Source organism: Spongiactinospora sp. 9N601, from assembly GCF_044326295.1.
GTDB classification, from domain to species: Bacteria; Actinomycetota; Actinomycetes; order Streptosporangiales; family Streptosporangiaceae; genus Spongiactinospora; species Spongiactinospora gelatinilytica.
In genome coordinates, this window is sequence record NZ_JBIRBB010000003.1 from 575,916 (window position 1) to 633,586 (window position 57,671).

45 protein-coding genes (1 of these 45 only partly in view) are annotated in these 57,671 nt (G+C 71.5%); 31 read left to right on the top strand and 14 right to left on the bottom strand.

The genetic code is table 11. The features are described 5' to 3' along the window. The 6 genes from ACH34R_RS09535 to ACH34R_RS09560 form a co-directional block, all read left to right on the top strand. On the top strand, positions 1-731 hold the 3' portion of the coding sequence (locus tag ACH34R_RS09535; protein WP_111169481.1) for a histidine kinase. Its footprint begins 466 nt before the window's first position; only the last 731 of its 1,197 coding nucleotides appear in the window; its start codon lies off the left edge, out of view; its stop codon occupies positions 729-731. 79 nt (positions 732-810) lie between these two features. Next, positions 811-1,566: a LytR/AlgR family response regulator transcription factor gene (locus tag ACH34R_RS09540; RefSeq protein ID WP_397560931.1), complete on the top strand. Its 756-nt coding sequence runs from the start codon at positions 811-813 to the stop codon at positions 1,564-1,566. Between the two features lie 20 nt (positions 1,567-1,586). Next, positions 1,587-1,961 (top strand): hypothetical protein, encoded by a 375-nt coding sequence (locus tag ACH34R_RS09545; protein ID WP_397560932.1) that lies wholly within the window; start codon positions 1,587-1,589, stop codon positions 1,959-1,961. Beyond that, positions 1,958-3,466, top strand: coding sequence for a cation acetate symporter (locus ACH34R_RS09550; RefSeq protein ID WP_397560934.1), 1,509 nt, complete (start codon positions 1,958-1,960; stop codon positions 3,464-3,466). Before ACH34R_RS09545 ends, ACH34R_RS09550 begins: the two co-directional genes overlap by 4 nt. A gap of 188 nt (positions 3,467-3,654) precedes the next feature. Next, entirely contained in the window at positions 3,655-3,981 is a 327-nt protein-coding gene (locus ACH34R_RS09555) for a DUF485 domain-containing protein (protein WP_397560935.1), read from the top strand. Beyond that, a complete protein-coding gene (locus ACH34R_RS09560; protein WP_397560937.1) occupies positions 3,981-5,591 on the top strand; it encodes a cation acetate symporter in 1,611 nt (536 codons plus the stop codon). Before ACH34R_RS09555 ends, ACH34R_RS09560 begins: the two co-directional genes overlap by 1 nt. Positions 5,592-5,647: 56 nt before the next feature. On the opposite strand, the gene ACH34R_RS09565 is transcribed toward ACH34R_RS09560, so the two are convergent. Together ACH34R_RS09565 and ACH34R_RS09570 are read right to left on the bottom strand one after the other, a co-directional pair. Next, positions 5,648-7,141 carry a wax ester/triacylglycerol synthase family O-acyltransferase gene (locus ACH34R_RS09565; RefSeq protein ID WP_397560939.1) on the bottom strand — a complete coding sequence of 498 codons (1,494 nt, stop codon included), beginning with the start codon at positions 7,139-7,141 and terminating at the stop codon, positions 5,648-5,650. A gap of 169 nt (positions 7,142-7,310) precedes the next feature. After that, a complete protein-coding gene (locus ACH34R_RS09570) occupies positions 7,311-8,414 on the bottom strand; it encodes a sulfite oxidase (RefSeq protein WP_397560940.1) in 1,104 nt (367 codons plus the stop codon). Positions 8,415-8,571: 157 nt separating this feature from the next. On the opposite strand from ACH34R_RS09570, the gene ACH34R_RS09575 reads away from it, so the two are divergent. After that, complete coding sequence (locus ACH34R_RS09575) at positions 8,572-9,558, top strand: agmatinase family protein (protein WP_397560941.1); 987 nt, start codon at positions 8,572-8,574, stop codon at positions 9,556-9,558. A gap of 17 nt (positions 9,559-9,575) precedes the next feature. Here ACH34R_RS09575 and polX read toward each other — a convergent pair whose 3' ends face one another. Then, entirely contained in the window at positions 9,576-11,276 is a 1,701-nt protein-coding gene (gene polX, locus ACH34R_RS09580) for a DNA polymerase/3'-5' exonuclease PolX (RefSeq protein WP_397560943.1), read from the bottom strand. A 74-nt stretch (positions 11,277-11,350) separates the two neighbouring features. Beyond that, positions 11,351-13,651, bottom strand: a complete 2,301-nt coding sequence (locus tag ACH34R_RS09585; protein ID WP_397560944.1) for a hypothetical protein — start codon at positions 13,649-13,651, stop codon at positions 11,351-11,353. An 86-nt stretch (positions 13,652-13,737) separates the two neighbouring features. Here ACH34R_RS09585 and ACH34R_RS09590 point away from each other — a divergent pair, with 86 nt between their 5' ends. From ACH34R_RS09590 to ACH34R_RS09615, 6 genes are read left to right on the top strand one after another with little or no spacing between them, the layout of a single operon-like run. Then, on the top strand, positions 13,738-14,889 hold the full coding sequence (locus tag ACH34R_RS09590; protein WP_397560945.1) for an ROK family protein: 1,152 nt from the start codon (positions 13,738-13,740) through the stop codon (positions 14,887-14,889). Then, entirely contained in the window at positions 14,886-16,124 is a 1,239-nt protein-coding gene (locus ACH34R_RS09595; protein WP_397560946.1) for a 6-phospho-beta-glucosidase, read from the top strand. The genes ACH34R_RS09590 and ACH34R_RS09595 overlap by 4 nt, the downstream gene beginning before the upstream one ends. Then, positions 16,121-17,128 carry an N-acetylglucosamine kinase gene (locus ACH34R_RS09600; RefSeq protein WP_397560947.1) on the top strand — a complete coding sequence of 336 codons (1,008 nt, stop codon included), beginning with the start codon at positions 16,121-16,123 and terminating at the stop codon, positions 17,126-17,128. Before ACH34R_RS09595 ends, ACH34R_RS09600 begins: the two co-directional genes overlap by 4 nt. 13 nt (positions 17,129-17,141) lie before the next feature. Then, positions 17,142-18,395 (top strand): ABC transporter substrate-binding protein, encoded by a 1,254-nt coding sequence (locus tag ACH34R_RS09605; RefSeq protein ID WP_397560948.1) that lies wholly within the window; start codon positions 17,142-17,144, stop codon positions 18,393-18,395. Positions 18,396-18,397: 2 nt separating this feature from the next. Then, positions 18,398-19,273, top strand: a complete 876-nt coding sequence (locus ACH34R_RS09610; RefSeq protein WP_397560950.1) for a carbohydrate ABC transporter permease — start codon at positions 18,398-18,400, stop codon at positions 19,271-19,273. Continuing rightward, positions 19,270-20,088, top strand: coding sequence for a carbohydrate ABC transporter permease (locus ACH34R_RS09615; protein WP_397560951.1), 819 nt, complete (start codon positions 19,270-19,272; stop codon positions 20,086-20,088). Before ACH34R_RS09610 ends, ACH34R_RS09615 begins: the two co-directional genes overlap by 4 nt. Before the next feature lies 1 nt (position 20,089). Here ACH34R_RS09615 and ACH34R_RS09620 read toward each other — a convergent pair whose 3' ends face one another. From ACH34R_RS09620 to ACH34R_RS09630, 3 genes are all read right to left on the bottom strand, one after another. Continuing rightward, on the bottom strand, positions 20,090-21,349 hold the full coding sequence (locus ACH34R_RS09620) for a pyroglutamyl peptidase (RefSeq protein WP_397560953.1): 1,260 nt from the start codon (positions 21,347-21,349) through the stop codon (positions 20,090-20,092). A gap of 759 nt (positions 21,350-22,108) precedes the next feature. Beyond that, positions 22,109-22,594 (bottom strand): hypothetical protein, encoded by a 486-nt coding sequence (locus ACH34R_RS09625; protein WP_397560954.1) that lies wholly within the window; start codon positions 22,592-22,594, stop codon positions 22,109-22,111. Positions 22,595-23,247: 653 nt separating this feature from the next. Next, positions 23,248-24,021 (bottom strand): SDR family NAD(P)-dependent oxidoreductase, encoded by a 774-nt coding sequence (locus ACH34R_RS09630; RefSeq protein WP_397560955.1) that lies wholly within the window; start codon positions 24,019-24,021, stop codon positions 23,248-23,250. A gap of 87 nt (positions 24,022-24,108) precedes the next feature. Between ACH34R_RS09630 and ACH34R_RS09635 the strand changes: the two genes are divergently transcribed. The 4 genes from ACH34R_RS09635 (at position 24,109) to ACH34R_RS09650 (ending at position 29,108) form a co-directional block, all read left to right on the top strand. Continuing rightward, positions 24,109-24,966, top strand: a complete 858-nt coding sequence (locus ACH34R_RS09635) for a helix-turn-helix transcriptional regulator (protein WP_397560956.1) — start codon at positions 24,109-24,111, stop codon at positions 24,964-24,966. Positions 24,967-25,441: 475 nt separating this feature from the next. Next, the gene (locus tag ACH34R_RS09640; RefSeq protein ID WP_397560958.1) at positions 25,442-25,957 is read left to right on the top strand and encodes a hypothetical protein; all 516 of its coding nucleotides are present in this window, start codon (positions 25,442-25,444) and stop codon (positions 25,955-25,957) included. A 715-nt stretch (positions 25,958-26,672) separates the two neighbouring features. Beyond that, a complete protein-coding gene (locus ACH34R_RS09645; RefSeq protein ID WP_397560959.1) occupies positions 26,673-28,091 on the top strand; it encodes a sulfatase in 1,419 nt (472 codons plus the stop codon). A 69-nt stretch (positions 28,092-28,160) separates the two neighbouring features. Next, a complete protein-coding gene (locus tag ACH34R_RS09650) occupies positions 28,161-29,108 on the top strand; it encodes a formylglycine-generating enzyme family protein (RefSeq protein WP_397560961.1) in 948 nt (315 codons plus the stop codon). Positions 29,109-29,145: 37 nt separating this feature from the next. Here ACH34R_RS09650 and ACH34R_RS09655 read toward each other — a convergent pair whose 3' ends face one another. Then, on the bottom strand, positions 29,146-29,916 hold the full coding sequence (locus ACH34R_RS09655) for a TetR/AcrR family transcriptional regulator (RefSeq protein ID WP_397560962.1): 771 nt from the start codon (positions 29,914-29,916) through the stop codon (positions 29,146-29,148). A 71-nt stretch (positions 29,917-29,987) separates the two neighbouring features. Here ACH34R_RS09655 and ACH34R_RS09660 point away from each other — a divergent pair, with 71 nt between their 5' ends. Beyond that, complete coding sequence (locus ACH34R_RS09660; RefSeq protein ID WP_397560963.1) at positions 29,988-30,845, top strand: SDR family oxidoreductase; 858 nt, start codon at positions 29,988-29,990, stop codon at positions 30,843-30,845. Between the two features lie 756 nt (positions 30,846-31,601). Here ACH34R_RS09660 and ACH34R_RS09665 read toward each other — a convergent pair. From ACH34R_RS09665 to ACH34R_RS09675, 3 genes are all read right to left on the bottom strand, one after another. Beyond that, positions 31,602-31,967 carry an STAS domain-containing protein gene (locus ACH34R_RS09665; RefSeq protein ID WP_397560965.1) on the bottom strand — a complete coding sequence of 122 codons (366 nt, stop codon included), beginning with the start codon at positions 31,965-31,967 and terminating at the stop codon, positions 31,602-31,604. Between the two features lie 143 nt (positions 31,968-32,110). Continuing rightward, positions 32,111-33,523 carry a hypothetical protein gene (locus ACH34R_RS09670; protein WP_397561039.1) on the bottom strand — a complete coding sequence of 471 codons (1,413 nt, stop codon included), beginning with the start codon at positions 33,521-33,523 and terminating at the stop codon, positions 32,111-32,113. A 141-nt stretch (positions 33,524-33,664) separates the two neighbouring features. Further along, complete coding sequence (locus ACH34R_RS09675) at positions 33,665-35,167, bottom strand: hypothetical protein (RefSeq protein WP_397560966.1); 1,503 nt, start codon at positions 35,165-35,167, stop codon at positions 33,665-33,667. A gap of 143 nt (positions 35,168-35,310) precedes the next feature. Between ACH34R_RS09675 and ACH34R_RS09680 the strand changes: the two genes are divergently transcribed. The 5 genes from ACH34R_RS09680 (at position 35,311) to ACH34R_RS09700 (ending at position 41,664) form a co-directional block, all read left to right on the top strand. Continuing rightward, complete coding sequence (locus ACH34R_RS09680) at positions 35,311-35,802, top strand: ATP-binding protein (RefSeq protein ID WP_397560967.1); 492 nt, start codon at positions 35,311-35,313, stop codon at positions 35,800-35,802. Then, positions 35,795-36,028, top strand: coding sequence for a hypothetical protein (locus ACH34R_RS09685; RefSeq protein ID WP_397560968.1), 234 nt, complete (start codon positions 35,795-35,797; stop codon positions 36,026-36,028). The genes ACH34R_RS09680 and ACH34R_RS09685 overlap by 8 nt, the downstream gene beginning before the upstream one ends. A 166-nt stretch (positions 36,029-36,194) precedes the next feature. After that, entirely contained in the window at positions 36,195-37,334 is a 1,140-nt protein-coding gene (locus ACH34R_RS09690) for a serine hydrolase domain-containing protein (RefSeq protein ID WP_397560969.1), read from the top strand. Positions 37,335-37,388: 54 nt separating this feature from the next. Next, the gene (locus ACH34R_RS09695; RefSeq protein WP_397560970.1) at positions 37,389-40,532 is read left to right on the top strand and encodes a BTAD domain-containing putative transcriptional regulator; all 3,144 of its coding nucleotides are present in this window, start codon (positions 37,389-37,391) and stop codon (positions 40,530-40,532) included. Positions 40,533-40,599: 67 nt separating this feature from the next. Then, on the top strand, positions 40,600-41,664 hold the full coding sequence (locus ACH34R_RS09700; protein WP_397560971.1) for a cobalamin-independent methionine synthase II family protein: 1,065 nt from the start codon (positions 40,600-40,602) through the stop codon (positions 41,662-41,664). Positions 41,665-41,711: 47 nt separating this feature from the next. Here the strand turns inward: ACH34R_RS09700 and ACH34R_RS09705 are convergent, their stop codons facing one another. After that, entirely contained in the window at positions 41,712-42,176 is a 465-nt protein-coding gene (locus ACH34R_RS09705; RefSeq protein WP_397560972.1) for an aldo/keto reductase, read from the bottom strand. A 346-nt stretch (positions 42,177-42,522) separates the two neighbouring features. Between ACH34R_RS09705 and ACH34R_RS09710 the strand changes: the two genes are divergently transcribed. The 6 genes from ACH34R_RS09710 (at position 42,523) to ACH34R_RS09735 (ending at position 52,618) form a co-directional block, all read left to right on the top strand. Further along, complete coding sequence (locus ACH34R_RS09710; RefSeq protein WP_397560973.1) at positions 42,523-43,716, top strand: sensor histidine kinase; 1,194 nt, start codon at positions 42,523-42,525, stop codon at positions 43,714-43,716. Positions 43,717-43,891: 175 nt separating this feature from the next. Then, on the top strand, positions 43,892-46,840 hold the full coding sequence (gene lanKC / locus ACH34R_RS09715; RefSeq protein WP_397560974.1) for a class III lanthionine synthetase LanKC: 2,949 nt from the start codon (positions 43,892-43,894) through the stop codon (positions 46,838-46,840). Positions 46,841-46,845: 5 nt separating this feature from the next. Continuing rightward, entirely contained in the window at positions 46,846-46,977 is a 132-nt protein-coding gene (locus ACH34R_RS09720; protein WP_397560976.1) for a SapB/AmfS family lanthipeptide, read from the top strand. Positions 46,978-47,058: 81 nt separating this feature from the next. Continuing rightward, on the top strand, positions 47,059-48,858 hold the full coding sequence (locus ACH34R_RS09725; RefSeq protein WP_397560977.1) for an ABC transporter ATP-binding protein: 1,800 nt from the start codon (positions 47,059-47,061) through the stop codon (positions 48,856-48,858). Further along, positions 48,855-50,543 (top strand): ATP-binding cassette domain-containing protein, encoded by a 1,689-nt coding sequence (locus ACH34R_RS09730; protein ID WP_397560978.1) that lies wholly within the window; start codon positions 48,855-48,857, stop codon positions 50,541-50,543. The genes ACH34R_RS09725 and ACH34R_RS09730 overlap by 4 nt, the downstream gene beginning before the upstream one ends. Next, entirely contained in the window at positions 50,543-52,618 is a 2,076-nt protein-coding gene (locus tag ACH34R_RS09735; RefSeq protein WP_397560979.1) for a prolyl oligopeptidase family protein, read from the top strand. Before ACH34R_RS09730 ends, ACH34R_RS09735 begins: the two co-directional genes overlap by 1 nt. Here ACH34R_RS09735 and ACH34R_RS09740 read toward each other — a convergent pair. Next, positions 52,541-53,146, bottom strand: a complete 606-nt coding sequence (locus ACH34R_RS09740; protein WP_397560980.1) for a DNA-binding response regulator — start codon at positions 53,144-53,146, stop codon at positions 52,541-52,543. The two genes, ACH34R_RS09735 and ACH34R_RS09740, sit on opposite strands and share 78 nt — an antisense overlap. Positions 53,147-53,280: 134 nt before the next feature. Then, complete coding sequence (locus ACH34R_RS09745; RefSeq protein WP_397560981.1) at positions 53,281-54,837, bottom strand: alpha/beta hydrolase; 1,557 nt, start codon at positions 54,835-54,837, stop codon at positions 53,281-53,283. A gap of 200 nt (positions 54,838-55,037) precedes the next feature. Between ACH34R_RS09745 and ACH34R_RS09750 the strand changes: the two genes are divergently transcribed. Together ACH34R_RS09750 and ACH34R_RS09755 are read left to right on the top strand one after the other, a co-directional pair. Further along, positions 55,038-56,126 carry a class I SAM-dependent methyltransferase gene (locus ACH34R_RS09750; RefSeq protein ID WP_397560982.1) on the top strand — a complete coding sequence of 363 codons (1,089 nt, stop codon included), beginning with the start codon at positions 55,038-55,040 and terminating at the stop codon, positions 56,124-56,126. Positions 56,127-56,195: 69 nt separating this feature from the next. Further along, entirely contained in the window at positions 56,196-57,662 is a 1,467-nt protein-coding gene (locus ACH34R_RS09755) for a glutamate--cysteine ligase (RefSeq protein ID WP_397560983.1), read from the top strand. Positions 57,663-57,671: the final 9 nt, after the last annotated feature.

Consider the following 57,671-nt stretch of genomic DNA (forward strand, 5'->3'; position numbering starts at 1 on the left):
CCTCGGCCGGCCTGGTCCGCGCCGCCCAGGAGGTCGCCCGCTGGGTCGACTCCCAGCTCGAACTGGCCGAACTCGACCGATCCCGCACCCTGCTGATGGAGGCCGAGGTCCGCGCGCTGCGCGCGCAGATCTCCCCGCACTTCATCTACAACTCCCTGACCACCATCGGCTCCTTCGTCCGCACCGACCCCGAGCGGGCCAGGGAGCTGCTGCTGGAGTTCGCCGACTTCACCCGCTACTCCTTCCGCAGGCACGGCGACTTCACCACGCTCGCCGAAGAGCTGCGCTCCATCGACCGCTACCTCACCCTGGAACGCGCCAGGTTCGGCGACCAGCTCCAGGTCACGCTGCGCATAGCGCCGGAGGTGCTGCCGGTGGCGGTGCCGTTCCTGTGCCTGCAGCCGCTGGTGGAGAACGCCGTGCGGCACGGCCTGGAGAGCAAGCCGGGCACCGGCCGCATCTCGATCATCGCCGAGGACGCCGGCGCGGAGTGCTCGATCAGCGTGGAGGACGACGGCATCGGCATGGACCCCGAACGGCTGCGCCGCATACTGGCGGGCGAATCCGGCGAGCGCTCGGGGGCCGGCGGAGTCGGGCTGGCGAACGTGGACGTACGGCTGCGCCAGGTCTACGGTGACGAGTACGGCCTGGTCGTGGAGACCGCTCCGGGCGCCGGTACCAAGATCAACGTACGCGTCCCCAAGTACCACCCGGGCGTGTCCGCGCGCTGATCTACTCCCGTACCCGTTGACTTCTGATGCCGGTTTCATCACGCTCTTGTGCATTCGCCGATTAAGGAGGGGAGCCCTGGTGGTCGGCCTGCGCGTCCTCGCTGTTGACGATGAGCTGCCCGCGCTGGAGGATCTCGCCTACCTCCTGCGGGCCGACACGAGGATCGCCGAAGTGGCCACGGCCAGGGACGGCGCCGCCGCACTGCGGCTTTTGGACCGTGGCATCGCCGAGGGCAGGCCCATCGACGCGGTCTTCCTCGACATCCGCATGCGCGGCCTGGACGGGGTGGTGCTGGGCCGGCTGCTCTCGCGGTTCGCCAACCCGCCGCGGGTCGTGTTCGTCACCGCCTACGAGGACCACGCGGTGGACGCTTTCGAGATCAAAGCGGAGGACTACCTGCTCAAACCGGTACGCCCGGAACGGCTGGCCGAGGCGATCCGGCGGGTGAGCGTCGCCGCCGAGCTGCCCGACCCGGAGACGGGGGGCCGCGAACCGGACACCATCCCGGTCGAACTGGGCGGGGTCACCCGGTTCGTGTCCAGCACCGACGTCAAGTACGTCGAGGCGCAGGGCGACTACGCCCGGCTGCACACCGAGGGCGGCAGCCACCTGGTCCGGATCTCGCTGGCCACGCTGGAGGAGCGCTGGGCCCCGGTGGGGTTCGTCCGGGTGCACCGCAGCCACCTGGTCGCCGTCAAGCACATCGACGAGCTGCACATCGACTCCGGCCGGTGCGTGGTGCGCGTCGGCGAAACGGAAATACCGGTGAGCCGCCGCCACACCAGGGAGCTTCGTGATCTGCTTGTGCGCAGGGCGCGCAAGGCCCAGAGCTAGCTCGCACCGCAGGGGGGACGATGACCGAACGGCAGCGCAGGGTGGTGGTGACCAGCCCGCGCACGGTGGCCGCACGCCGTCCGCGCCATCCGGTGACCCGGGAGCTGGACGAGCAGACCCGGCTCGGCGAGGTCTACATGCGCTCGCTGATCAGGACGCAGTTCCGGCTCGGCCTGTTCGTGTGCACCCTGCTCGGGTGCGTCATCGGCGGGCTGCCGCTGCTGTTCCTGCTGGTGCCGGAGCTGCGTGAGGTGCATCTGGGCGGGCTGCCGTTGCCCTGGGCGGTGCTGGGCGGGCTGATCTTCCCGGCCTTCGTCGTGGGGGCCTGGCTGTACGTACGGCAGGCCGAGCGCAACGAACGCCACTTCGCCGACATCATGGACGAGCGCCAGTGAGCACCGCCTCCGGCGTCACCGCGGTGGTCCTGGTCGTGGTGACGGCGGTGCTGATCGGCGCGTTCGGGCTGCGCCTGTCGCGCACCACCTCCGACTTCTACGTGGCCTCGCGAACGGTCTCCCCGCTGTGGAACGCCTCCGCGATCGGCGGCGAGTACCTCTCGGCGGCCTCCTTCCTGGGCGCGGCCGGGCTGATCCTCGCCTACGGGGCCGACATGCTGTGGTTGCCGGTCGGCTGGACCGGCGGCTACCTGGTGCTGCTGGTCCTGGTGTCGGCCCCGCTGCGCAGGTCCGGGGCCTACACGCTGCCCGACTTCGCCGAGGCGCGGCTGTCGTCTATGACCGTCCGCCGTACGGCGAGCGTGCTGGTCGTGCTGATCGGCTGGCTGTACCTGATGCCGCAGTTCCAGAGCGCGGGCGTGGTGCTGCGGACGATCACCGGGGCCCCCGAGTGGGTGGGCGGGGTGCTGGTGGCGGTCGTGGTGGCGGTCAACGTGCTGTCCGGCGGGATGCGGTCGATCACGTTCGTCCAGGCGTTCCAGTACTGGCTCAAGCTCACCGCGCTGGCCCTGCCCGTGATCTTCCTGCTCCTGGCCTGGCGCGACGCCGGGGCCCCCGGCATCAGCGAGCACGACGCCGCGAGCTGGGCGCTGCCGCTGGGCGGGGAGCGGGAGTATCCGCTGTACGCGACGTACTCGCTGATCCTGGCGACCTTCCTGGGCACGATGGGGCTGCCGCACGTGCTCGTGCGCTTCTACACCAACCCGGACGGGCGGGCCGCCCGCCGGACGACCCTGGTCGTGCTGTCCCTGCTCGGCGCGTTCTATCTGCTGCCCGCGATCTACGGCGCGCTCGGCCGGCTCTACACTCCCGACCTGATCGCCAGCGGGCGCACCGACGAGGTGGTGCTCGCGCTGCCCGGCCGCATGATCGGCGGGACGCTGGGCGACCTGCTGGCCGCTCTGGTCACGGCGGGGGCGTTCGCGGCGTTCCTGTCCACCTCCTCGGGGCTGACCGTGTCGGTCGCCGGGGTGATCGCCCAGGACATCCTGCGCGGCGGCGTGCGGTCCTTCCAGCTGGCCACGGTGGCGGCGGTGATCGTGCCGCTGGTGCTGGCCGCGGCGGCGCGCTCGCTGCCGGTGGCCGACGTGGTGGGCCTCGCGTTCGCGGTCGCGGCCTCGTCGTTCTGCCCGCTGCTGGTGCTCGGCATCTGGTGGTGGCGGCTGACCTCGACCGGCGCGATGGCCGGGCTGCTGGCCGGCGGCGGACTGGCCAGCGCGGCGGTGGTGACCACGATCGTGATCGGCCCGCACTCGGGCTGGGCGGGCGCGCTGCTGGCCCAGCCCGCCGCCTGGACCGTGCCGATCGCCTTCGTGGTGATGATCGTGGTCTCGCTCGCCACCCCCGGCAAGGTGCCCGCCGACGTGACGCGCACCATGGTACGCCTGCACGCCCCGGAAGGGCTCAACGTCAACCGCGGCGACTGGCGTCCCAGGCGATCCTGACCAGCGCTTCCCCGGGTTCCTGAGAACGGCCGACCGCTCGTCGCGGATATCCGACCTTTCACCGCAATGGGCCGCCTGCTGAACGCCATGCCGTGACGACTCGGCGACCGGCCCGGCGCTGCCTCTTCTTAGGGGCGGCTTCCCCTTCTACGGTATGCGTGATCCACATCACAGCCGTGGGAGGCTCGGTGACGACCAAAGAACATGACGCGTCCGTCTACGAACAGGTGCAGACGAGTCAGGAGTTCCAGGAGCTGAAACGGCGCTTCCGCGCTTGGACGTTCCCGATGACCGCGGCCTTCCTGGCGTGGTACCTGCTCTACGTGCTGCTCTCCGGCTGGGCTCGTGACTTCATGGGGATCAAGCTCTTCGGCAACATCAACGTGGCCTTGGTGTTCGGGGTGCTCCAGTTCGTGTCCACGTTCTGGATCGCCTGGGCCTACTCCAGGCATGCGGCCAAGAAGCTGGACCCGCTGGCCGACAAGCTCCGTCACGAGGTCGAGGAGAAGCACTAGTGAGTTCAGAGGCGCTTTCCACCACCCTCTTCCTGATATTCGTCGCGGCGACGCTCGGCATCACCTTCTGGGCCAGCCGCAACACCAAGACCGCCGCCGACTACTACGCCGGCGGCCGCTCGTTCAGCGCGGCGCAGAACGGCATGGCGATCGGCGGCGACTACATGTCCGCCGCCTCGTTCCTCGGCATCGCCGGGATCATCGCCCTGTCCGGCTACGACGGTTTCCTGTACTCCATCGGCTTCCTGGTCGCCTGGCTGGTGGCGCTGCTGCTGGTCGCCGAGCTGATGCGCAACTCCGGCAAGTTCACCATGGCCGACGTGCTGGCCTTCCGGATGAGCCCGCGCCCGGTGCGTACCGCGGCCGGCGTGTCCACGATCACGGTCAGCATCTTCTACCTGCTGGCCCAGATGGTCGGCGCGGGCGCGCTGGTCGGCCTGCTGCTCGGCATCGACTCGCCCGCAGGCAAGGCGCTGACCATCGTCGGCGTCGGCATCCTGATGATCGTCTATGTGGTCTTCGGTGGTATGAAGGGCACCACCTGGGTGCAGATCGTCAAGGCCGTGCTGCTGATGACCGGGGCCGCGCTGATCACGCTGCTGGTCCTGATGCAGTTCGGCTTCAACCTCTCCGGGCTGCTCGGCGAGGCCGCCGCGGAGAGCGGCAAGGGCGCCGCGTTCCTGGAGCCCGGCCTGAAGTACGGCACCGAGGCGCAGGGCCTGGCCGGGAAGATCGACCTGGTCAGCCTGGGCATCGCGCTGGTGCTCGGCACCGCCGGTCTGCCGCACATTCTGATCCGCTTTTACACCGTTCCCACCGCGAAGGACGCCCGGAAGTCGGTCATCTGGGGCATCGGCATCATCGGCGTCTTCTACCTGCTCACGCTGGTGCTCGGCTTCGGGGCGGCGGCGCTGGTGGGTGGCAAGGCGATCACCGCGGCGGACAAGGCGGGCAACACCGCCGCGCCACAGCTCGCCAAGGCGATCGGTGACCTCATGTTCGGCACGGTCGGCGGCACGATCCTGCTGGCGATCATCGCGGCCGTCGCCTTCGCCACCATCCTGGCCGTGGTCGCGGGTCTCACCCTGGCCTCCTCCTCCAGTTTCGCCCACGACCTCTACGCGCACGTGATCAAGCGCGGCAAGGTCACCGAGAAGGAGGAGGTGCGGGTCGCCCGGATCTCCGCCTTCGTGATCGGCGCGGCCTCCATCGGCCTGGGCATCCTGGCCCAGGGTCAGAACGTCGCCTTCCTGGTGGCGCTGGCCTTCGCGGTGGCCGCCTCGGGCAACCTGCCGGCGATCCTGTTCAGCCTGTTCTGGAAGCGGTTCAACACCGCCGGCGCGGTCTCGGCGATCTACGGCGGCCTGCTGTCCGCGCTGATCCTGGTGATCTTCTCGCCGGTCGTGTCGGGCAGCAAGACGGCGCTGTTCCCGGGGGCCGACTTCTCCTGGTTCCCGCTACAGAACCCGGGCATCATCTCCATCCCGCTGGGCTTCCTGTTCGGCTGGATCGGTACCCGGATGAGCAAGGAGTACAACGCCGCCAAGTACGCCGAGATCGAGGTCCGCTCGCTCACCGGCGTCGGCGCCGAGCAGGCCACACCGCACTGACGGCCGTCCCTTTCCAGGGTCCCCGGCGGGCGTCGCCCGCCGGGGCCCTTCCCGTTTCAGGCCGGGACGGTGACCTTGGCCGCTTCTTCGGCTCTTTCGGGGGCGGGGCCGGCGAGGGCCGACAGCTCCTCCAGGGCCGCGCGCAGGTGGCCGAACAGCCGCCACACGTCGTCCACGTGGCGCGGGCAGGCCAGCAGCCCGAAGTCGAGCGACCCGGCGTAGGAGAAGCAGGTGACGCTGAGCCCGCCGCTCAGGTCGGTGACCACCGACATCGGGTAGTACGCGACCACCTTGCCCCCGCACAGGTAGAGCGGGAGGCGCGGGCCCGGCACGTTGGAGACGATCAGGTTGACCGGCGGGCAGGCGAGCCCGGCGAGCCGGAAGACCGAGGCGGTGGCCAGCGCGGTCACCGGCGGCGGCAGCAGCGTGGAAAGGTCGCTCAGCCAGGTCGCGGGGGAGGAGGCGAAGCGGCGTTTGGCGGCGCGCATGGCATCCCTGGTGGCCAGCAGCCGCTCGCGCGGGTCGGCCAGGTGCGTGGCGATCGGGGCGGCCATCGCCGAGATCCGGTTGCCCACCGCGCCGGGGCCGCGTCCGCCTGGGCGAGCGCGGGCGGCCACCGGGACGGCGGCGATGAGCGGCAGGCCGGGCAGCACGTCCCGTTCGGCCAGCCAGGTCCGCAGCGCCGCCGCGCACATGGCCATGACCACGTCGTTGACGCTCATCCCGAAGGTCCTGCCGACCCGCCTGATCTCGGCCAGCGGCAGCGAGCCGTACGCGAACCGCCGCTGCCCGCTCACCGGCCCGGTCAGCGGCGTGCGCGGCACCTCCAGCGACGGCAGCGCGGGCGCCTGCCCGGCCTCGCCACCGAGCAGCCTGGCCATCCGCGCCACCCAGCGCGCCCCGGGCAGCGTGGCGGCGATCGGCACCGCGTCGAGGTCGGCCGCGGTCCGGCGGAGCGAGCCGAGCGCGCGCAGCGGGTGCGTCATCGAGTTGACCGCCGCCCCGGCGAGCATGCCGAGCGTGCCCGGCGCGGTGACCGGCTCGGCGGGGGGCCGCGCGGCGGCCGGCTCGGGGCCGACCGGCGCGAGGTCCAGCAGCGCGGCGAGCGTCTCGGCCCCGGACACGCCGTCGATGGCGCAGTGGTGAACCTTGGTGTAGATCGCCACCCGGCCGTGCTCCAGGCCGTGGATCAGGTGCATCTCCCACAGCGGCCGGTGCCGCGACAGCCTGCGCTCGTGCAGCCTGGCGACCACGTCGGTGAGCAGTTCGGGGGCGGGCAGCGTGGTCTCGTAGACGTGGTCGGCGGGGTCGAAGTCCGGGTCCTCGGCCCAGTACGGCAGGTCCAGCCCGAACGGGACGCCCGCCAGCCGCAGCCGCAGCGCGGGAGCCAGGTGCGCCCGCCGGCGCAGCAGCGCGACCAGCGTGCCCTTGGTGATCCGGCCCGGGGCGGCGTCGCCGGTATCGACGATCGCGACCCCGGCCACATGTGCGGTGGTCGTCGGCGACTCGGCATGGAGGAACTGCGCGTCCAGCGCGGTCAACTGGCGCAACGATCTCTCCCTCCAGCCGGGACGTCCATGGGAACATCCTGAGGTCTTCGCGTTTCCGGAGGGTTTCACACCTGCTGTCCGATGATTCTGACAGGTTAAATTCCGGTCACTAGCCGTTAAGCGTGCTATTTGTAGGGATCTCTTTGCGTCTCGCCGTAAGCGGGGCCTTTCACGCCGCGATCACGCGCACCGGGTGCGCCACCACCGCCCCGAACAGATAGCCGTCGGCGTTGAAGGGGACGCGGAGCGGCTGCGTGGTCCCCGTCTCGTCGGTCGCGCGGGCCAGCAGCGTGTAGCCGCCCGGGCCCGGCGGGCGCCAGGTGTACCGCCACCGCGCCCACCCGGCGGCCGGCCGCGGCCCGTGCAGCGTGGCACGTTCCCAGCTCGCGCCGCCGTCCACGCTGATCTCCACGCGTTCCACCCGGCCGTTGCCCGACCATGACCGCCCGCGCAGCTCCAGCTCCCGCCCGGCCGGCAGCGCGGCGTCCCAGGGCAGCTCGAAGGCGCTCTTGGGCACCTGTGTGGTGAGCGGCGGCCCCCATCGGGGCATCCGGTAGAACACCGTGTTCCACGGCGTCCGGATCGGCTCGTCGGACACCTCGATCTCGCCCAGCCACTTGATCGAGGCGACGCCGATCCAGGACGGCACGATGAGCCGGGCGGGGAAGCCGTGGTCAGGCGGCAGCGGCTCGCCGTTCATGTCCAGGGCGAGCAGCACGTCGTCCATGGCCTTGGCGATCGGCAGCGGGCGGCGGACCCTGCCGTGGTTGACCCCGCCGCAGATGTAGTCGGCGTCCAGGCCGGTGCCCAGTACGTCCACCGCGCGGGAGGTGAGCCCGGCCGATCGCAGCACGTCCGCCAGCGGCACGCCGCCCCACCTGGCCACCCCGATACCGCCCAGCCGCCACGGCGTGCCGGGTGTGGGGGTGCCCTGCTGGGAGGCGAAGAACGCGCGGCCGTTGCCCGCGCACTCCACCGCCGCCTCGACCGTCACCTGCGGCATCGCCCGCAACTCGGCGTAGTCGAAGGTCCGGGGCGCGCGAAGGGCCCGCCCGTGGACCCGCAGCCGCCAGCCCGCCACGTCGATGAGCGGCGTGGCGGTGTGGTTGCGCACGAAGAACCTGTCGTTGGGAACGTGGTAGCCCGTCCCGGCCAGCGCCTCCCAGCGGGTCTCGGCGTTGGTGTCGTGCGCGACGAACCACTCCGGCGGCAGCGGTTTGACTATGCCCCCGCTCACGGGAGGGGCGTCGCCCATGGGGTTCTCGTACGCCATCCGGTCGTCCCTTCGGTCAAACCACATATTCCCTACAGGGACAGTATGTAATCCTGGAGTACGCCACGCCGTATCCCGGAGTGGTTTTCCTCACCTCTGCCCATCTCCATACCCGCCGCCCGGTTCGCCTTGCCCGCCCCCGGCGCAGGAATGCCCTATGAGGAGCGATCCGCCGGGGGAGCCCGGAGTGGAACTGACCGACTCCGACGATCAGCGGGAGCTGGCCGCCCTGTTCCAGCGGGGCGAGAACCCGCACTTCTCCGGCATCAACACCTTCCTCAAGGCCCCTCACCTGCAAGAGCTGAGCCGGGTCGGCGAACACCAGGTCGCGGTGGTCGGGGTGCCGCTGGACGCCGGCGCGGCCCACCGCCCGGGGCCGCGGTTCGGGCCGCAGGGCATGCGGCGGATCTCCACACTGCACGTCTCGCACTACTGCGAGCGCGGCGCCGACCTGCTGGACGGGCTGGACATCGTGGATCTGGGGGACATCTTCCTGGCCCCCGCCGACCTGGACGCGGCCTTCGACCGGATCACCAGGGGAGTGGCGCACATCGTCTCGCACGGGGTGTTCCCGGTGGTGCTCGGCGGCGACCACTCCGTCGGGTACCCGGCCGCGCGCGGCGTGATGGAGGCGTTCGGCGGCAAGATCGGCGTGATCCACTTCGACCGGCACCTGGGGGCCCGCGAGCCGGACGGCGACCGCGGGGCCGCCCACGAGACCCACTTCGACCTGGGCAACCTCGTGCAGATCGGGGTGAGCGGGTGGCAGGCGGCACGCGCCCCCGCCCGGGACGGCTCGCTCGTGATCGCCGTGGAGGACGTGGAGGAACGCGGCCTGGACACCGTGGCGGACCAGGCGCTGGAGGCGGCCTGGAGCGGCGGGGCACGCGGGGTCTATCTGTCCTTCGACATCGACGCCGTCGATCCCGGGTTCGCGCCGGGGACGGGGTGGCCCGATCCCGGCGGGCTGTATCCGCGCGAGGCGCTGCGGCTGGTCCGGCGGTTCGCCACGGAGGGACTGCTGGGCATGGAGGTGGTGGAGGTCGCCCCGCCGTACGACTCCTCGGACGTGACCTCGCTGCTCGGGGTGCGGCTGATCTGCGAGGTGCTGGCCGCCTCGGTCGCCTCAGGCCACCTCGGCTGACCGCGCCGCGCCCGCCTTCAGCCGTCGCCGCGGCCCAGGAAGGCCAGCAGCCGCTCCAGCGGCCAGGTGTTGATCACGTCGTCTGTGGTGAGCCAGGCCCGCTGCGCGATGCCCACCCCGTAGCGCTGGTGGGCCAGGTGCGGGATGGCGTGCGAGTCGCTGTCGATGGAGAACTTCACGCCGTGGTGGCGGGCCAGCCGGACCAGCTCGGCCGGCAGGTCGGAGCGGTCGGGATAGGAGTCGATCTCCATGGCGGTGCCGGTGCGGGCCGCGCAGCGGAAGATCTCCTCCCAGTCGGCATCGACCGGCTCGCGCTTGCCGAGCTTGCGCGTGGTGGGGTGGCCGATGATGTGCACCTGCGGGTTTTCGCAGGCGGCGATGAAGCGGGCGGTCATCTCCGCCCGCGACTGGTTGAAGTGGGAGTGGACGCTCGCCACCGTCACGTCGAACCCCTCAAGGACCTCCACCGGCCAGTCGACCGTGCCGTCGGGGCCGATGTTCAGCTCGGTGCCGTGCAGCAGCCGCATGCCCGGGTAGGAGGTCTGCAACCGGGCCACCCGGTCTCGCTGGGCGAGCGCCTTGTCGAGGGTCATCCGCTGCATGACCAGGTCGGGCGCGTGGTCGGTGATCGCGTAGTAGGCGTAGCCCAGCCGCGCCGCCGCGGCCACCATGTCCGCCAGCGAGGCGATGCCGTCGGTCAGGTCGGTGTGGGTGTGCAGGTCGCCCTTCAGGTCATCGAGGGTGACCACCTCCGGCAGCCCGCCCTTGAGCGCCGCCGCGACCTCGCCGCCGTCTTCGCGCATGGTGGGCGGGATCCACGGCATGCCGAGCGCCGCGTAGATCTCCTCCTCGGTGCGGGAGGCGATCACCCGCTCGCCCTCGAACAGCCCGTACTCCGAGAGCTTCCAGCCCTTCTTGACGGCCATCTCCCGGATCCGGACGTTGTGCTCCTTGGACCCCGTGAAGTACTGCATGGCCGCGCCCCACGACTCGGCGGGCACCAGCCGCAGATCGACCTGCACGCCGCCGGTGGTGCGCACCGAGGTCTTCTTCTCTCCGGCGGCGATCACCTCCGCGATGTACGGCATCGCGCGGAACTCCTCCATCAGCGACGCCGGCGCCACGGCCAGGATGTCGATGTCGCCGATGGTGTCCTTCATCCGCCGCAGCGAGCCCGCGTAGGCGATCCGCCGCACGCCCTCGCCGGACAGCGAGGCGATGACCTTCTCGGCCAGCTCCATGGCGATGCCGATGTGCACCCGCCGCCCGGCCTGCTCCATCTGGTCGATGCCCTTGAGCAGGTTGGCCTCGGTGCGCGGGCCGAAGCCCTTGACCCCGGCGAGCCGGCCCGCCCCGATCGCCTCGCGCAGCGCGGCGGGGGAGTCGATGCCCAGCTCGGTGAACAGGAAGATGGCCTTCTTCGGGCCGAGCGAGGGAATGCGCGTCATCCGCCGCACGCCCTCGGGCACCCGGCCGCGCAGCTCGTCGAGCTGGCGGAAGCTGCCGCGGCTCAGGAACTCCTCGACCTTCTTGGCGATGGCCTCGCCCACCCCGGGCACCGAGCGCACGTCGCCGCCCGAGATGTCCTCCGGGTGGCCGGCGATGGCCTTGGCCGCCTTCTGGTAACTGCGCACCCGGAAGGCGTCGCCCCCGGTCATCGCGAACAGGTCGGCGTATTCCTGCAGCGCCGCCGCGGCCTCATCGTTCACCCGAGCCATGCCCTCAAGCGTAGGGGGTGGGTGCGACGTTTCCCGGCACCCGGGCCGTGCGCGCCCGGGTGCCGGTCCGCCCGTCACTTCTCGGTGATGAACTTGTGGTAGCGGCCCATCCAGTACGGCAGCAGGTAGGAGGTGCCGTCGTTGACGTGGGTGCCCGCTCCGCCCTGTTCGAGCTTGTACGGGTCGTGGTTCCAGTGGCCGATCACCCGCTCGTCGATCGGCAGCACCAGCCCGTTGCGGCGCATGCCGAGCTTGGCGGGGTCGGCGTCGGGCCGGATGTGCCGGCCGAGGTTGACGATGTCCAGCCGGGCGGTGTTGGTCTGCTTCCAGTCGATCATGTTGAGCGGGAACCGCTTGAGGGTGTCCACCGACTGCTCAAGCCACGGTCCGGGCATGTCCAGCGGGAAGGGCCCGTAGGCGTCCAGCCAGGTCTGGCCGGCCAGGCCCGTCGCGGCGATGAAGTTGAAGAACGGGTTCAGCTCGTACTGCTCCAACTGCCAGTAGTCGTACAGCGACCGGGCCCAGGACCGCTTGAGCTCGGCGTCCTTCTCGTAGGCCAGCAGGTGGTAGTAGTTCATGAACGCCATCTCGTCGTCGGACTGATTGCCGCCGCCGACGCCCGGAGTGACCTTGGGCGCGAGGGTGTTCATGTCGTAGCCGTGCTCGTCGATCAGCTTCTTCTTGGCCGCGGCGTACTTCGGGTCACCGGAGACGTGCTCGGCGATCGCCAGGAACGCCAGGATCGTCTGGCTGTTGAGCCCGCGCTCCTCGCGCCGCCACGGGTTGCCGTTGATCTCCTTGGGGTTGAAGAACCCCCATCGGGTGGGCTTGCCGTCATGGTCGACGAAGAAGAAGTCGCCTGCGATCAGGTGGTCGGTGGTCCGGGTGATGACCGACGCCACCTCGCGCTTCTCGGCGTCGTCCTTGGCGACGATGTCGTGGTAGAGGGCGTTGAAGAAGTAGTGCCCGACCAGTTCGTCGCTGCTGGTGTCGGTCTTCCAGTACCACTTGCCGTCCGCGCTCTTCGGCCAGCGCGGCACGAGGATCTTCCAGTACGCGTCGCCCTTCTGCTTGTCCCGGTCGCGCTGCTCGTTGTCGCGGATGTTGGGGTCGGTCGCGGTGGTCTCGATGATCGAGCGGGCGATGAACCCGGGCGGCGCGGGGTCGGTCCCGCCCTGGGTCACGTCGCCGAGGAACTTCAGCGCCTCGAAGACCTTGCGCGCGTTGTCCCTGGCGGCCGGGTCCTTGGCCGCGCCGTACCGGAACGCCTCGGCCGCGCCGTACATCGCGGTCCACAAACCGTCGTTGTCGCTGGAGCCCTGCACCCATTTGCTCAGGTCGCCCGGGGTGTGCAGGTCCACGCCCTCGACGAACCCGTACGGCGTGCGCCTGTGCATCGCGGCGATCGCCCGCTCGTAGACGTCGGCCTTCTCACCGAGCGTGGTACGGCGGGCCTCGATCTTGCCGACGCCTTCGGAGGTGGCGAAGTAGGCGTTGGCCTGCGCGTCCACCGCGATGGCCGCGACCGCGTCGCCGGGCAGCCAGCGGCGGCCCTGGCGGTACTCCCAGTTCGTGCCGTCGAAGCGGATGGCGCCACTGGCGGTGCCGAGCCAGATGTCGCCGTTCGCGCCCGGCGTGAGCGCGGTGAAGCCGAGCATGGGCAGGCCGTCGGCCGGGCCGTACGCCTTCCACGCGCCGCCGTCCCTGACGCCGATGCCGGACGCGGCGGCGTACCACAGCCGGTCCTTGCCGTCATAGGCGAGATGGCCGACCGCGGGGGTGGCGGACACCTGCTTCCAGCTTCGGCCCGCGCGTTCGTACACGCCGGTCGCGGTGGCGACGGCGATCGCGCCGGACTTCGCGGATCGGGCGATGGCCACCACGTCGCCGGGCAGCCGGTCGGGACGCCAGGCGTGGCCGCGGTCGTTGCGGTAGAGCCGGTCGCCCTGCGCGAGGACGAGGTCGGGGCCGCCGGCGAGCAGCGCCCTGGCCGGATCGACGCCGTGCGGCAGCCGCACGGACGTGGTGCGCCACCGGTCGCCGCTCGCGATCAGCAGGCCGCGCGCGGTCAGCGCGGCCAGGTCGCCGCCGCGCCAGGCCACCCGGTGCGCGGCTCCGGCGGCGACCTCCTTCCACGCCCCTGCGGCCCACACGGCCAGGCCCTTGTCATGAGCCGCGGCGACGACGCCGCCGGGGCCGGTGGCCAGGGAGACGGCCGTGCCGGGCAGCGCGGGGAGCGTGCCGCCGACCTGGAGTACGAACGGTTCGACTAGGGCGGGGGCGGCGGCCGTCGTCGTCGCGGCGTGCACCCCGGCGGCGGGGATGATCGCGACCGCGAGGGCGGCGGCGAGCAGGAGGTTGTGCGTACGGGCCATGGAATTCCTCCGTGGAGCAAGTAGTGCAGAACCTAGTAAAGAGTCTTTATTGCATCTAGGCAAGAGTCTTTACTAGAATCCGAGTCATGGCCCAGCACGCGACCCTCGCGACCCTTCGCGAGATCAACGCATCGGTGGTCCTCACGGCGATCCGAGCCGACCCCCCGCTGTCGCGGGCCGAGGTCAGCCGGCGCACCGGGATGACCAAGCCGACCGTCGCCAACGCGCTCGACCTGCTGCTGGCCGCCGGTCTGGTACGACAGGCGGCCCCACCCGGCGAGACGCACTACGGCGCGGTCTACTTCGAGCCCGTGCACACGCTGGCCCATGTCCTGGCCCTGGACATCGGCACCCGCTTCGTCCGGGGCGCGATCTGCGACCTCGGCGGCGCCATGCTGGCCCGGCACGACCAGCGCATAGCGGACTCCGCGCCGGAGACCGTGCTGGCGGCTGCCAAGGCCGTCCATGACGGCCTGCTGGAGGGCGGCGGCGATCGGCCCGGCCTGGAGGTCGCGGTGGCCGGCGTGCCCGGCGTGGTCGACCCCCGGGAGGGCGTGATCAGGGAGAGCAACCGGGCCGAGCTGGAGGGTGTGCCCATCAGGGCACGGCTCGCCGAGGCGCTCGGCGTCCCCGCCGAGGTGGAGAACGACGTCACCCTCGCCGCCGTCGGCGAGCACGCGTCCGGCGCCGGGCGGGGCGTGGACGACTTCGCGTTCCTGTCGATCGGCGCGGGCGTCGGCGCCGGGCTGGTGCTCAGCGGTCGCCCGCATCGCGGGCACCGGGGAGCCGCCGGTGAGGTGGACAACCCGCCGCCCGGACAGGAGTTCGCGCCCGACAGCCCCTCCGCCGACGCGCTGGTGAGCTGGTCGGCCGCCTTGCTCGGCGAGCGGCGCACCCCGGAGGAGCTGTTCGCGGCCGGGCGGGCCGGCGAGCCGAAGGCGGTGGAGATCCTCACCGAGCAGGCCAGGCGCACCGCTGTGCGGATCGCCGAGATCACCAAAGTGGCCGACGTCGAGCTGGTCGTGCTCGGCGGCGGCATCGGCCTGGCCAGCGCCGACATCCTCGGCCGGATCGAGGCCGCGCTCGCCGTCCTGGTCCGGCGTCCGCCCCGGCTCGCCGTGTCCGGCCTGGGCGACGCGCCGGTCCTGGTCGGCGCGATGGCCAGGGGCGCCCAGCTCGGCTGGGAGCGATTCACCACCCGCCGCATCAGCGAGGCGGCAGTCAGGAGCAACACATGAAGATCGCGGTCGTCGGGGGCGGCTCCACCTACACCCCCGAGCTGGTGGACGGGCTGGCCGCGCTGCCCGTCACCGAGCTGACGCTGACCGACCCGGCGGCCGACCGGCTCGCCGTGGTGGGTGCGCTGGCCGCGCGGATGTTCGCCAAGGCCGGCCATCCCGGGACCGTCCGCTGGACCACCGACCTGTCCGACGCCGTCGAGGGCGCGTCCGCCGTACTGCTCCAGTTGCGCGTGGGCGGCCAGCGGGCCCGGCTCGCCGACGAGACGTGGCCGCTGGAATGCGGGTGCGTGGGCCAGGAGACGACCGGCGCGGGCGGCCTGGCCAAGGCGCTGCGCACCGTCCCTCAGGTACTGCGGATCGCCGAGCGGGTCCGCGAGCTCGCCCCCGGCGCGTGGATCGTCGACTTCACCAACCCCGTCGGCATCGTCACCCGCGCGCTGCTGGACGCCGGTCACCGGGCGGTCGGGCTGTGCAACGTGGCGATCGGGTTCCAGCGGCTGTTCGCCCGCCTGCTCGGCGTCGCGCCCGCCGAACTGACCCTCGACCACGTCGGGCTCAACCACCTGACCTGGGAGCGGGCCGCCTGGGTGAACGGCGCCGACAGGCTCCCCGAGCTGCTGAGCGGCCACCCGGAGGAGATCACCGAAGAGACCGAGCTTCCGGCGGACCTGGTCCGCGGCCTCGGCGTGGTCCCCTCCTACTATCTGCGGTACTACTACACCCACGACGAAGTGGTCGCCGAGCAACGCCGCGGGCCCAAACGGGCCGAGCAGGTGCTCGACCTGGAACGGCGGTTGCTGGCGATGTACCCGGACCTTTCGGAAAAGCCGGCACTGCTCGAACAGCGCGGCGGAGCGCACTACTCCACCGCCGCCGTCGATCTGCTGACCTCACTGCTCGACGACCGCGGCGACACCCAGGTGGTCAACCTCCGCAACGGCGGGACGCTGCCCTTCCTGCCGGACTCCGCGGTCATCGAGGTCCCGGCCCGGATCACCGCCGCCGGTCCGGTGCCGCTGCCGGTGCGCCCGGTCGAGCCATTGCTTTCCGGCCTGATCGCGCACGTCACCGGCTACGAGGAACTGGCCCTGTCCGCCGCGCTGCACGGCGGGCGGGCCCGGGTGGAGGCCGCGCTGCTCGCCCACCCCCTGGTCGGCCGGTACGACCTGGCCAGGCGCCTCACCGACCGGCTGCTTGCCGCCAACCGCGAGCACCTCCCGTGGGCCGCGTGACCGGCCGGGCCGCGGTGCTCGCCATCGACGCGGGAAACAGCAAGACGGACGTGGCGCTGGTGTCGGCCCGCGGCGACCTGCTCGCCTGGGTGCGCGGCGGCGGCTTCAACCCGCACGAACGACGGCTGCCCGAGGCCATCGCCATGATCGCCGCCCTGGTGCGGCAGGCCGCCCCCGGCGGCGGCCCGGTCGCCGAGCACGTCGCCGCCTTCCTCGCGCACTGCGACCTGCCCGTCGAGCAGGAGGCGATGCGCGCCGAGATCGCCGCCCAGGGCTGGGCCCCGGACGTCACCGTCGACAACGACACCTTCGCCATCCTGCGCGCCGGGTCCGGCCGCCCGTACGGCGTGGCCGTGGTCTGCGGCGGCGGCATGAACTGCGTGGCCCTCTCACCCGGCGGCGGCTCGGCCAGGTACCCCGCGCTCGGCAGGCGCTCCGGCGACTGGGGCGGCGGCGAGTTCCTGGCCGAGGAGGTCCTGTGGTGGGCGGTCCGCGACGAGGACGGCAGAGGCGCCCCGACGATGCTGCGCGAGGCCGTCCCCGCGCACTTCGGCCTGCCCGACGTCGTCTCCGTGTGCGTCGCCTTCCACCTGCACGACCTGCCCGAGGAGCGGCTGCACGAACTCGTGCCGCTGCTGTTCGAGGTCGCCGGCCGCGGCGACGCGGTGGCCGGCGCGCTGGTCGACCGGCTCGGCGACGAGACGGCCGTCATGGCCACGGCCGCGATGGACCGCCTGGACTGGGACGACCGCACCATCCCCATCGTCCTCGGCGGCGGCGTGCTCACCGCCGCCAATCCGAGGCTGCTGGCCAGGATCGAGAAGGGGCTGCGCGGCACCGGGGCGGACGTGGACGTCCGCCTCCTCGCCGACCCGCCCGTCATCGGCTCGGCCCTGTACGGCCTCGACCGGCTGGGCGCCACCCGGCCGGACGTCGAACGACGCCTCACCGAGGCGATCACGACGAGCGTCCCTGTGACGCACGCACCAAGTAAGACCCCTTGAAGGGAGCCCCCACATGCCGCGGATACCGATCGGAACCTTCGCGCTCGTCCTGCTCTTCACGGCCGCCTGCGGAGGCGGCGCGAAGACCCCCTCCGACAACGTCCTGCGGATCGCGATGGTCTCCCCAGGCGAGGCGCAGATCCGGGTCTGGAAGGACATCGCCGGGCAGTACGAGAAGGCCCACCCCGGCTCGAAGGTCGAGCTGAACTTCCAGAAGGACACCCTCTACCAGGCGATCGGGCTGCCCAGCCTGCTCAACGGCCGCAAGGCGCCGGACATCTACTTCGAGTGGGCCGGCGACCGGCTGCGCACCCGCGTGAAGGAGGGCTTCGCCGCCGACCTCGGCACGCAGGTGACCGGCGGGCCGCTCAAGGGACTCATCGCCGACTCCGCCTACAACCGGGTCAAGATCGACGGCAAGATCGTGATGGTGCCGTTCGCGGCCGACGTCACGAACGTGCTCTGGTACAACCCCAAGCTCCTCACCGACGCGGGAGTACAGCCGCCGAAGACCTTCGACGACCTGCTCGCCGCCTGCGACCGGCTCAACGCCAAGGGCATCACGCCCATCACGTCCGGCAACAAGGACCTGTGGCCCGCGGGCAACTGGCTGGCGCACCTGGTCTCGCGCGTGGTCGGCGAGCAGTCCTACCACGACACGCTCTCCGGCAAGTCCGGCATGAACACGCCGGAGTGGGAGCGCGCCTTCGGCTACATCGCGCAGCTCAGGCAGCACAAGTGCGTCAACGAGAGCGCGAACGCCGCCAACGACAACGAGGGCGCGCAGCTCTTCTTCAAGGGCAAGGCCGCCATGCACCCGATCGGCTCCTGGCTGGTGAGCTGGGCCATCGACGAGGCGCCCGGCCTCGCGTTCGACTACGTCAACCTGCCCGGGATGCCGGGCGGGGCGGGCGACCAGTCCAGCGTGATCGGCGTGGTCACCGGCTACGTCGTCAACGCCAAGAGCACCAAGGTCAAGGAATCCGCGGAGTTCCTGGCCCTGGCCAACTCGCCCGCCAACGTGGCGGCGTTCGTCAAGTCGGGCACCGTCCCGCTGGCCAAGGGCACGACGCCGGACAAGGAGGTCGACCAGCGGACGATCCGGCTCGACGGCCTGCTCGCCGACGCCAAGACCGTCGTCTCGCCCCCCGACACCGGCTACGACCTCAAGCGCGCCGACGCGTTCTACCGCGCGCTGGCCGCGGTGCTCGGCGGCGAGAAGTCGCCGAAGGACGCGCTGGCCGAAGCGGCCTCGAAGGCCGGTTGACCGTGCGCCCGCACAAACCCCTCACCCCCTACCTCTTCGCCGCGCCCGCCCTGCTGGTCTTCGCCTTCGCGGTGCTGGCGCCAGTGCTCGCCACCGGGGCGTTCAGCCTGACCGAGTGGTCCGGCTTCGGGCCGATGACCTTCACCGGGCTCGGCAACTACGCCAGGGCGCTGGGCGATGACGTGTTCGTCGGCTCGTTCCTGCACGTCACGCTCTACATCGTGGTGACGATCGTGCTGGAGGTCGCGTTCGGGCTGGTGCTGGCCGGGGTGCTCGCGGCCCGCCGGGGCGGCTCGCCCTGGTTCCGCGTCGCGCTGTTCGCGCCGGTCATGCTGCCGATGGTCGTCGTCGCGGTGCTCTGGTCGTTCGTCTACAACGGTGACTTCGGCCTGGTCAACGCGTCGCTGTCGGCGATCGGCCTGGACGGGCTCACGCGCGTGTGGCTCGGCGACCCGGCCACGGCGCTGCTCGCGGTGTGCGTGGTGTCCGGGTGGGTGTACGCGGGGTTCTACATGGCGATCTTCTACGCGGCGCTGACCCAGATACCGCCGGAGGTGATCGAGGCGGCCCGGCTCGACGGCGCCGGCGAGGCCCGGATCTTCGCCAGGGTGAAGGTGCCGATGATCCGCAACGCGGTCGAGGTCTGCCTGCTGCTCTGCGTCACCGGCGGCTTCCAGACCTTCGACCTGTTCTACGTGCTCACCGGCGGCGGCCCCTACAACGCCACCGAGATCCCGACCACCTACCTGACCCGCGTCGTCTTCCGCGACGGCGAGGTCGGCTACGGCTCGGCGATGGCGGTCCTCATGACCGCGGTCGTGGTGCTCGTCGGCATCGTGTTCATGCGGCTGCGCCGGGGCAGGGGGGCCGAGGGGTGAGGCGGCTCCCGCGCGTACTGGTCACGGTGGCCTTCACCGCGCTGTCCGTGGCGTTCTTCGTGCCGATGATCTGGATGGTGCTGTCCAGCTTCAAGACCAACGCGGAGATCTTCGCCGGGCCCTTCTCGCTCCCGACCGGCCTGGACTTCGGCCGGTGGGCCGAGGCGTGGCAGGTGGGCGGGATCGGCGGGTACGCGTTGAACAGCCTGCTCGTCACCGCCGTGTCCGTGCTGTTGATCCTGGTGGTGGGCTCGGCAGCCGCGTTCGCGTTCAGCCGGTACGTCTTCCCGGGGCGCGGCGCGCTGATGGGACTGCTCGGCCTCGGGCTGCTGTTGCCGATCCAGTCGTACTTCATCGCGCAGAGCAGGATTTTCACCGAACTCGGGCTCGGCGACACGCGCTGGGCGCTCATCGTGCCGTACACGGCCATGGGCCTGCCGCTCGCGGTCTACCTGCTCAAGGTCTACCTGGACGCGCTGCCCGCCGAGCTGTTCGAGGCGGCCAGGGTGGACGGCGCCGGCGACCTGCGGATCTACCTGCAGATCGCGGTGCCGCTGCTCAAGCCGGGCATCGCCACGGTGGCCGTCTTCTCGGCGCTGTCCTGCTGGAACGAGTTCCTGCTCGCGCTCCTCTACATCCAGGACGACAGTCTCAAGACCATCCCGGCCGGGCTGCTCGCCTTCTCCAGCAGGTACGTCACGGACTACGGGCTGCTGTTCTCGGCGCTGTCGATCATCACCCTGCCGATGATCGTGATCTACCTGGTCTTCAACCGGCAGGTGGTCGCGGGCATCACGGCGGGCAGCCTGAAATGACTCATCTTTGGGCTGCCGCCACCAGGACGATGGAACGGACCTGGGCGATGATGTCCAGCCGGTTGCGGACGAAGCCCGGATCGGTGACCGTGCCCGTCCCCGGATCGGTGTTACCCGCGCCGAACTCCAGGACGGGTGTGTGGACATGCCCACCCGGGATCTTCCGGCCGAGCCGGTCGCGCAGCAGCGTGGCCCGGTAGGCGATCTCGTTGGAGAGGTAGTCGCCGCCGCTCCCGCTGCGCGCGGCCGAACCCTCGGTGGGACCGTCCGGCCGCACGACGGGAGTGGTCTCGCCCGCGGGGATCTCGGTCACCTGGGTGTTGTCGTGCACCGGGAAGCGGCCGGTCGGGGTGGCCACGATGTCCTGGAAGGGGAGCGTGGTCACCGTCCACTGGGGCTGGGCGGCGGGGTCGGTCACCGGGATGAGGCCGGTCGAGGAGCGGTTCTCGTTGTCCGGGAACCCGCCTCGCCAGGCCGCGTTGTAGCGCTCGATGTCGAACCGGCCGGGGCGGCCCTGACTGACCGTGGTGAACAGGTCGGCGTGCCGCAGATGCGGGCGCAGCGCGCGTTCCACCGTGCCGTCGGCGAAGTCGCCCCAGCGTACGGGGAAGACGGCGGCTTCGATCCGGACCAGGCCCGTCTTGGTCCGGATGGTGGTGCCGTCGAGCGCCAGGGCGGTGGCGCCCGAAGGGTTGCTGATGCGGACGTCCCGGTCGAGGGTGAACGGATCGAAGCCGGTGACCAGGACCCGCTTGGCCTTTGTGCGGGCGGGGAAGTGGATGGCGTCCTGGCCTCGGGAGGTGCGTTCCAGCCGATCGAGCAGGGCCTCGCGTCCGGCATCGGTGAGGTCGAACGCGGGCCGCCACTGCCGCAGCGCGCTCGTCATCCCGAGCCGCGCCCAGTACAGCGGCCGGTCATCATCCCTGCTCAGGTCGCCGCTCCCCGGGCCGCGTCCCTGCGCCCGATCGACCGCGCGCCGCCACAACCGCCGGCCGTGCTCGGCGACGACCGACTCGGCGACTCGGTACGACCGCGCCCCGCACAGAGCCCGCCCGAACCGGGCGGCCACCGAATCGAACCCGGCCCGCCGCAGGATCTCCTGCGGCGCCGGGCGGGCGAGACGCTGCTCCTCGACGCCGAGCGGGACCGATCCGTCCGCACATCCGGTGGTCTTCGCTGCTTGCGCGGCGAACGCGGGCGGCGCGCCGCCGACGACGATCGAGACCACGCAGACGGCGACCTTAACCCGTAACCCTCGCACTCGGACTCCTCTGCCCGGCGGCGGCAATGGCCAAGGCACAAGTCTCCATCCCCGGCGGGATCATGACAATAGCGATTCACCAGGCCGAATTTTGACATTGCCCATCGCCCTGCTCTTGCGCATCCGCCCTCACCGGCAAAACTCCCGGCCCTCGCTGCGCTCGGACGTCATTCCCGGTGTCGGGCCGGTACTGCTCATATGCCTGCGTCCCGGCCAGGTCTTCTGTACCGCAGGCCCTCTCCAGCCGAAGCCCGCCGCCGGTCGGCTCCTGTGCCCGGCCTTTCGCGTGCTTCGTGATCGCTCGCCGATACCCTTGCCATATCCGGTGGGCCTTCGCTTTGCGGTGGCGAAGGGCTCGGCCCTCGCTGCGCTCGGACGTCTTTTTGGTGTCGGGCTTCGCCCGACGTCGGTGCTGGTGGTGTGCCGCGTGTTCCGGTCTCGGCTTTCGTACGGCAGGCCCTCTCCAGCCGAAGTCCGTCGCCGGTCGGCTCGTGTGCCCGGCCTTTCGCGTGCTTCGTGATCGCTCGCCGTTACCCTTGCCATATTCGGCGGGCCTTCGCTTTGCGGCGGCGAAGGGCTCGGCCCTCGCTGTGCTCGGACGTCTTTTTGGTGTCGGGCTTCGCCCGACGTCGGTGCTGGTGGTGTGCCGTGTGTTCCGGTCTCGGCCTTTCGCATGCGCAGGATCACACGACCGGTGGGTCTGGGCATGCCCTCGCCACGGTTACGATCACGACGCCCGCGGACCATTCAGTCTGGGACTCAGACCAAGAGCCGGATCGAGGGAACCTCCGCATCAACAGCGATCTCCGTCTTGCATTCGCCGCACCTTGGACTCCAAGGACGATGCACGTTCGTCTGAATCGATCCCTTGCCCGACTTCTCCTGATGGGGGCAGTAACAGCCGTAGTGCAGCCGGACCCACCGGCTCAGGGGCATCGCATCCCCACCCCGCTTGGCATCCTGGAACGGCACCCACCAGAAGTCGATCATGGCCCTCAATGCCAGCAGAGCATTCTGGCTTGTCACATCGAACGCCGATATTCGCGCCGCGGCGAAGTGCTTGTAGTCCCTCCTACTGATGCAGACGGCCCGCTCGTCCCCCAACTTCAACGCGGTGGTCCGGCCTATTCGCTCGCAGATGAAGCAATCCAAGCTCACCTCAATCGTGGGCTCCCAGAACATAAGCTCACGATGAGCGCTCTCAAGCTCAGACAGGGTCGCTTTGATCTCAAGGCTGCGTAGCATCCTGGGATCATCGCATAACCACCATGGCCGCGACATAGGTGAGCCCTGCTTGACAAGGTGCAGAGAAGCGTCGCGCAAGTGAAAGGCGTGAAAGGCTCGGCGTTTTCCCGGTGTCGGGCTTCGCCCGAAACCGGTGGCTGGTCGTGTGCCGTGCGTCCCGGCCTCGGGTGATGTACGGCGGGGCCCCATTCAACTGCGGCCCGCGGCCGGCCGGTCTCTGTGCCCGGCGATGAACGCGCCACCGGCCGCGTCGCCGACGGACGGCTCCCGCTGCCGCACTGCTCATGCTGAGCGATCTGTCTCGGGGCGTGGTCCATGGTGTGTGCCGTGTGTTCCGGCCCTGGTAGGGCAAGCCCCTCCAGCCGGAGGCCGGTCACCCTGCCCGGCCTTTCTCGTACGTTGTGCCACCCCGGCCCGGCATCGGGCGGTAGCCGGTCGGCCGGGAAACCGTGCGCTGGGCGAACGGCGGTGGCCTCCCGGACACCGGCCGGACTCGATCCCGTGCCGGGCGATGCGCGAGATGGTGCTCAAGGCGTCGAAGCCCCCGCCGCCTCAGGCACCGGTGAGCACCGCGAACAAGGCGGCCCTGGTCGGTAGCGCGCGCCTCGGCGCGCGAAGGCGAACTGCCGCAGTTGACCGGCAGTTCTTCCGGCTCAGCTCATGCCGCCGTCCACTCGCAGCACCGCTCCGGTCACGTAGGAGGAGCGGTCGCTGAGCAGCCAGGCGGCGGCCTCGGCGATCTCCTCGGGCTCGGCCGCGCGGCGCAGCGCGGTGCGCGCGTTGAGCTTCTCGACGATGCCGGGCGAGGCGGCCTCCCAGGCACGGACCATCTCGGTCAGTGTGGTGCCGGGGGCGATCCCGTTGACCCGGATGCCTTCCCGGCCGTAGGTGGCGGCGGCGGACTCGGTGAGGCTGTTGAGCGCCCGCTTCATCGCGCCATAGGCGGGCAGCGTGGCGTTCGGGCCCCAACTGCCCACGGTGGAGGTGTTGACGATCGCCCCGGTCCCGGCGGTGGCTCGGATGGCGGCCACCTCGGCGGACATGGCGATCCACTGTCCTTTGAGGTTCACGGTGTACATCAGGTCGAAGTCGGCCTCCGGCATCTGATCCATCGGCGCCGGGGGCACCGCCGTCGCGCCGTTGTTGAAGGCGATGTCCAGCCTGCCGTACAGCTCCACGACCCGGTTCACCGCGGCGCGGACGCCGGCCGGGTCGGCCAGGTCGCACACGACGTGATCGGCGGTGCCGCCCATCGCGCGGATCTCCTCGACCACCGCCTTGAGCGGACCTTCGGTGCGGGCGGCCAACAGGACCGTGGCGCCCTCCCGGGCGAACAGCCGCGCCGCGGCGGCGCCGATGCCGCGCCCGGCGCCGGTGACGAAGGCGATTTTGCCGGCCAGCAGGCCCGTGTTCTTGCTATCGATCATGGCACCGAGGCTAACCCCGGGTACGTGGCTCACCCAGGTACCGGCGATACCTGGCTGAGCACGGCACCGACCATGCACACTGGGCGCGTGGACAAACAGGAACTGGCCGCCTTCCTGCGCAGCAGGCGGGAGCGGATCTCCACCGCCGACGTGGGTCTCCCGGCCGGGCGGCGGCGGCGTACTCCTGGGCTGCGACGTGAGGAGGTGGCCCAGCTCGCATACATTTCGACCGAGTATTACACGCGCCTCGAACAGGCCCGTGCTCCGCGCCCGTCCCCCGAGGTGCTGGCCGCGCTGACCAGGGCGCTGCGCCTCTCGGACGCCGAACGCGACCACCTGCACCACCTGGCCGGCGCACCGCCGGGCCCGCCGCCCGGTCCGTGCCGCGAGGTCCACCGCGACATCCTCGACCTGTTGAACCGGCTGCCGCAGGCCGCCGCGTTCGTGCTGTCCGCGACCTACGAGGTGATCGCCTGGAACGACCTGGCGGCAGCTTTGCTGGCGGACTTCTCCGCACTGCCCCCGCGCGACCGCAACCTGGTCCGGCACGCCTTCCTCGGGCCGCACCTGGAGGGGACCCGGCCGCCCATCCTGGCAGAGGACGACAGGGTCGTGTTCGCCCATGAGGTGGCCCGGCGGCTACGTGCCGCCGCCGCCCGCTACCCCGGCGCCGCCGAGGTGGACGAGCTGGTATCGGAACTGTTGGCCGGTAGCGCGGAGTTCGCCCGGCTGTGGGCCTCGCACGACGTGTCCCCCCGGTCGAGCCTGCGCAAGACCCTGCGCCACCCGCTGGTGGGCCCCATCACCCTGAACTGCCACATACTGGACATCTCCGACCGGGACCAGCGAGTCGTGATCTACACGGCCGACCCGGACTCCCCGGCCGCGGAGGCACTTCGGCTGCTCTCGGTGATCGGCACCCAGCGCATGAACGTCCCCGGCTGAACCGGCGCGAATCCCGAACCCGCCCACTACCGGTCCATCGGCACCACGCGGCCATCCTGCATAGAACAAGTGGATCATCGAACCGCCTGGGCCCGACCACCGAAGCGGCGGCGCAGGTGGCCGTTCTTCGTGTGCGTGGCGGTTCTTGCACTGATGGTGGCCCACATCCTGGTGTGCAGCGTTCCACAGTCGCGAAACGATGAGAATCCGGCCCGGCTGGGAGAGTGGGTGAGTATGGTCCCACTTCCACGCTTTCCGGCACCGTACACATCAACCCGAGCGCGCCGGCTGTCCCACCCTGATCCGCGGACGGTTTCACTCGCCGAGGTCCTCTCGGCTCTGGGTGACCCGGTCCGGCCGCGGATCATGGCGGTACTGGCGGATTTGCTCATCTGTGATGCGGCTGCTGGTCGGTGAGGAGCTTGGCGACCGCACGTGGCTTGTGTCTCGGTTCGTCGTGCCCGACTGTTGAGGCATGAAGATCTCGACTGCCCTTGTCGCCGTGCTGCTGTTGGCCGCCCTGGGTGGCTGTGGTGTGGTGCGGGCGCAGGGAGGCGAGTCGTCGGAGTCGCCATCGCCCACACCTCTTTGCCCGGAAGCCGTTGAGGCGCCGGGGATGCCCAGCCCGTGCGTGACGATGCCGTCCTGGGAGCAGAAGCACGCGGGAAATGAGGCATACCGTCAGCGCGCCGCGCTTTCTGCCAAGGCGGCTGCGGAAGGCAAGCCGGTGGCCGAGGCGCTGCGGGGCAGATTCGCTGAACTGCGGGAGGGGAAACTGTACGGCGAGGCCCATGTGGCGAAGGCGGTCCGGGCGGTCGCCCCGCCGGGAAGGAACGTCGTCATCAGGGCGGGAGGCGCTCGCTCGGCGGTGGTGTTCGCCATCGAATTGTCGGGCGGATGCGTGACCGGCTTTTACGACGAGCGTGAGTCGGAGGTGGAGGTGGGGGGTTACGTCTACGACGGTGGTTGCCTGGCGGCTCCCGGTCATTGATCCCTTTGTCCACCAATTCCGGCCGGGGACACCGCGACCCTGCGGTATGCCCCTACAGGCGTCCTCGGGGACCATGGGGTAAGTCCACGTTGGCCTGGTTCCGCCCCTTACTCGGACTGCGTAGGTTGCCGGGCCCGATCCCGATCGATCCGGGTGCCCCGGCCCCGGCCCCGGCCCCGGCCCCGCCATCGACCTTGGCCTCGTGGGCACTACCGCCTGATCGGTGGTGTTGACATAGAGCCCTTGTTTTCCTATCGTTTTAGTGGGATTTGACGGCCGGCCGCCCACCGGCGGTGAGGGTTCCCGCCGACGGGCAGGTGTTCGGCGAATTCGGCTGTTTCGCGTGCGGTGAATGGCATTCTGGCCCTGTGATCCGCTGCTCCTGATTTTCAAACTCCACGTCGCCCGAAAAGGGCGAACCCATGGTATTGACGCGATCACGCATAGCTCATTAATGTTGCATCATGACATCGGGCCTGCTTCTGGTGGCTCGTCTGCATGTTGATTTCAAGCGGCAGTCGAGTGCGCTCTGTCCATCCGCCACTCCCTAGCCTCCCGCAGTTCAAGGCGTCGGCTTCAATTTTGCGAACACTCATTTTCCATCGAGTCCTTATGTGGCCTGTTCTGCACGCCTTCGGTGTTCATGGCAATTATCAGACCCTCGCCATTTCCCCGAAGGTGGCGCCCTGCCGCCAGTGAAAGGAGCTGGGACACCATGAGCGATGGACAAAACGGTCACGGTATCGAAGGAGCCGGGGTCAGCCGGCGGCGCTTTCTTGCCGGTTCGGCCGCGACCGCCGCCGCGGCGGTCGCGGCGACGCCGGCGATTCCAGGCTTGACCGGAGTGGCCTCCTCGGCCGCGCGGCCGAACGTACTGCTGATCGTCACCGACGATCAGCCCAAGCAGACCAACTGGGCGATCCAGAAGACCATCAACTGGCTCGGCGGCCAGGGCGTGACGTTCCCCAACGGCCACGTCACGACCCCGCTGTGCGCCCCCTCCCGCTCGTCGATCTTCTCCGGCCAATACGCCCACAACCACGGCGTACGCAACAACGCGGCCTCCGTCGGCCTGGACCAGAGCACCACCGTGCAGCGCCACCTCAAGCAGGCGGGGTACCGCACCGGGCTGTTCGGCAAGTACCTCAATGCCTGGGCGCTCGCCGATGACCCGCCGCACTTCGAGGAATGGGCGCTGTTGCAGCCCGGATTCGTCGATCGCCAGTGGAACGTCAACGGCACCGTCCAGACGATCAACGGCTACACCACGCACATCATCAGGAACCGGACGCTGGCCTTCCTGGACCGGGCCCGCACCGACACCCGCCCGTGGTTCGCCTACGTCACGCCGTACGCCTCGCACGAGCCCAACACGCCCTCCGCGCAGTACGCCGACACGGTCGTGCCGGCCTGGAACGGCCGTCCCTCGGTCCCGGAGGCCGACCGGAGCGACAAGCCCGCCTACGTCCAGAACGCCACCAACACCCTGGCCGACGGCCAGGCGGTGCGCACGCGGCAACTGCGCACCCTGTTGTCCGTCGATGACGCGGTCCAGGCGTTCCGGGACAAGCTCGCGGCCATCGGCCAGCTCGACAACACCCTGGTCATCTATGTCGGCGACAACGGGTTCCAGTGGGCCGACCACGGCCTGCTCGGGAAGGGGACACCGTACTCGCCCGCCCACGAGGTGCCGTTCTACCTGTCCTGGCCCGCGGGCGGCCTGGGCGCCGGGACCACCGACAACCGCATCGTCGCCAACATCGACATCGCGCCCACCATCCTCGCCGCCGCCGGGATCACCCCGAGCACCCCGCACGACGGCGAGTCCCTGCTGTCCGCGTTCGACCGCGATCACCTGCTGATCGAGTGGTGGAAGCAGGGCACCGGCGGCGTCAAGGACAGCTGGGCGTCGTACGTGGCCAGGAACAGGCAGTACGTCGAGCACTACGACCTGCACACCGACGCGAGCGGCAAGGTCTCCGGGACCGGGCAGGTCACCTTCCGCGAGTACTACGACCTGGTCAACGACCCCTACCAGCTCACCAACAGGCTCTACCAGGCGACCCCGGCCGACGAGCAGAGCCTGGGCATCGCGGCGCTGGCCGCCGCGCTCGCCGCCGACCGCCAGAGCTGACCCCGAGGCCGCGGCCCGCCCACCCCGCCCATCCGGTGCGGGCCGCGGCCACTTCCGAGAGGAGACCCAATGGCCCGGCACTGCTGCGGCCCCGGCCGCGAGCCGCCGTCCGCCCCGGTGGTCGCCCCGGTGGTCGCGTCAGTACGGCCGGCCACCGCGTCCCGCCGCCACGAGCGCATGATCCGGCTCCCCGGAGGGTCCTTCCTCATGGGCGCCGAAGACGAGGAGGGTTATCGCGCCGATGGGGAAGGCCCGGTCAGGAGGATCGAGCTACGCCCCTTCCGGATCGAGGCGACGGCCGTGACCAATGCCCGGTTCGCCACGTTCGTCAAGGCGACCGGCTACCGCACCGAGGCCGAGGACTTCGGCTTCTCCTTCGTCTTCGCGGGCTTTCTCAGCGCGGAGAACGCGCTGGCCGCGCAGGTCGTACGCGCCGCCCCCTGGTGGCGCGCCGTGGCCGGTGCCTGCTGGAAACGGCCGGAGGGGCCCAGCTCGTCGATCACCTCCAGGCAGCACCACCCGGTCGTGCACGTCTCGTGGAACGACGCGCGGGCCTACTGCGAGTGGTCGGGGACGCGGCTGCCCACCGAGGCCGAGTGGGAGTACGCCGCGCGGGGCGGGCTGGAGCGGCGCCGTTACCCCTGGGGAGACGAACTGACGCCGGGCGGGCGGCACCTGTGCAACGTCTGGCAGGGCGATTTCCCGATGCGCAACACCGGTGAGGACGGTCACCTCGGCACCGCGCCGGCGAAGTCGTACCGGCCCAACGGGTACGGCCTCCACAACGCCATCGGGAACGTCTGGGAGTGGTGCGCCGACTGGTTCAGCGCCGACTTCCACCGCACCGGCCCCCGCGACGACCCGACGGGACCGCCCGAGGGGGCCGCCAAGGTGATGCGGGGTGGTTCGTACCTGTGCCACGAGTCGTACTGCAACCGCTATCGCGTCGCCGCGCGGTCCTCCAACACGCCGGGCAGTTCCGCGGGCAACATCGGCTTCCGGGTGGCCGGCGGCTGACGGCCGCAGGCTCGCCGGTACCGTGACGACGCGCCGGTCACCCGGGTGGACGGTGTCCAGGATTTCGCCGGGCCATCGCGGCGATTCCGTCGAGCAGGGCGCGCAGGCCGATGTCGAACGCGTTCGCCGCCGCCTCGGCCGCGTTGCGGTTGAAGCCGCCGTTCTGCCAAGCCTGCTCGATCGCCGGGTATCGCGCCGGGTCGAAGATGGTCTCCCAGAACACCTGACGGGCGGCCCACCAGTCTTCGCCGGACTGGCCGCTGATCCGCTCGGCGTGTGTGTGCTCGGCCAGGGCTGCGGCTGCGCCGTCGACGAAGGTGATGATGGAGTCGCTCGCCGCTGATGTCTCGGCGGCGGACAGCCCGGTCGTGGACAGGGCGGCCAGCAGGAAGTCGTCCCGGGCGAGCAATCCCGGGCCGAGGGGCGGTCGCACGGTCGAAACGACGCGCAGCCATGGGTGGCGTCCGTGCAGGGCCACGTTCTGTTCCGCATAGTGCTCGATCTGGTCACGCCACGAGCCCGATCGGCTCAGGTCGAGTTCCTGCCAGGCGGAATCCACCATCAGATCGACCAGTTCGGCCTTGCCGGGCACGTGGGTGTAGAGCGTCATCGTGCCGACGCCGAGGGACGCGGCGAGCCGGTCCATGGTCATGGCGGCGAGTCCGTCCTGGTCGGCCAGGGCCATGGCCGCGGCGACGATCTTGTCCAGGGAGACCTTGGGCGGCCGGCCGCGACCCGATCGAGCCTGCGGGGAACGCCAGAGCAGGCGCAAGGTCTCCCGAGGGTCCCCGCCACCGCTGCGCTCCATCAAGCCTCCCCATTTTCCGTAGAGCATACGTTATTGTTTATCCGTAGAGCGTACGGAAATGGAGGACGCAGGTGCGAGTGCTGGTGACCGGGGCGACCGGGAACGTGGGGCGACAGGTGACAGCGGGCCTGGTCGAGGCCGGAGTTCAGGTACGGGCGCTGACCAGGGACCCGCGGCGGGCCGAGCTGCCCGGGGCCGAGGTCGTACAGGGAGATCTCACCCAGCCGGAGACCGTGCCGTTCGACGGCGTGGACGGGATGTTCCTCTTCCCGGAGCCGTCCACGGCGAAGGAGGTCGTGGGACGTGCCAAGCGAGCGGGCGTACAGCGGATCGTCGTGCTCTCGTCGGGCGCGGTGACCGGCGGTTTCGACACGACATTCCACCCGCCGGTCGAACAGGCCGTCCAGGAATCCGGGCTGGAGTGGACACATCTGCGGCCGGGCGAGTTCGCGGCCAACAAGCTTTCGCTGTGGGGGCCCTCGATCCGGGCCGAGCGGCTGGTGCGGGACGCGAATCCCGACACGGCCTGGTTTCCGGTACACGAGCGGGATGTCGCCGATGTGGCGCTGAAAGCCCTGTTGGAGGAGGGGCACCACGGCAAGGCGTACGACATCAACGGCCCGGAGCTGATCAGCCTGCGCGACCAGGTGAAAGCCATCGCCGACGCACTCGGCGAAGAGGTCGGGTTCGAGGAGGTCACTCCGGCGGAGGCGCGCGAGATCTACCTGAAGATCGGGGGATTCGCCGCCGAGGCCGCGGACTTCCTGCTCGGATTCACCGACTACGACGGCAATCCGGCCGATCCGGCGGCCGTCCAGGACTTCGACCCGAGCGCCTTGGGCCCCCTGCCCACCGCGCAGTCCGTGACAGGCGGGCCAGCACGGACGTTCGCGCAGTGGGCACGGGATCGGGTCGAGGACTTCCGCTAGAAGTACGCGACCTGTCGGACCGGTCGCCCGGTCCATCTGAGGCATCGGTGAACATCGAGTACGGCCTGCGCGCCCCGGCCGACCGGCCGGCGGGCACGCGATCCGCCGCACAGTGCAGCGGCGTTGCCCGGCCTTGAGACATCCCCCCTAACGGGACCGGGCGACGCGGCCCACGCGGCGACGACATCCAGGATTTCCGCGCCAGAGCAGTTGGGTAGCTTTATCGTCCCGCCAGAGAGTCGTCCGATGTGGGAGATCATCGTGGACGCAGAGTGCGGGTAAGCGCGAGGGCCCGAACAGCGGCGACAAAGACCCCCGATAGATACGCCGTACTTGGACGAGCAGCCGACGGACGACGAAAAGTGAGCGACATCGCCGTGCGGAATACGCGGAGCACTCCACCAGCGTGCGGCATGCCTTCTCGGCCGAGCCAGGCCAGGCCAGGCCTCTGTCCAGACCATGGAGGCGATCGTGAAGGCGGGGAATCTCACGGGTGGGACAGCGGGAGTCGGCGTCGGCCTCCGCAGGCGTCGCGGCCGAGGGACTTTGTGCGTTAGGTTCGGCTGCTCACCTCCGGCTTGATCCGGTTACCCGCTGGCCGGGTAACGCTCGCGGCGGCCGGCAGGCCGGGGCAGGCACTGACCGGCTGAACGGTTCAGCCGGGCGGGCCTGTTGTGCCGGTACTGGTGTGGGTGCGCCTGGTGCCCGGGGCCGCTGGAGATCGCGCTCTGGCAGGGCGCGATCGCGTCCAGCCGGTCAGTCCGGGACCAGGCGGAAGGAGTCGAGCAGGCCGGTGAGGTCCAAGGTCCGCCGTACGGCGCCCGGTACGTTGGCCAGTTCCATGGTCAGGCCATGGTCGGTCAGGCGCTGCTGGCCGGCGAGCAGGCCGCGCGCGCCGGCGACGTCGCAGAAGACGAGCCCGCCGGTCTCCACGGTGAGATGTCTCCGACCGCCGGCGGCCACCTTGGACATGGCCGACACCAGCAGTGGAGCGGTCGCGACATCGAGTTCGCCGTCCACGGCCAGGACGCTGCGGATGGTGTCGCGATGGTCGAAGCGGACCGTCAGGAAAGGCCCGCCGTACATCCGGCGGGGTGCGTGATCGGATGGGTGCTCGGTCATGGGGGACTCCGATCCATGGCGGGCGACAAGCCTCCATGGGCATGCGGGCCCATGCCAGGCGGGGTGACGATCTGCCCGTACCCGCGGCGCGCCTGCCGGAACCTCGAACCCCGCGCGGGCCGGGCCTGCGACTCGGGCTTCCGTCAGACGGTGTGCCAAGGGCCGAAGGCGCTGCCGGGCCCGTCGGCGTTGCCGGTCGCCCAGAAGTTTCCGTCCCGGCCTCGGACGTAGACACCGAGGGTGCCGTCACGGAACTGGAGGACGGAAGGCCTTCCGGTGAACATGCCACCGTCGCTCAGCCGTCTCCACGCCTGCTCGAACAGCCCTCCGGGCTTCTTCTGCCCCTGAGCGTTCAGGCTTCCATCGGCGAGCACGGCGTAGGTGTGGAGGGTGCCGTCGGCGGCGAGGATCACTTCGGGATCGCCCGCGACGGCCATGGCCCCGCCCGGAGAGGTCTGCTGCCAGGGACCGAAGCCGGTACCGGGCCCGGAATCACTGGTGCCGATGAGGGTGCCGGTCGGGGTGCGGACATAAAGGCCGGTGGAGCGGTCGGGAAACCGGACGACGGCCGGTCTGCCGACGAATGAGCCGCCGTCCAGCCGGGTCCACGCGGCATCGAACGCCCCACCAGGCTTCTTCTGACTCTGCCGGTTCAAGCTGCCGTCCGCGAGCACGGCGTACGTGGCCACCGTGCCATCGGCGTTCAGCACCATGGCCGGGTCGCCGGTCACCCGCATCGCTCCGGCCGGGGAGGTCTGCTGCCACGGCCCGAAGGCGCTGCCGGGACCGTTCGCGTTGCCCGTCCCCATCACGGTGCCGAGGACTGATCGGACATAGGCGCCCACGGTGCCGTCCGCGAACTGGAGCACACTCGGACTGCCCACGCAGTTGCCGCCGCTGGTCAGCCGCTCCCACGCGGTGAACAGACCTCCCGGTTTCTTCTGGCTCCGGCCGTGCAGGTGCCCGTCCGGCTGCACCGCGTAGGAACCGATGCGCCCGTCAGGGAACAACACCATCTCCGGACCGCCGAGGCCCGAGCCCCGGCCGGTCCACCAAGTGGTCTGCTTGCGCGCGCCGGGCCAGCCGAAACTGATGTGGACATGGTCGGTGTGCGGGCTGGAGCCGGTGTAGGTCGTCCATGCCTTGGTGTTGGTGGCCCAGATGCGGCGGTTCCAGATGAGGTACATGATGCCCATGCGGCGGAGGACGGCGTGCTTGTTGCCCCATTGGTCCGTCGCGAGCATCCAGTTGACCAGGGCATCGCCTTCGGCGCGCTGACCGGCGTCGTTGGCGTTGAAGGGGTAGTCGAGGGCGCGGCCCTCCTTGTGCTCGCTTTGGCCTCCGATTCCGCAGTCGCGGCTGATGCCCAGATCGGGGCGCCCATAGGTGGCCCGTAGCAGGTCGCGGATCTCCACCACGCCCGGTTTGGCGGCCGGATCGCAGTCGGTCTGGCCCTGCATGGGCTGGTAGCCGTCTATCTGAGGCCCGAACTCCGGTGCCTGCGGCGTCTTCGCCGCCGCCCCGGCCGCCGCCTGCCGCTCGTCGTCTACAGTCATCGAAAGGCCCCGTTCTCGCGCGCCTGTCGTGCTCGGATGGCCTCCGGGAATCTCGGACACCGCGATCTCCGTGGCTTAGGGTAACTTTACCAGCACAATAGGTGACGCCGCCCTCTGAGGGCTCCCGGCTGCTACAGAAGGTCAGGCGGCGGTCAGGGCGCGTAGTTCTTGGGCGGCGGGGAGTTTTCGGGCCTGGGCGGGGAGTGCGTCGAGGATGTGGCCGGTGATCAACCGGCGGGCCGGGGTCACCGGGAGTCCCGGTGCCGTGGAGAGGGCGTGGTCGAGCCCTTCGGTGATGTGCCCGTCGCGGACCAGGGTGAGCGCCTGCATGGACCGGCAGTTGGCGATCGCGTACACCCGCTGGGAGGGAAACGCGGCGATGGCCGCGTCCGCCGCCCGGTAGGACGCGGTGTTGTCGCCGATCAGAGAGCGGACCCATGCCTCGCTGAACCGGAGCTTGCTCTCTGGGAACCCCTGATAGGTCATCTGCTCGCGAAGGACTTGGTCGGGCAGGCGCTCGAACAGGTCGAAGAGGTCGTTCAATGCCTGCCGCGCCTCGGCGGGGTCGCCGGCGCGTTTGGCCGCCAGGGAGGCGAGCCCGTGCGCGCGCATCTGGTACGCGTAGGCGAGCCCGGCCGAGGGCCTGCCATCGGCGAGGCGGATGGCCCTGTCGGACATCTGGACGACGATTTCGGCGGGCTGCCCCTGCCAGTAGCTGTGCATCGCCTCCCGGGCGCGGATGTAGACCGCGAGGTCACGATCGCCGGAAGCGTCGGCGGCGCGGCGGGCCGCACGGTGCGCGTCGCGGGCCAGACGGGGTTCTTCCACCACAGCACCGGCGAACATCATGGAAAGCTGCGCGCTGATTCGGAGATAGGCACTACGGGATGGGCCGGGCGGGGTGCGGTCGAGGATGCGCCCGACCTCGGTGATGTCGGCGATGAAATTGCCGAGGTTGGTCCGGGGAGCACCGACGATGTTGTGAATCTCGTGGTCGCAGACGACCTGTTCCCAGTCCATGAGATCGAATTCTTCTCGGTCGCCGATTGCGCGGTTCACCTCAGAGAAGATCGTTTCAGTCAGAGGGGGGACCGTGAGGCTGGGTATGAACGCGCCGAGGATCTGCATTGCCGTGCGACGTTCCATGTCATCTCCACTTTTCGCATCCTCTGTGACTGTACCCTCGGATGGCTCTTCCGTACTGGGACGGTTCCCGCCAAAAAGGTCAGTGTCAGGTATGCCGTACAACTGGCAGTACAGGGGGCGGTAAGGGTCGCTCGGCTTGTGCCGTCCCGTCTCGTGGCCCCGGATGCTGCCGACGATCGACTTCACGCCCGGCAGCGTGTACGGCTCGGCGACCGCGATCATCTCGTGGGCCAGGCGGGTCCGCCCCCACTCCTTGGCCTCACGCGCGGCGCGCAACCGTACGGCCCATGCCGGAACTTTGACCTTGGTCTTCATCGCGCCTGCCACAACGAGAAAGGTGTAGACGTTTCCGGTCTCAGTATCCACGCCGTTACGCCTCGACGTAGGCCGATCGGTGCATTGAAATGGCCCTGCGCCAAAAGGCGGCCCCGCCCGGGCGGCGCAACGCCCGAGCGGGGCCTTGATCGCAGAAGGAGCTGCGACCCAATGGAACAGCATAGACCAATGCCGTGCCCGATATTCCTCGGTTGGAAGGAATTGGCGGACAACGCCCGCCATTATGGGCGGCCGGCGGCCACGCGATTTCCGGTGATTAGCCCGACATTCCGAAAGATTCGGAAATACGCGGCGGAGGTGACATCGTGGACGTCCGCTCCTGCGAGCTGGAGGGGGTGATGCAGGCCCCGGGCCGGGCCAGGGAGTTCGTCGCCAAGGTGCTGCCCGAGCACCCACGCCTCGATGACCTTCAGCTTCTCGTCTGCGAACTCGTCACCAACGCCGTGCTGCACTCGCGTTCCGGCCTTCCGCCGGAGGGCAGGCTCACGGTCATCGTCGCCCGTTCACCGTCGTACGTCCGGCTCGCGGTCGTCGATGAGGGGACCGAGGACGAACGGGGACCGCGTGTTCGCGAACCGGCCGAGGATGCCGAGTCCGGGCGCGGCCTGACGCTGGTCGCGGCGCTGGCGGACACCTGGGGGCATCGCCGGGTGAGCCGTTGCCGGACGGTGTGGGTGCAGGTGAACGACGACGCCCCAGGCGGAGAGCGTTCCGGGCCGGTGCGGCCGTGTACCGGTGACCACCTTGTTCCCGCCCGCATCCCCTGGTACCCCGTTGAGCGCGGCGTGCATGGATGAGCTGACGCCGACCGAGCGGGCACACCTCCACGCCCTCGACGTCACCTTCCCGGGCTGGTGGATCGAGGTTCGCGACGGCGTCTGGTGGGCGGCCAAACGTACCGCCCCGACCCTGGAGCAGCGGGCCGCCGGGGTGATGGATCGGCTCGCGCGCCCTGGGCCGGTGGAGTTGTGCGCCGCGCTGGGGCGGCAGATCGCGATCCTCGCCCGCATGGGCGCGGCCTGAAAGCACCCGCCCTGAAAGCACCCGGCCGCTGGTTCTTCCCCACAGACCAGCGGCCGGGGTTTCTCCGGGGTTTCTCCGCAGCGCGCGTCAGTGCCGCGTCAGGCGCTCGTCACCGGAGCGGGCCATCGTTGCCGGCATCAACGAACCCGCAGAAAGGGAACGCGACATGACCAGCTTCAGGGACGACGTCCAGGACGCGCTCGACCGGTCGGTGGCCGAGTTGGGTGTGGCCGGCATTGTCGCCCACGTCCAGGACGAGAGCGGCACCTGGTTCGGCGCGGCCGGGGTGGCGGACAGGGAGACGGGCCGCCGCCGCGAGCCGGTGGACCGGTTCGTGATCGGCAGCGGCGGCAAGGCGTTCACCTCCGCCACCGTGTTGCAACTGGCCGCCGAGGGCAGGCTGAGCCTGGACGACACGGTGGAGAAGTGGCTGCCCGGCGTGGCCGGCGCGAACGGCAACGACGGCCGCAGGATCACCGTCAGGCATCTGATCACCCACACCAGCGGCCTGTGGGTGACCGGCTTCGACGCGGAGATGGTGCGCGCCTACCACACCCGCGAGGGGTTCGCCGAGCACCGTCACGACGTCTGGACCGTTGAGAAACTGTTCGAGCTCCAGATGTCCAAGCCGCCCATCTTCGCGCCGGGCGAGAGCTTCGCCTACACCAACGGCGGCTACCACCTCGCCGGGGCGATCATCGAGAAGGCGTCCGGAAACGCGTACGAGGACGAGGTCGAGCGAACGGTGATCAAGCCGCTCGGCCTCACCGGCACCTACGCGCGCCCCCTGGCCGAAGCGGGCATCCGGGGCCCGCACGCCAGGGCCTATTCCAGGATGTTCATCAGGGACGGCGTGGACCCTGCGATCCTGAACACCGCCAACTACGAGTCCTACCTCCAGGGCCCCGAAACCGACCCCGTCGATGTCACCGATTCGACCTCCTTCGCCTGGGCCGCCGGCTCCGTCGCCTCGACCACCGGCGACATGCTCCGGTTCACCAGCGCGATGATCAAGGGCACGCTGCTGCCGCCCGCCCAGCATCGCGAGATGTGGACCACGGTCCCCACCAGGGACTGGATTCCCAACACCCGCTACGGCACCGGCGTTTCGGAGTGGACCCTGGCCGATGGCGGCACGCTGCACGCCGTGGTCGGAATGAGCAACGGCTCGGCCAGTTTCACCCTGGGCACCCCCGGTGCCAAGCGTCTGGTCTCGGTGAACCTCAACTGCGACTGGAACTGGGCCCCGGCCCTCGATCTCATCATCGAGGCGGCGTTCGGCTCACCCTTCTTCGCGCAGGGGTAGCCGTCAGACACGCCTGCTGTCACGGCGACCGCATTTTGACGTCATAATGACGTCATGCGAGTGGCACTGCTTGGGCCGGTACGGGCGTACGCCGACGACGGGGCCCCGATCGACATCGGCGGCCCCATGCAGCGGGCCCTCCTCGCCCGGCTGGCGTTGTCCGCCGGGCAGGTGGTGCCGGCCGGTTCGCTGGTCGACGCCCTGTGGGGTGAGCACCCGCCCGCCGATGCGGGCAAGGCCATGCACGCGCTGGTCTACCGGCTGCGCAAGGCCCTCGGCGAGCCCGGACTCATGGAATCGGCGGCGACCGGCTACCGGCTGAAGATCGACCGGGCGGACGTGGACGGCGACCGGTTCGAGGAGCTGGCCGCCCGGGGCCGCCGGGAGCTGGCGGCCGGGTCCGCGCGGCAGGCGGCGGCGTCGCTTCAGGAGGCGCTGGCGTTGTGGCGGGGCGCCGCCCTGGCCGCCCTCGCCGACGCGCCTTTCGCCGGTGCGGCGGCGGCCCGCCTTGAGGAGTTGCGGCTGGCGGCCGTCGAAGACCGGTTCCAGGCCGTGCTCGAACTCGGCGACCACACCGAGATCCTGGCCGACCTGGAGACCGAGGCCACCGGCCGGCCGCTTCGGGAACGGCTCGCCGCCCTGCGCATGCGCGCCCTGCACGCCGCCGGGCGGCAGGCCGACGCGCTCGAAGTGTTCGAGCAGGTCCGCCGCGCCCTCGCGGACCAGCTCGGCGTCGATCCCGGGCGCGAGGTGCAGGAGGCGCATCTCGCCGTGCTCCGCGAGACGCCCGCCGCCCCAGCGCCGGAGCCTGCGGGACGCCTGCCCGCGCGGCTCACCGGCTTCGTCGGCCGCGAGGACGAACTGAGGCTGCTCGCCGAACTGATGGAGTCGGCCCGGCTGACCACCATCGCCGGGCCGGGCGGGGCCGGTAAGACCCGCCTGGCCGTCGAGGCGGCCCGGCTGCACCGCACACACCGCCGCGGACGTGCCTGGCTCGTGTCGCTGGCCGCCGCGACCACGCCGGAGGAGGTGGCCGACACCGTGCTCGGCACGCTCGGCGCCAGCGGAGCCGGAGCCCGTCCCGCCAGGACCGGACCGGCCATCGACCAGGTCGCCGACCTGCTCGGCGGCGGCGAGGCGCTGCTCATCCTGGACAACTGCGAGCAGGCCGCGGCGGCGGTGGCGCGCTTCGCCGGCCGGCTGCTGGAGAGCCGGCCGCACCTCACGATCCTCGCCACCAGCCGGGAGTCCCTTGAGGTCATGGGCGAGGCGGTCTGCCGGCTCGGCCCGCTGCCGCTGCCCCTCGCGCACGCCGACCACGCGCGGGCCGGTGACTCGCCCGCGGTGCGGCTGTTCCTCGACCGCGCGGCGGCCGTACGGCCCGGCTTCGCGCTCGACGAGACCACCGTGCGGGCCGTCGTGGACATCGTGCGGCGGCTGGACGGCCTGCCCCTGGCGCTGGAACTGGCCGCCGCGCGGCTGCGGACCATGAGCCCCGGCCGGATCGCCCGGCGGCTCGACGACCGGTTCCGGCTGCTGGCCGCCGGCAACCGTACGGCTCAGCCGCGTCAGCAGACCCTGCACGCCGTCATCGACTGGAGCTGGAACCTGCTCACCGACCAGGAGCGGGCCCTGGCCCGGCGGATCTCGTTCTTCCCCGCCACGACCGGGGCCGCCGCCATCGAGGCCGTGTGCACCGACCCCGCCCTGCCCGAAGACGACATCCCCTACGTGCTCGACTCCCTGGTCGGCAAGTCCATCGTGGAGCGCACGGCCGATTCCTACCGGATGCTGGAGACCATCCGCGCCTACGCGGCCGAACGGCTCGACCTGGCGGGCGAGCGGGAACGCACCCGGGACCGGTTCACCCGTCACTTCGCCGCGCTGGCCGAGGAACTGGAGCCGCTGCTGCGTTCCGGCAGGCAGGCTGAGATGCTGGGGCTGTTCGCCTCGGAGTACGACAACCTCATCCGGGCCCTGCGCATCGCCATCGACGTTCGCGACGCGACCACGGCGGCGCGGATGCTCGGCTCGCTGTTCTGGTACTGGGACACGCTGCGGTACGACGGGCGGGCCAAGGCGTACGTGGGCAGGGTGCTGGAGTTCGGTGACGCGCTGCCCGCCGACGCGCGGGCCGCCTGCACCGCGATCCACCTGATGGCGGGCGAGGGCGGGCCCGTCACCGACCCCGAGCAGGTCCGCGCGGTCATCGACGAGTGCCGGCGCACCGGCGCGCTGGAACGGTACCCGATGCTGCCGACGCTGACGCTGATGACCGCCCACCTCCTCGGCATGGACGAACTCGTCGATCAGGAGACGGCCCGTATCAGGGCCGGCGCGGATCGATGGGCCATCGCGGGCACCCTGGTCGTCCAAGCAGTACGGCACCGCGAACGCGGCGACTGGCAGGGTGCCGCCGCCCTGCTCGAAGAGGCCCTGCGCATCCACGAGGAGACCGGCGACCAGTGGTGGACCGCCACCCTGCTCGCCGGTACGGCCCGCCTGCACAGCGTCGCGGGCGACACGGACCGGGCGCTCGCCGCGTACCGGCGCAGCATCGCCCTGGTCTCCGCGCTCAGCCCGCACGAGACGATCGCCCACCGGCTCGGCCTGGCCACCGAACGCATGCGCGCCGGGGACGCCGGGAACATGGCCGCGGCCCTGCGCGACATCGAGACCGCGGAATGGGCGGCCTGGGAGTCCGGCCGGCCCGAGCTGGAGGTGGAGGTGTCGTTCGCGTTCGCCGACCTGCATCACCGCCAGGGCGACATCGAGCGATCCGACCGGATACTGGACCGGGTGGAGCGGGCTGCCCGCGAGATCCCGCTCCCGGAACAGGGGATCGACGCCCGGCTCGTCCTGGCCAGGATGGCCAACCTGGTGGCTCGCGGCGACGCCGTACGCGCCCGCGAACTGCGCCTTCGGTCGGTCCAGGCGGCGTCCGCCCATCTGGACCCGGCGCTGGCCGCCGAGCTCCAGGCCGGGCTGGCGCGGCTGGAGGGCGACCCGCGGCGGGCCGCCGTCATGCTGGGCATGAGCCAGGCCGTCCGGGGCGCCTTCGACCACGGCGACGCCCTGCTGCGTTCCCTGGTCACCCGGCTCACGGAGGAACTGGGCCAGGCCGGCTACGACCAGGCGTACCGGGCGGGCGCCGAGACGCCCCGCGACGAGGCCGTCAGGCGGCTGAGCCCGCCCTGAGCCCCGCGCGGTGTACGCAAAATGCCCGGTAATTGCCGCACCACGGATCGTGACCTACGCTCGCGCCATGGGCATACCCACCGAACCAATCGGCAGCATCCCCCGACCCCCCGCCCTCCTGGCCGCCATGGCCGATCACGCCGCCGGGCGGATCGGCGACGACGAACTCGCCACCCGGCAGACGGAGGCGGTGGCCGACACGATCGCCCGGCTGGAAGGACTCGGCAGCCCGGTCGTCGTCGATGGCGAGCAGGCCAAGCCGAGCTTCGCCACCTACCCGCTCAGCGGGCTCGCGGACCTGGCCCCGGACGGCGTGGTCATCCCGTTCGCGGACGGGCACACCCGGCAATTACCGCGGCTGACCACCGGTCCGTTCCGCTACGCCGTACACGCCGAGACCTACCTGAACGAGGCCAGGCGGCATACCCGGCTGCCGGTCAAGCAGGCGGTCATCGCCCCCTCGGCGCTGAGCCTGCTGTATCCGGCCGAGCCGCTGGACGGATACCCGCGCAAGGCGTTCCTGGACGACCTGACCGCGGAGGCCGAGGCCGACATCCGCGGCTGCCTCGCGGCAGGCGCGCACGCGGTGCAGGTCGACTTCACCGAAGGACGCCTGGCGCTAAAGCTCGACCCGGGCGGCGGGCTGCTGGACGACTTCCTCGCGCTCAACGCCCAGGTGCTCGCGCGGTTCGACGCCGCCGAGCGGGCCAGGATCGGCGTGCACACCTGCCCGGGCGGCGACCACGACTCCACCCACAGCGCCGACGTCGACTACGCCGGGCTGCTGCCCAAGCTGCTGGCGCTGCCGGTCGGCAACTTCTACGTCCAGCTGGCGAGCGAGCCCGACCCGGGACGGGTGCTCGGCATCATCGCCGAGCACCTGCGGCCCGGCGTGCGGGTCTTCGTCGGGGTGACCGACCCGATCGACCCGAGGGTGGAGACCGAGGAGGAGGTACGCGACCGCGTGCTGGCGGCGGCCCGGCACATCCCCGTCGATCAGCTCGGCACTTGCGACGACTGCGGCTTCTCACCGTTCGCCGACGACGTCTCCACCTCCCGTGAGACGGCGTTCGCCAAGATCGGGGCCCGGGTCCGGGGCACCGCCCTGGCCACGCGGGCTCTCGGCGTCTGACGGCACCCGCATCCCGGATGTCGTCGAGCGGGACGCGGGCGGGGCCGTCAGACGCGGGAGGGGCGCGGGCGGTAGGGCTCGGCGAGGTGGGCGATCTCCTCGGCGGTGAGGGCGAGGCCGGCGTCGTCCACGTGCTGGATCTTGGCGGCGCCGATGACCGGGGCGGTCACGCCCTGCTGGGCGAGCAGCCAGGCCGGCGCGACCTGGGCGGGCGGCACCTCGCGCTCGCGGGCGACCTCGGCCACGCGGTCCAGGATCGGGCGGTCGCCCTCCGGGTCGTAAAGGGCGTCGATCCGGGCGTCGCCGCCGGCGCGCGCGGTGGCCGCCTCGGGCTTGCCGGCGCGGGCCGGCAGGCCCCTGGCCAGCGGGTTCCAGGCCAGCAGGCCGACGCCCTGGTCCAGGCACAGCGGGTTCATCTCCCGCTCTTCTTCTTTGTAGAGACCGTAGCTCAGCATGCCCAGGCGGAGACGGGAGACTCGGGTGCCGGTGCTGCCGAGCCGAGGGTATTCCACGCTCCCCGCTCCTATCGGGGCCCCTCGGTGATGATCTACGTCAGGTCGGCGGTGCGGTATGCGACATAGCAAGACTTAAGGTGAGTTTCCTTTTTTCGGTCTCTTCTGAGGGCGATGTCGCCGCTCCCACCTGCGGGCATCCCGTTCCGGTCCGTACGCCGGGGCCGCGCGCCGGATTGGCTTTACAGAATCTGTTAGATCCGCAGGATTGGAGGAAGGATGTCCCCGTTCGCGCAGCCCGCCGACTTCCTTGACCCCCGGCGGCGGGTCGCGCAGCGGTGATCTTGCCAGAATGTGCGTCCGGCGGATACGGCTGCACGAGCCTTGTTGGGATGCGATGGAACGAATGCGTGGGAGTCGCGCGCCGCGCCCGGCGTCGCTTCGCCGGCTGGGGGCCTTCCTCCGGTGCCGGCTGCCGGTCCTGCCGCGGTTACCCGAGCCGTCCCCCGCCCGGCTGAGCGGGCTGGCGCTCGCAGCCGGGATATCGGGCCTGGTCGGACGGGTCCTGGCGGGTGCGGCGACGGCGGCGGGGCGGGGGGATCCGATGGTGTGGCCGGTTGTCGCGATGGCACTGCCGGCCTTTCTGTTGCTGCACGCGGGAGCGCTCCACAGAGCATTCTCCGGACGTGGCGCGCCATGGTGGGTGACCGGCGGGCAGGTGGCGCTCACCTATCTGCCGATGCCCGTCGTCGGCCCGGCCTGGGCCCCGATGTGCGGGCTGCTGGCCGGGGCGGTGTTCATGTCGGCGGACCGGCGGCGCTCACCACTGGTACTGGTGGCGGCGTGCGCCTGCGGGCCCGTGCTGCTGCTCGTGCCCGGGGGCGGGGGCGGGGTATGGGCGGCCGCGGTCCCGATGATCGGGCTGGCGGAGTACGCCCTGGTGTCGCTGGCGGCGCGGGCGCGCCGGCTGATGAGCGCGCAGACCGAGATGGTACGGCGGGCGGTCGGCCTGGAGCGCCGCCGGTTCACCCGGGACCTGCACGACCTGGTGGGCCACCGGCTGGCCGTGCTGGTACTGAAGATCGAGCTGACCCAGCGGCTGTACGACGACGGTGACACGCGGGTGCGCGACGAGATCAAGGAACTGCTGGACCTGGCCAGGAACCTCACCGGGGACGTGCGTTCGGTGGCGCACGGGCTGCGCGCCTCCTCCCTGGAGACCGAACTAAGTTCGGCCCGCGCGGTGCTGGAGTCGACCGGCGTGCGCTGCCAGATCAAGGTGACGTGCCGCAGGCTGCCGGCCGAGGCCACCGAAGTGCTGGCGTACGTGCTGCGCGAGGGCGTGACGAACATCCTGCGGCACACCCGGGCCAGGGAGTGCGCGATCCAGCTCGTCGAGCGGGACGGGCTGGTCCGGCTGTCCATGACGAACGACGGAGTGATGCCCCCATATCGCCGCGACAGGGGGGAGACCAGATCCGGCGGCAACGGCCTGCTGAATCTGGGCGAACGGGTCTCGGAGCTGGGGGGATGGCTGGACGCCACCACCGGCCAAAGAGGACTTTTCCGGCTTGCCGTATATTTCCCAAGAAACCTCTAGGGCCCTCTTCGTATTCGCATTTATCGCGAAACGCATCGGCCATTTGTGTAAAGCTCACATAGGGCTGTGAAGGAAATCTATCCTAGTAATGTGACCTGTAACTAGACGAAACTAGCCATCGTTCGTCATTGTTTCTTAGGTAATCGAAGCGATCGGAACCGGGAGGTCAGGGGCGATGGACCAGTACGAGCTCTACTGCCTCGCGGACCCCCATTTCTACGACACGCTGCCGCAGTCCGGCGCGCCGGGCGCCGACTTCACCGTCACCCGCCGGCCGGTCCCCGAAGGCTGGGCCCACCAGCCCACCGACACCTGGATGTACTACGCCCCCACCGGCGAGCCGCCGCTGCCCGCCCAGGGCTGGAAGATCCACGTCTCGGCCCGCGTGGACGACGCCGAACGCGCGCTCGCCGCCGTCTGGGACTACTGCGTTCCCCGCGGCATCGCGTTCAAGTTCCTGCGCGGCGCGCCCGTCGTCATCATGCTCAACTCCAAGGCCGCCTCCCGGGCCTCCAGCGGAAAACTGGTCACCATCTATCCCCGGGACGAAGGCCGGCTCGAACTCATCCTCAAAGAGCTGCACGAACTGCTGCACGGAGTGACCGGCCCCTACATCCTCAGCGACCTGCGCTACGGGGAGGGCCCGCTGTTCGTCCGGTACGGCGGCTTCGCCGAGCGGCACACCCTGTCCGGCGCGGGGGAGCGCGTCCTCGCGGTCGAGGACGGCGACGGCCGGCTCGTGCCCGACGTGCGCAACGCCATCTTCAGCGTCCCGCCCTGGACCACGTTGCCCGCGTTCCTGGAACCGCACCTCGCCGCCCGCAACGCCGTGACCACCACCGGCTTGCCGTACCGGGTCGAGAACGTGCTGCACTTCTCCAACGGCGGCGGCGTCTACCTGGCCAGGGACACCCGCACCGGCGAGCGGGTGGTGCTCAAGGAGGCCAGGCCGCACGCGGGGCTCGACGCGGCCGGCCGGGACGCGGTGGCCCGCCTCGCCCACGAACGCGACATCCTCGCCCGCCTGGCCGGGCTGCCCGCCGCGCCCGCGCTGCGCGACTACTTCGCGCTCGGCGAGCACCGGTTCCTGGTCATGGAGTTCATCGACGGCAACCCGCTGCAACGCCGGCTGGTCCAGCGCTACCCGTTCACCCGCGCCGACTGCGACGCCGGGGACGTGGCCGAGTACACCGGCTGGGCCCTCGCCACGCTGGAACGCGTCCAGCGCGCGGTGGACTCGCTGCACGAGCGCGGCGTCGTCTTCGGCGACCTGCACCCCGACAACATCCTGATCACCACGGACGCGGAGACCGGGGAAGAGCGGGTCGTGCTCATCGACTACGAGGTGGCCACCCTGGCCGGGGAGGGCGCCCGCGCCGCGCTCGCCCACCCTGCCTTCAGTGCCCCGCCCGACCGGCAGGGCGTCGAGGTGGACGACTACGCGATGGCCTGCCTGCGGCTGGGACTGTTCGCCCCGCAGTGCACCATCATGCTGCCGCTGCACCGCGCGAAGGCCCGCCACCTGGGCACGCTGGTGACCGAGACGTTCCCGGTGCCGTCCGCCGTGATCGACACGGCGATCAGCGCCATCGAGGGCGGCACCGGCGACCGTACCGGGGCAGAGGGCGGTACGGCCGGCGGTGACTCCCCGGCCCAGCCCCCGCCGGCCGGCGACTCCCCGGTGGATATGCCGGTGCCGAACGGCCCCGTGGCGGAGTCCCCCGTACTGGCCGGTTCCGTGGTGGATGTGCCGGTGCCGAACGGCTCCACGGGGGATTCCTCGGTCCGCGATGGCCTCTCGGCGGAGTCCCCGGTACTGGCCGGTTCCGTGGTGGATGTGCCGGTGCCGAACGGCTCCACGGCGGAGTCGCCGGTCAGTGCAGGCTTCACCGCGGGATTCCCGGTGCTCGGCGGCTCGACGGCGGACGTGCCGGCCGGCGAGGACGCCATGGCGGATCTGCCGATGCCCGGCGACGCCCCCTGGGACGAGTTACGCGACGCGATGGGCCGCGCGATCGCCGCCGCCGCGACGCCCGAACGCCAGGACCGCCTGTTCCCCGGCGACATCGCCCAGTTCCGGCCGGGCCGCGGGCTGAGCGTCGCCTACGGCGCGGCCGGCGTCCTGTTCGCCCTCACCGAGGCCGGCCTGCCCACCGACCCCGCACACCACGACTGGCTGCGCGCCCGCGCCAAGGACCCCGAACCCGGGTCCGGCCTCGGCTTCTACGACGGCCTGCACGGCGTGGCCCACGTACTTCACCGCCTCGGGCACCGATCCGACGCCCTGGACCTGCTGGACGTCTGCCTCCGCGAGAAGTGGGAGGACCTGGAGCCGGCCCTGTCCACCGGCCTGTCCGGCCTCGGGCTCAACCTGATGCACCTCGGCGCGGCCACCGGCGAGACCGAGCTGACCCGCGCCGCCCACCGGGCCGTGGACATCTGCGCCGAACGGCTGGGCGGCCCCGAGGACGTCCCGGAGACCAGCGGCGGCACCAACCCCAGAGCCGGCCTCATGCACGGCGCGAGCGGCCCCGCGCTGCTCTTCCTCGCCGCCCACCGGCGCACCGGAGACCCGGCGCTGCTCGACCTCGCCGGCACGGCCATCCGCCAGGACCTGCGCCGCTGCCGCCGGGCCGCCGACGGATCACTCCAGGTGAACCAGGGCTGGCGGCTGCTGCCCTACCTGGACGAGGGCTCCGTGGGCATCGGCGTGGTGCTGGCTGAATACCTCGCGCTGCGCGAGGACCCCGAGCTGGCCGCCGAACTCGACGCGCTGCGCATGGTGGCGCGATCAGGCTTCTTCGTCCAGCCGGGACTGTTCACCGGCAGGGCCGGGATCATCGCCGCGCTCGGCGCGGGCCTGCGCGGCCCGGACGCCGGTGACGGCCCCGACCCCCTCATCGACCGGCAGGTGCGCGGGCTCGCCTGGCACGCGCTGCCCTTCCGCGGCGGCCTCGCCTTCCCCGGCGACCAGTTGCTGCGGCTGTCCATGGACTTCGCGACGGGTACGGCGGGCGTGCTGTTCGCCCTGGCCACCGTGATGTCCGGGCGCCCGGTGCGCCTGCCGTTGCTTCCGGCCGCGACCTCGCGGCCGGTCGGTCACGAGTATGGGAAGGAGGTGTAACGCACATGGTTCTTCTCGACATGCAGGGCATGGAGGCCCCGTCGAGCAGCGACGTCGCCAGCGGCGGCAGCACGCTCACGGTCCTGAGCTGCCACTCCGGCCGCCCGAGCAACCTCAGTGTCGCCCTCTGCCACTGATCGGCTGCTCAAGCCCCCGGGCGGCCCGTAGCCGGGCCGCCCGGTCATTTCCTATGATTCTACGTGCGTCAGGAGGCGTTTGTGGAGGCCGAAGAGGTGAACACCTCGAACGCCCAGAACGCCGCCGTCGCGCCGGATGCGCCACCCGTCCCCGGCCCGGCCGACGCGCTCGATCCGCGCGCCGGGGACCGGCTGGTGGCGGCGACCGTACGGCGGGGCGGGCCCTGGCCGGCCGTGCTCGCCGTGGCGGCCGTCGCGGGCGCCGTCTGTGAACTGGTGCTCCCCTTCGCCGCCGGGCTGACGATCGACGGATTCGTCACCGCCGCACCCGGCCGCCTGACCTGGCTGGGCGTCTGCGCCGCCCTGGTGACCGGCGTCGTGGTCTGTGAGGCCGCCGCGGTGTGGGCCAGAGGCGCGACCGGCGCGCACGCCTCGGCCTGGCTACGCCGCACGCTGGTACGGAGCATCCTCGGCGCGGGCGACGCCATGCGGGCCAGGTTCGCCGAGGGCGACCTGGTCACCCGCGCGGGCCTGAACGCCGAGGAGACCGGACGCGCCCCCGAGTCGCTGGTCGGCGGCCTCGCGCTGGCCGTGCCGACGGTGGGCGGCCTGGTCGCGCTCACCCTCATCGACCCTCTGCTGACCATCGCGCTCGTCGCCGGCATCGCCCTGGTGCTGCTCGTGCTGCGCGCCTTCATGCGCGCCGGCACCGCCATCGCCGCCGGCTACCAGGACGCCCAGGGCCGCATCGCGACCGCCCTGCTCGACGCGCTGAGCGGCGTGCGGACCATCGCCGCCGCCGGCACCGAGCAGCGGGAGACGGCCCGCGTCCTGGCCCCGCTGCCCGCCCTGCGCGCCTGCGGAATGGACCTGTGGCGGGTCACCGCGTCCGCCGGGGCCAAGGCCGGCGTGCTGGTCCCGGTCGTGGAGGTCGCCGTGCTCGCCGCCGGGGGCCTGCGGATGGCCGCCGGTGAGCTGACCGTCGGCGAACTGTACGCCGCCGCGAGGTACGCCGTGCTCGGCCTCGCGCTCAGCACGGTGCTCGGTTACGCGGGCGGCCTGGCCCGGGCCCGTTCAGCGGCCGGGCGGGTGGCCGGCGTGCTCGCCGTGCCACCCGTCCGTCACGGGGATCGCGCACTCCCGCCCGGACCCGGCACCGTGGAGTTCCACGGCGTGACCGCCCCCGGCCTGGACGTCGGCGACCTGGTCATCGACGGCGGGTCCACCACCGCCGTGGTCGGCCGCTCCGGGGCGGGCAAGTCGCTGCTGGCCGCCCTCGCCGGGCGGCTGATCGACCCCGAGCGCGGCACGGTGACCCTGGACGGCGTACCGCTCGCCGACCTTTCGCGGGCCGAACTGCGGCATGCGGTCGGGTTCGCCTTCGCCCGCCCCGTCCTGGTGGGCGGCACGGTGGCCGAGGCGATCGGCCTCGGCGCGGCGGAGTCCGCCACCAGGGCGGCGGCCCGCGCCGCCTGCGCGGACGAGTTCATCCGCCGCCTGCCGCGGGGCTATGCGACGCCCGTGACCGAGGCCCCGCTGTCCGGCGGCGAACGCCAGCGGATCGGCCTGGCCCGCGCCTTCGCCCAGGCGAACCGCCTGCTCGTGCTCGACGACGCCACATCGAGCCTGGACACCGTCACCGAAAGGCGGGTGAGCGAGGCCCTGGCCGGCGGCACGGCGGCGCGCACCCGGCTGATCGTCGCGCACCGGCCGGGGACGGCCGCCCGCGCGGACGACGTGATCTGGCTGGAAGACGGCCGCGTACGCGCCCGCGGCACGCACCGCGAGCTGTGGGCGGACCCTGCGTACCGGGCCGTCTTCCAGCGGCACTCGCCGCCCGCCGAGACCCCGCGGACGGCCGTGCCGGAGGCCGTCACGTGACCCCCGTGCGGCTGCTGCGCGACGTCCTGCTGCGCAACCCCCGCCGGCTCGCCGAGATCGCCGGCTGGTCGGTGCTGGAGACCGCGCCCGCGTTCCTGGTGGGCTTCGCGGTGGCCCGCGCCATCGACGACGGGTTCGCGGCGGGCCGCCCGGGGACCGGCCTGGCCTGGCTCGCCCTGCTCGGCGCGGCCTGGGTGGCGGCGGCCGTCGGCGCCCGCCAGGTGGTCCTGGCCGTCGCCGGGATCGCCGAACCGCTGCGCGACGAACTGCTCGCCCACGTCGTCACCGGCGCGCTGCGCCGCGCCGCGGGCGCCTTCCAGGCCCCCACGGCGGTCGGCAGCGCCGCCGTGGCCCGCGCCAACCTCCAGGTCGAACTGGCCAGGGACGCCTTCGCCGCCGTCGTCACCGTCGTCCGCGGTTTCGCGTTCACGCTGGTCAGCGTCACCCTCGGGATGCTCACCCTGCTTCCCCAGGTGGCTCTGCTGGTGCTGCCGCCGTTCGCCGCGGGCCTCGCGCTGTTCCTGATCTCGCTGCCCGCCCTGGCCAGGCGGCAGCGCGCGTTCCTGCTCGCTGACGAGCGGACCGCCGAGGAACTGGCCGCCCTGGCCGGCGGGCTGCGCGACATCGCCGCCTGCGGCGCGCAGGACCGGATCGCCGTCCATGCCGAGGGCCGGGTGGAGGAGCAGTCCGCCGCCGCCCGCGCGCTGGCCAGGGTCACCGCGGCCCGTACCGCGGCGCTCGCGGTGGGCGGCTGGCTCCCGGTCGTGCTGGTCCTCGCCGGGACCCCTTGGCTGCTCGCCAACGGGGCCGCGGCCGGGGTCATCGTCGGCGCGCTCGCCTACGTCACGCAGTCGCTCGCGCCCGCGCTGAACGGGCTGGTGGAGGGCGTGGCGGTGAGCGGCGTACGGCTGGCGGTCTCCCTGGACCGGATCCTGCGGTCGGCACCGCCCGCCGTCCCGGTGGCCGCCGAGGAGCCGGACGGCGACGCCGTGGAACTGCGCGCGGCGACCTTCGCCTACGGCCCGCACGCCGAGCCGGTCGTGGACCGCATGGACCTGCTGATCCCCGAGGGCGACCACCTCGCCGTGGTCGGGCCGAGCGGCGCGGGCAAGTCCACCCTCACCGCGCTGATCGCCGGGATGCTCCGCCCCGACGCGGGCGCGGTGCTGATCGGCGGCGTCGCGGCGCACCGGGCGGCCCGCCCCGGCCGGGTGCTGATCCCGCAGGAGGCGTACGTCTTCCGCGGCCCGCTGCTGGAGAACTTCACCTACCTCGCCGACGCCGGCCGGGCCCGGGTCGAGCGGGCGGTGGCCGAACTCGGGGCCGAGGCGCTGGTGGCCCGCTGCGGCGGCTACGGCGGCGAGGTCGATCCCGGGGCGCTGCCCGCCGGGCAGCGCCAGCTCATCGCCCTGGTCCGCGCCTACCTGAGCCCCGCGCGGCTGGTGATCCTGGACGAGGCCACCTGCCACCTGGACCCCGCCGCCGAGGAACGGGCCGAACGCGCGTTCGCCGCGCGCGGCGGCACGCTGATCGTCGTCGCGCACCGTCTCTCCTCGGCGCTGCGCGCCCGGCGCGTGCTGCTCATGGACGGCGGGCGTACCTGGCTCGGCACGCACGCCGAGCTGGTCCGCGCCGCCCCGCCGTACGCCGATCTGGTCGGCCACTGGGAACCGGAGTATGCCTGATGCGATATCCCCCCGCCGAACGCCTGCCGATCATCGATCACCTGCACGGGCACCGGGTCGCCGACCCCTACCGCCGGCTGGAGGACCCCGGCGACCCCGCCACCGTGAGATGGCTGGCCGAGCAGGACCGGCTGTGCCGCGAGGTGATGGGCGCGCTGCCCTCCCGCGAGCGGTTCCGCGCCCGGCTGGCCGAACTCGGCGCGGTCGGATCGGTCACCGCGCCGGAGTGGCGCGGCCCGCACGCCTTCACGCTGCGCAGGTCGCCCGGCCAGGAGCACCCGGTGCTGTGCCGGGACGGCGCGGCGCTGCTGGACCCGATGCGGCTGGACCCGACCGGCCTGACCACCCTGGACGCCTGGCAGCCCGACCCCACCGGGCGGCTGGTGGCCTACCAGGTCTCGCGGCGCGGCGACGAGCGGGCGACCATGCACGTCATGGACGCCGGTACCGGGGCGACGGTGGACGGCCCGATCGGCGGCTGCCGGTACTCCCCGGTGGGCTGGCTGCCCGGCGGCACCGGGTTCTACTATGTCCGCTTCCAGCAGGGCGTCTACCTGCACATCCTGGGCACGCCCGTGGAAAAGGACGAGCTGGTTCTGAGCGCGGGCGAGGGATTCTCCTACGGCCTGGGCATCAGCGCGGACGGGCGCTGGCTCACCCTGTCGGCGGCCCCCGGCCCCGGGACGCCCAACGACCTGTGGCTGGCCGACCTGTCGGCGGGGGGCGATCCGGAGTTCCGGGCGGTGCAGACCCGCGCCTCGGGCGCGCGCGCCGTGGCGGCGGTCGGGCGTGACGGCCGGCTGTACGTGCTCACCGACCGGGACGCGCCGCGCGGCATGCTCTGCGTGGCCGATCCCAAGCGGCCCGGGGAGCAGTCGGTGCTGATCCCGCAGGACGAGGAGGCGGTGCTCGGCGCGTTCACCATCCTGGACGGGCCGGAACTGGACGCGCCGGAACTGCTCGCCGTACGGATCAGGCACGCGGTCGGCGAGATCGGTGTGCACGACCTCGCCACCGGGGAGCGGCTGCGCCTGGTGGAGACCCCCGGCGGCGGCACCGTCGGCTCGCTCACCGCCCGCCCGGAAGGCGGGCACGAGGCGTGGTTCACCTACACCGACGCGGTCACCCCCGCGACCGTGTGGCGCTACGATGCCCGCGAGCGCGCCGCCACCCTGTGGGAGCGGCCCCCGGGCGGCGTGCCGATACCCCCCGTGGAACGCCGCCAGGTCTCCTTCGCCTCCGCCGACGGCACGCCGGTCCGCATGATGGTGGTCGCCCGGCCGTCGCCGGACGGGCGGCCCCGCCCGGCGATCCTCACCGGTTACGGCGGCTTCGGCGTGCCGCTCATGCCGGGGTACGCGGCCGACTCGCTGGCCTGGGTCGAGGCCGGGGGCGTCCTGGCCGTGGCGCACGTGCGCGGGGGCGGTGAGGAGGGCGAGGTCTGGCACCGGGACGGCATGCGCGAGCGCAAGCAGAACTGCTTCGACGACTTCGCCGCCGCCGCCGAGAAGCTGGTCGCCGACGGCTGGACCACGCCCGACCGGCTCGGCATCTGGGGGGAGTCCAACGGCGGGCTGCTGGTCGGCGCGGCGCTGACCCAGCGGCCCGATCTGTTCGGCGCGGCCGTCTGCGCGGCCCCCATCCTGGACATGGCCCGCTACGAGCGCGGCGGCCTCGGCCCGGCCTGGCGCGCGGAGTACGGCACCGCCGACGACCCTGAAGAGCTGGCCTGGCTACTGGCCTACTCGCCCTACCACCGGGTTCGGTTCGGGATCCGCTACCCGGCCACGCTGTTCACCGTCTCGGCCGCCGACACCCGCGTCGATCCCATGCACGCCCGCAAGACCTGCGCGGCCATGCAGTGGGCGACGGCGGGCGACCGGCCGGTGGTGCTGCGCCACGAGCCGGACGTCGGCCACGGCGCGCGGGCGGTCAGCCGTTCGGTGGCGCTGGCCGCCGACGCGCTGGCGTTCCTCTCCGCCCACACCGGGCTGGACTCAGATCCACCCGGACTCGCGGGCGATGCGGATCGCGTCGATGCTGCTGCGCGCGCCGAGTTTCGCCCTGGTCTTTGAGAGGTAGTTGCGGACGGTGCCCTCGGAGAGGAAGAGCGTGGCGGCGATCTCGGAGATCGACGCGCCGTCCGCGGCGGCGCCGATGACGTCGAGTTCGCGCGGGGTGAGCGGGGAGTCGGGGGTGGCCATCGCGGCGATGGCGATCTCGGAGTCGATCACCCGCTCGCCGTTCGCCACCCGGCGGATGGCGTCGGCGAGCCGGTGCGGCGGCGCGTCCTTGGCCAGGAAGCCGCGCACGTTGGCGTCCAGCGCGCGGCGCAGCGTGCCCGGGGTGCCCACGCCCGTCAGGATCAGCACTCCGCACTCGGGTAAACGCTCGTGCAGGGCCTGGGCCGCGGCCAGGCCGTCCATGCCCGGCATCGCGATGTCGAGCACCGCCACGTCCGGCTTGGCGGCCGTCGCCGCCGCCACGACCTGATCGCCTCTGTCCACCTCGGCGACGACCTCGATGTCGTCCTCGTAGGCGAGCAGGGCGACGATCGCCCCGCGCACCAGATCCATGTCCTCGGCGAGCAAAGTTCGGATCACTGGGTTCCTTGCGCTCCGGGGGGTACATTCCAGTTTTTAATACTGGCTGATCCGGCACCCCAAGAAAAGCGGCGATGTGCGCCCGCCTTTCTCTTTCGGGTTTCGCCGCGGATCGGGGCGCGCCGAATGCCGTTTCAGCCGCACCGGGTGCCGTCCCTGGGCACCGCACCGGCGAGCAGGAAGCCGTCCACGGCGCCGCGCAGGCAGGTGTCGCCCGAGTCGTAGGAGCCGTGCCCCTCGCCTTCCAGGGTGACCAGCACTCCAGTGCCGATCTCCCTGGCCAGCGCGGGCGCCCAGGCGTACGGCGTGGCCGGGTCGCCGGTGTTGCCGAGCACGAGGATCGGCGGCGCGCCGGGGGCCGAGACCTCCGCGGGCGACTCGCCGCCCGGCACCGGCCATCCGGTGCACTGCATGATTCCCCATGCCATCGACTCGCCGAATACGGATGAGGCGTTGCGGAATTTCGGCAGCGCCTTCTCCACATCGGCCGCGGTGTGCCGTTCGGCGGAGTCGACGCAGGTGATCGCGGTGTTGGCGGCCATCAGGTTGGAGAAGCGGCCCTGGTCGTCGCGGCCGTTCTGCGCGTCGGCCAGGGTGAGCAGGATCGTGCCGTCGCCCTTTTCCGCCATGGCCAGGCCTTGGGTGAGCGCGGGCCACAACTGCCGTGAGTACAGGGCGGTGGCGACTCCGGTCATGCCGAGCGACTGGCTGAGCCTGCGGCCGAGGCCGGTGTGCAGCGGCCGTTCGTCCAGGCGGTCCAGCAGGGCGCCGACGTCGGCGACGATCTGGTCGGCGGACTTGGCGCCCTGGGAGCCGGCCGCCCGGCTCGGCGGGCAGAGCTGCGGGCCGTCCTTGGCGCAGTCGGTCGCGTAGCTGGTCAGGGCGCGCTGGAAGGCGGCGGCCTGCTGGAGGCCGAGCGAGGTCTTGTCGATCTTTGTGTCCACCGCGCCGTCCAGCACCATCCGCCCGACGTTGCGCGGGAAGTTGTGCGCGTAGGCCGCGCCCAGCTCGGTGCCGTAGGAGATGCCGAAATAGTTGAGTTTGCGGCTGCCCAGCGCGATCCGCAGGCGGTCCATGTCGCGGGCGGCGTTCACGGTGCCGACGTGCGGCAGCAGCTTGCCCGACCGCTGCCGGCAGGCCGTCACCAGGGCGCGCTGTTCCCGCTCGAAGGCGGCGACCTCGGCGGGGGTGTCCGGGGTGGACTCCGTCTGCTGCATCGCGTCGATCTGCGGGTCGTCCAGGCACTTGACGGGGGCGCTCAGCCCGACCCCTCTGGGATCGAAGCCGATCAGGTCATAGCGGGTGTTGAGGGTCTTGAACCGGGGCGCGGCCTGGGCCAGCGTCTCCACGCCCGAGCCGCCGGGGCCGCCGAAGTTGAACACCAGCGAGCCCAGCCGTTGGCCGGGACCGGTCGCCGGGATCTTGATCAGGGCCAGCTCGATCGTCTCGCCGTCCGGCTTGGCGTAGTCGAGCGGGACCTTCAGGCGGGCGCATTCGGCCTGGGCGGCCGGTGTCGGGGTGGGCGCGGCGGTCTCGCCGCCGGTCCTGGCGGAGCCGATGTCGCAGGCCGTCCACTCCAGCCCGGAGACCGGCCCGTCGGACCCTAGCGCGACGTCACCGCGCTGCCCGGCGCATCCGGTGGCGGCCAGCGCCAGCATCCCCGCGGCGACGATCGGACCTGCCCACTTCATGACGCCCCCCACACACGCTGACTTCGGGGGACATCACCACCTTAACGGTCCATACAGCGGACACATGGTGACGCGCCGAAAATAGCAGGGGCTGGTTTATGGCATGAAGCCGCAAAATACTTTTTGGGAGTCGTGCCGGGCTTGTGGCGGTAGTGATGCCATGTATCCGTGAGCGCACAGGATTAACACGAGGTTCCGCGATGGCGTCAGCAAAACGAGCGATCGCCCGGATCGCCTATGGTTCCCGTTTCGACCGCGTTCCCTGGGGTCAGCGGGTCTATGTCCGGCCGGGTGAGAGATATGCCAGGGAGATCCAGTGGAGCCTGCTGTTGCGCAGGTCCCCGATCGTCTCCCTGGACGCGTACCGCTCGCGGGTGCCGCTCGGCGAGATCGAGGAGTTCATCACCTGCCACATGTGCGGCGAGTCCCGCCAGCAGCCGCTGTTCACGCCCACCGGGCCCCAGCAGGACGGCCAGGAGCCGTGGACCTACCGCGTCGTGCGCTGCCCCTCGTGCGGATTCCTCTACCGCAACCCCAACGTGCGTCCAGAACGCCTCGGCGACCTGTACGCCAGCGGCTACAGCGGTTTCCTGACCGGCGACTACGCGGCCGGCCGGCGGCTTCGGTACCGCCTGACCATGGACGCCTTCGGCCAGGTCCTCGCCGACGGCGCCAAACGCCGGCTGCTGGACTTCGGCTGCGGCGCGGGCCTGTTCCTGGAACTGGCCGAGGAACTGGGTTTCGACGCCTACGGCGTGGACCTGTCGCCCGATTCGGTCGAGCAGGCCAACGCGCGGCTGTCCGCGGCCACCGCCTACCACGGGGCCCCCGAGGACGTGCCGGAGATCGCCGCGGGCGGCTTCGACGTGATCACCCTGTGGTCGGTGCTCGCGCACCTGCCCCGCCCGCTGGACGACTTCGCCCGGCTGCGCCGGCTGCTCGCCCCCGGCGGCGTGCTGCTCGTCCTCACGGTCAACGCCCGATCGCTGCTGCTCAAGGCGCACGGGGCGGCCTGGAGCGGGTTCACCAAGAACCACCTGATGTTCTACTCCTCGCTCACCATGCCGACGCTGCTGCGCCGTACCGGGTTCGCCGGGGTGGCCTTCGCGCCCTTCTACGGCGACACCATCGAAGCCGGTACGGCCGAACTGCCCGAGCGGATGCGGCAGCGCCTGCGCCGCGCCGTGGCCGCCACCGACGGCGGGAACATGCTGCGCGCGCTGGCCTTCGCCGACGACGAGGCCATCGCCCGCTGGGGCACCGGCCTTCCGGTACGCGCCCTGACCTGAGGTGTGGAACCGCCCGGGGTGGACAGAAGGGGGGAGGTGCCGGGACGCCGACCTTGAGGAGCCGGGTGGATGGGGAAAGACGTCGACAGGGAGCGGTACGCCGAGCGGGAGTTCGCCGCGTTCGGCGAACGGCTCTCGTCCTGCCTGGCCGCGCTGCGCGAACTGCTGGCCAGGCCGGGCTTCGGCCGCGGGCCGCGCAGCGTCGGCGCGGAGCTGGAACTGTTCCTGGTCGGGCCGGACGGCCGGGCGCTGCCGCGCAACGAGGAGGTGCGCACCGCCCTCGGCGATGACCGCGTCGTGCTGGAACTGGGCCGGTTCAACCTGGAGGTGAACCTGACCCCCGTGCCGCTGGCGGGCCGGCCGTTCGCCGCGCTGGACGCCGAGATCCGCCAGACCGTCGCCGCCGTGGACCGGGCCGCCGCCGGGCAGGGCGGGGAAGTGGTGGCCATCGGCATCCTGCCCACGCTGTCGGAGGCCGACTTCACCCGGGAGTCGATGAGCGACGAACGCCGCTACCGGGCGCTGAGCCGGGGCATCAGGCGGCTGCGCCCCGAGCCCTTCCGGGTGCGCATCCACGGCGCGCAGCGGCTGGAGCTGCAGGTGGAGGACGTGATCCTGGAGAGCGCCACCACCTCATGGCAGGTCCACCTGCGCACCGAACCGGCCGAGTTCGACCAGGTCTACAACGCGGCGCAGCTCGCCGTGGCGCCCGTGCTGGCCGTCTGCGGCAACTCGCCGTTCTTCCTCGGCAGGGAGCTGTGGGAGGAGACCAGGATCGCGCTGTTCGAGGAGTCGGCCGACGACCGCGACATCGAGCGGCGCTGGCGCAGGGACGGCCGGGTGGCGTTCGGCTCGGAATGGCTCAAGGGCGGCGCGGAGGAGCTGTTCGCCCGCTACGTCCGCGACTACGAGCCGCTGGTGCCCGCGCTCGGCGCGGAGGAGGACCCGCTGGCCGTGGTCCGCGACGGCGGCCTGCCCCACCTCACCGAACTGCGCATGCACCAGGGCACGGTGTGGCAGTGGAACAGGCCGGTGTACGACCCCGCCGACGGCGGGCACCTGCGGGTGGAGATGCGGGCGCTGCCGGCCGGGCCCACCGCCGCCGACATGGCCGCCAACGCGGCCTTCCTGGTGGGGCTGGTGCTGGCGATGGCCGAGCGGCCGGGCTGGATCGGCACGATGCCGTTCGGCGACGCCTACCGCAACTTCTACCGCGCCGCCACGCTCGGCCTGGACGCCCCGATGGCCTGGCCGGGCAGGGACGGCGAGACGCGCGCCGCCGATCTCGCCCTCGGCCTGCTCCCGCCGGCGCAGGAAGGGCTGGAGAACGCCGGAGTGGACCCGGCGGAGGCGGAGACGGCGCTCGGGATCGTCCGCGAGCGGATCCGGCTGCGCCGTACCGGGGCCGCGTGGCAGCGGCGGGCCATGGCCGCGCTGCGCGACCGGCCGGACGCGTGGGAGCGAATGATCGCCCGTTATCGTGATTTGGCCTTCACCGACGCTCCGGTCCACACATGGCCTGACATGTCAAGATGAGGACTTTCT

Excerpts from the sequence above, each read along its gene's own strand:
- ACH34R_RS09545 (WP_397560932.1), top strand. The coding sequence starts at position 1,587 with ATGACCGAACGGCAGCGCAGGGTGGTGGTGACCAGCCCGCGCACGGTG.
- ACH34R_RS09570 (WP_397560940.1), bottom strand. The coding sequence starts at position 8,414 with ATGGCGTACGAGAACCCCATGGGCGACGCCCCTCCCGTGAGCGGGGGC.
- ACH34R_RS09575 (WP_397560941.1), top strand. The coding sequence starts at position 8,572 with ATGAGGAGCGATCCGCCGGGGGAGCCCGGAGTGGAACTGACCGACTCC.
- polX (WP_397560943.1), bottom strand. The coding sequence starts at position 11,276 with ATGGCTCGGGTGAACGATGAGGCCGCGGCGGCGCTGCAGGAATACGCC.
- ACH34R_RS09585 (WP_397560944.1), bottom strand. The coding sequence starts at position 13,651 with ATGGCCCGTACGCACAACCTCCTGCTCGCCGCCGCCCTCGCGGTCGCG.
- ACH34R_RS09590 (WP_397560945.1), top strand. The coding sequence starts at position 13,738 with ATGGCCCAGCACGCGACCCTCGCGACCCTTCGCGAGATCAACGCATCG.
- ACH34R_RS09595 (WP_397560946.1), top strand. The coding sequence starts at position 14,886 with ATGAAGATCGCGGTCGTCGGGGGCGGCTCCACCTACACCCCCGAGCTG.
- ACH34R_RS09605 (WP_397560948.1), top strand. The coding sequence starts at position 17,142 with ATGCCGCGGATACCGATCGGAACCTTCGCGCTCGTCCTGCTCTTCACG.
- ACH34R_RS09625 (WP_397560954.1), bottom strand. The coding sequence starts at position 22,594 with ATGCTACGCAGCCTTGAGATCAAAGCGACCCTGTCTGAGCTTGAGAGC.
- ACH34R_RS09630 (WP_397560955.1), bottom strand. The coding sequence starts at position 24,021 with ATGATCGATAGCAAGAACACGGGCCTGCTGGCCGGCAAAATCGCCTTC.
- ACH34R_RS09640 (WP_397560958.1), top strand. The coding sequence starts at position 25,442 with ATGAAGATCTCGACTGCCCTTGTCGCCGTGCTGCTGTTGGCCGCCCTG.
- ACH34R_RS09645 (WP_397560959.1), top strand. The coding sequence starts at position 26,673 with ATGAGCGATGGACAAAACGGTCACGGTATCGAAGGAGCCGGGGTCAGC.
- ACH34R_RS09650 (WP_397560961.1), top strand. The coding sequence starts at position 28,161 with ATGGCCCGGCACTGCTGCGGCCCCGGCCGCGAGCCGCCGTCCGCCCCG.
- ACH34R_RS09655 (WP_397560962.1), bottom strand. The coding sequence starts at position 29,916 with ATGGAGCGCAGCGGTGGCGGGGACCCTCGGGAGACCTTGCGCCTGCTC.
- ACH34R_RS09665 (WP_397560965.1), bottom strand. The coding sequence starts at position 31,967 with ATGACCGAGCACCCATCCGATCACGCACCCCGCCGGATGTACGGCGGG.
- ACH34R_RS09670 (WP_397561039.1), bottom strand. The coding sequence starts at position 33,523 with ATGACTGTAGACGACGAGCGGCAGGCGGCGGCCGGGGCGGCGGCGAAG.
- ACH34R_RS09675 (WP_397560966.1), bottom strand. The coding sequence starts at position 35,167 with ATGCTGTTCCATTGGGTCGCAGCTCCTTCTGCGATCAAGGCCCCGCTC.
- ACH34R_RS09685 (WP_397560968.1), top strand. The coding sequence starts at position 35,795 with ATGGATGAGCTGACGCCGACCGAGCGGGCACACCTCCACGCCCTCGAC.
- ACH34R_RS09690 (WP_397560969.1), top strand. The coding sequence starts at position 36,195 with ATGACCAGCTTCAGGGACGACGTCCAGGACGCGCTCGACCGGTCGGTG.
- ACH34R_RS09695 (WP_397560970.1), top strand. The coding sequence starts at position 37,389 with ATGCGAGTGGCACTGCTTGGGCCGGTACGGGCGTACGCCGACGACGGG.
- ACH34R_RS09700 (WP_397560971.1), top strand. The coding sequence starts at position 40,600 with ATGGGCATACCCACCGAACCAATCGGCAGCATCCCCCGACCCCCCGCC.
- ACH34R_RS09710 (WP_397560973.1), top strand. The coding sequence starts at position 42,523 with ATGCGTGGGAGTCGCGCGCCGCGCCCGGCGTCGCTTCGCCGGCTGGGG.
- lanKC (WP_397560974.1), top strand. The coding sequence starts at position 43,892 with ATGGACCAGTACGAGCTCTACTGCCTCGCGGACCCCCATTTCTACGAC.
- ACH34R_RS09720 (WP_397560976.1), top strand. The coding sequence starts at position 46,846 with ATGGTTCTTCTCGACATGCAGGGCATGGAGGCCCCGTCGAGCAGCGAC.
- ACH34R_RS09735 (WP_397560979.1), top strand. The coding sequence starts at position 50,543 with ATGCGATATCCCCCCGCCGAACGCCTGCCGATCATCGATCACCTGCAC.
- ACH34R_RS09745 (WP_397560981.1), bottom strand. The coding sequence starts at position 54,837 with ATGAAGTGGGCAGGTCCGATCGTCGCCGCGGGGATGCTGGCGCTGGCC.
- ACH34R_RS09750 (WP_397560982.1), top strand. The coding sequence starts at position 55,038 with ATGGCGTCAGCAAAACGAGCGATCGCCCGGATCGCCTATGGTTCCCGT.
- ACH34R_RS09755 (WP_397560983.1), top strand. The coding sequence starts at position 56,196 with ATGGGGAAAGACGTCGACAGGGAGCGGTACGCCGAGCGGGAGTTCGCC.